Consider the following 56883-nt stretch of genomic DNA (forward strand, 5'->3'; position numbering starts at 1 on the left):
CCGCGACCGTGGTCGCGGGGCCCTTCTGAGCGGGAAGGCGGGCGTTTCACCCGCCGACGTCGACGCCGGCGCCGCGGGCCCACGACCAGGCGTAGCCGGGGTCCTCCGCCTCGTCGAGGTGGGGGCCGAGGTCGAGCGGTTTGAAGGTGTCCACCATGACCGCGTACTCCTCGGTCCTGGTCACCGTCATGCTCTTCTCCGCGCTGCCCGGCTGCGGGCCGTGGATGTAACCGGCGGGGTGCAGGGAGATGGACCCCATGCCGACGCCCGTGCCCGCACGGCTCATGAAGTCGCCGCCGCAGTAGAACAGCACCTCGTCGGAGTCCACGTTGGCGTGGTTGTAGGGGACCTTCACCGCGTCCGGGTGGTAGTCGTACATGCGCGGCACGAAGGAGCAGATGACGAAGCCCGGCCCTTCGAAGGTGATGTAGGTGGGCGGCGGCAGGTGCAGCGCGCCGGTCGAGGGGGTGAAGTCACGGATGGACAGCGCGTAGGGGTAGTTGTAGCCGTCCCAGCCGACCACGTCGAAGGGGTGGTAGGCGTAGGTGTAGCGGGTGACGCCACGCCGGTGCCTGACGTACACCTCGGCCGGTCCGTCGGCGGAGGTCAGCTCCTCGGGGCCGCGGATGTCCCGCTCGTTGTACGGCGAGCCGTCCAGGAACTGCCCGAACGGCGACATGAACCGCTTGGGCGGCCTGATGTGCCCGCCGCCGGACGCGGTCACCACGAACAGCCGTAGCTCGCCGCCGAGCAGCCGCCAGCGGTGCGTCGTGGAGGTGGGGATGACGACGTAGTCGCCGTCGCCGACCTCCATCCGGCCGTAGGGGGACTCCAGCACGGCCGAACCCGCCTCGACGTAGACGAGCTCGTCGCCGACCGCGTTGCGGTACAGGGGGCTGTCGGCGTCGGCGGCGACGTAGGAGATCGTCAGGTCGGAGTTGCCCATCAGGACCCGCCGGCCCAGGATCGGGTCCCCGCCCGGCTCGAAGGCGTGGGTGCGCAGGTGCCGTGGCAGCAGCGGATCGTTGGGCCGCATCGGCCCGCCGTCGTCGGCATGGCTCTCCGCCGCGGTGATGGCGGTCGGGATCCTGCGGTGGTACAGGAACGACTGGGTCCAGCTGAACCCCTCCTCGCCCTGCATCTCCTCGTGGTAGAGGGCGCCGTCGGCGCCGCGGAACTGGGAGTGCCGTTTACGTGGCACCTCGCCAAGACGCCTGTAGTAGACCATGCCCACCTCAATCCGGGGTCGAGCCCTGCGCTCTGTTGGCGTTCTATTATCGGTTACATAGACCGTATATCGGCGATCCTTGCGCACGGACAGAGGGTTGTCAATCGCCCGGACATGCGAAAAGCCCCGGTGCCCGCTCGGGGCTCCGGGGCCGTCGCGCCTGCGTCAGGGCAGGCCGGAGGTCAGGTCAGGCCGAGTGCGATACGCCCCGCCAGGGCGATCACCTCGCCGGCCAGAACCTTCTCGTCGTGCTTGCGCTCCTTCGGGATCACCACACCGACACTGGCGTCACACCAGCCGTTGACCACGATCGGGGCGGCGATGCCGGTGAAGTTGGGGACCAGTTCGCCGGTGGTGACGACGTACCCCCGGCTTCGCCCGTGGCTGACCTTGTCGCTCTCGCCGGGCTCGGGGGGACGCCCGGCCAGGATGGCGATACCGGTGGCGGCGGTGCCCAGCGGATGCCGGGAGCCGGTGCGCAGGCCGATGTGGAAACTGGCCCGCTTGGGCTCGACCGAGGCCAGGGTGACGGCCCCGTCCCCGTCGGCGACATGCATGACGGCGGTGGCGTCGAGCCGCTCGGCGATCTCGGTGAGCAACGGCCCCGCAACCACCATGAGATTCTGTGAGACCTGGCGCGCCAGGGTGAACAGCCCCATGCCCAGCAGGTAACGTCCCTCACGGTTGCGCCGGACGAATCCACGGTGCAGCAGGGTCGCCAGCAGGCGGGCGGCGATGGAGCGGTGGACGCCGAGCCGGGCGGCGGCCTCGGTCGGCGACAACCCCTGGTCCACCTCCGCGAGGATCTCCAGCAGGCGCAGCCCCCGATCGAGCGTTTGCGCGATTTCGCCAGATCTGGCCGGTTCCTCGGTCACGGTCTCACTCCTAGTCGAAAATCGGGCTACACGAGCGATTATCGCGCCTCCCCCGCTCGCACGCCAACATCGATTCGCGTCGCATCCCGTCGCCCCTCTTGAAGTCCCGCCGCAAACAGGGCAATCTATGACCAATATACGGTCGTAGTAACCGGATATCGGTCACTTCGGAGGTGGCGATGGTTCTGCCGGACAGCTCAGGTTCTTTCCCGCACGTGGTGATCGTGGGCGCGGGGCCCGTGGGCATGGCCACCGCGATCCTGCTCGCCAGGCAGAACGTGCGCTCGGTGGTGCTGGAACGCCGTGACCAGCCGAGCTGCCGGCAGTCCAGAGCCGTCACCGTGCAACGCGACATTCTCGCGCTGTACGACCGTCTCGGCGTGGCCGACGAGATCGTCAACGACGGGATGAGCTGGTCGCTGGGCCGCACGTACTACGGCGACAAGGAGATACTCCAGCTCAGGTTCCCGCCGCACGGCGAGGAGATCTACCCGCCGTTCGTGAACTTCCCGCAGTTCCGCATCGAGGAGATGCTCCACGACGCGGCGCTCGCGACCGGTCTGGTGGACATCCGGCTGGAGCGCACGGTCACCGGCTTCGAGCAGGACGACTCCGGCGTGCGGGTCACGGCAGACGGCCCCGAAGGACCGGAGACCCACACCGGCGCCTACCTCGTCGCGGCCGACGGCATCGGCAGCGGCGTACGGCGCCGCCTGGGCATCACCTTCGACGGCTGGCAGACCAAAGGCCGCTTCCTCGTCGCCGACTTCGAGGCCGAACTGCCGTTCAGGCGGGAGCGGCGGCTGTGGTTCAACCCGCCCTTCTATCCCGAGGGGATCGTGCTCATGCACGGGGTGAGCCGGCGACTGTGGCGGCTGGACTGGCAGATCCCGCTGGACGCCGACGCCGACGTCCTCACCGAGCCCGAGCGGGTGCGGGCGCGGATCGCCACCGTGATCGGCGACCACCCGGTGAAGGTGGTCCGCAGCAACACCTACACCTTCCAGCAGTGCAGGGCCTCGGCCTTCCGCAGCGGCCGCGCGTTCCTGGTGGGCGACGCGGCGCACGTCGTCTCGCCGTTCGGCGCCCGCGGCATGAACAGCGGCATGGAGGACGCGGAGAACCTGGCCTGGAAGCTCGGCCTCGTGCTCAACGGCAAGGCGGGGCACGCGCTCCTGGACAGCTACGAGACCGAGCGGGCGGCGGCGGCCGACCACAACCTGGAGCTGACCGGGGCCTCCATGAAGTTCATGACCCCCGACGGCGAGCCGGGCCGCCGCGAGCGCGACGCCGCGCTCGCGGCCGCCGCCGACGACCCCGGTCAGGCCCACCGGGTGGACAGCGGCAGGCTGTATGAGCCCTTCCCCTACTACGACTCGCCGCTGACCGCGCCGACCGTCCTGTCCTCTCCCCGGGTACGGCCGGGTGCGCCGCTGCCCGACCTGCGCTGTGCCGAGGGCGGCCGCGCGACCACGCTGCGCGCCATCACGGCGGGGTCGCTGACCCTGCTCGCCGTACCCGGTCGCGACGGCCTCACCCCCGGGCTGAGCGCCGCGCTCGACGCCGTCCCCGCCCCCGCCTGGGTCCGGCGCCGCGTCCTGGCCCCCGCGCCCGCGGGCCCCGGCACGCTCACCGTGCTGTCCGACAAGATGTGGGACATCTACGCCGGCGAGCAGGATGTCGTCTACCTCGTGCGCCCCGACTGCTACGTGGCGGCCGTCGTCCCGCTGGACGGCACCCCCGTCGACTTCGGCGCGCTGACCGCCGAGGCGTCCAACGCCGCCGGCTGACCACCATCCCGCCCCAACAAGGAGCAGCACCATGATCGACAGCAGCGCCGTCGTCGAGACCTCCCGGGTGAGCGTCGAGGCCGCGCCCGGACGCACCAAGCTGGTCACCGTTCCCCTGGACGGGCAGGTGCCCATGGGCATGCACGGCGGCGTGGCCGAACACTACAAGGTGCCGCTCGACACCATCGAGCCGCACGCCACCACCCTGGACTACCTGGTCGGCGCCACCGCGGGATGCCTGACCGGCACCCTGTCCGGCATGCTCGGGCAGCTCGGCCAGCCGACCACCGACGGCGCGCTGACGTCCGAGGCCGAGGGGACCATCGTCAACGACGGCGGGGTGCTGCGGATCGCCGCCGTCCACGTGCGTTACCGGGTACGCCTGGCCGAGGGGGTGGACCCCGCCGAGGTGGCACGCGCCCACGACCGGCACACCCGGCACTGCCCCATCGCGCGAACCATCGGCGGCTGCGTGGAGATCACCACCACTCTGGAGACCGTCTGAGCCCACCTCTCCCTCCGGATCCCGGGCCGCCGGGCGGCGGCGCCGGGCCTGCGGAGCGGCGGATGGACGGAGTGCCGTCACCCTCCCGACCTGGGGTTCCAGACCACTGTGCGGACCGCCCCGTGCCGGTCGCCACGTACGTCTCGCGTTGAGCACGTCGTGTGACGGGCGCCAGGCGGGGTAGCGCATCTGTCGTCCCCATGTCGCGTCCTCCTGGAGGGAGCCGCCGGTATGACCGACCGGATCACCGACCCGTGGGGGGCGCGTACGCCGTACGGCCCTCCTGGCGCGGCCGAGCGGATCGCCGCCTCGCTTCCCGAGGGCGTGCGCGCCCTGCTGCCCGGCGATCCGGGCCGGCACAGTGCCTGGCCGGTGCGGGTGGACGCCTTCCTTGAGGATGGCGTCCAGGAGAAGGACGTCGAGAAGTGGGTGCAGGCCGCCTCGATCCTGCACTCCAACGGCGACGCGATGGACATCGCCGTCGCCGGAGGCCGGATCGTCGGAGTACGTGGCCGGGCGGGCGACAGGGTCAACCACGGGCGGCTCGACCCCAAGGACCTGTACGGCTGGCAGGCAGGAAACAGCCCCGACCGGCTCACACGTCCCCTGGTACGTGAGGGCGACCGGCTGGTCGAGACGGACTGGGACACCGCGATGGGGCGGATCGTCGCCCGCTCAAGGGAACTGCTCGACGGACCGGGTGGCTGGGGCCACTTCGGCTTCCACACCAGTGGCCAGCTGTTCCTGGAGGAGTACTACACCCTGGGCGTGATCGGCAAGGCCGGGATCGGCACACCGCACATGGACGGCAACACCCGGCTGTGCACGGCGACCGCCGCCGCGGCGCTGAAGGAGAGCTTCGGCACCGACGGGCAGCCCGGCTCCTACACCGACGTCGACCACTGCGACGCGATCGCGCTGTGGGGTCACAACGTGGCCGAGACGCAGACGGTGCTGTGGATGCGGATGCTGGACCGGCGCCGTGGCCCCCGGCCCCCGGCCATGATCGCCGTCGACCCTCGGGAGACGCCGGTGGCGCGGGAGGCCGACGTGCACCTGGCGGTACGGCCCGGCACGAACATGGCGCTGATGAACGCCCTGATCCACCGACTGATCGACAAGGGGTGGTACGACGAGGAGTACGTCCGCTCGCACACGATCGGATTCGAGGAGCTGTGCCGGGTCGTGCGGGACTGCCCGCCCGGATGGGCGGCGGAGATCTGCGACGTGCCGGTGCGCTCCATCGAGCGCGCCGCGGAGATCCTGGGATCCTCCAGGAGGCTGCTGTCGACGGTGCTGCAGGGTTTCTACCAGTCCAACCAGGCCACCGCCGCCGCCTGCCAGGTCAACAACATCCATCTGCTGCGCGGCATGCTGGGCCGCCCCGGAGCGGGGCTCTACCAGATGAACGGCCAGCCGACCGCGCAGAACACCCGCGAGACCGGGGCCGACGGCGACCTGCCCGGGATGCGCAACTGGGACAACCCCCAGCACGTTCGGCAGCTCGCCGAACTGTGGAACGTCGAGCCCTCGGTCATCCCGCACTGGACTCCCCCGACGCACGCCATGCAGGTCTTCCGCTACGCCGAACAGGGCTCGATCAAACTGCTGTGGGTCTCGGCGACCAATCCCGCCGTCTCCCTGCCCGACCTGACGCGCGTCCGCCGGATCCTCGCCAAGGAGGACCTGTTCCTCGTCGTGCAGGACATCTTCCTGACGGAGACCGCGATGCTGGCCGACGTGGTGCTGCCCGCGGCCACCTGGGGGGAGAAACAGGGCACGTTCACCAGCGTCGACCGTACCGTCCACCTGGCGGACAAGGCGGTGGAGCCGCCCGGCGAGGCCCGCTCCGACCTGGACATCTTCCTCGACTACGCCCGCCGGATGGACTTCCGCGACAAGGACGGCGCGCCGTTGGTCAAATGGCACGATCCCGAGTCGGCGTTCGAGGCGTGGAAGGCGTGCTCGGCCGGGCGTCCGTGCGACTACACCGGCATCACCTACGAGCTGCTGCGCGGCGGAAGCGGTGTCCAGTGGCCGTGCACGCCCTCGGCTCCGCGCGGCACCGAAAGGCTCTACACCGGCGGGCGCTTCAACACCGGCCCCGGCTACTGCGAGGACTACGGGCACGACCTGCTCACCGGTGCCGCCTACGACGAGGAACGCCACCGGGCCATGGAACCGCGGGGGCGGGCGTTCCTGCGGGCCGCGCCGTACCAGCCCTCCCCCGAGGTGACGAGCCAGGAGCATCCGACGCTGCTGACCACCGGCCGCACCGTCTATCACTTCCACACCCGCACCAAGACCGCCCGCGCGCCCCAGCTGAACGACGCCGCCCCCGAATGCTGGGTGGAGATCGCCCCCGGTGACGCCGCCGCGCTGGGGGTGGCCGAGGGGGACCTGGTTCGTGTGGAGTCTCCCCGGGGGGCGCTGGAGGCCAGGGCCAGGGTGTGCGGGACCCGTCCCGGGGTGGTGTTCGTGCCGTTCCACTACGGCTACTGGGACCGTGGCGAGCCCGGCCCCGGCGGGGAGGCCCCCCGCGCGGCCAACGAGCTGACGCTCACCGGCTGGGACCCGGTGTCCAAGCAGCCGATCTTCAAGGTCGCCGCGGTCCGGGTGACCAGGGTCTCCTCCGGGGGCGGGGTGCCTTCCGCCTCCCCCACCGTCGGCGTCGTCCCCGCCGACCCACGGGTCCCGGCCACGAGGGGCGGGCCCGCGGCGCAGGTCCGCGAACGCGTCGAGGAGGCGTGACATGCACCTGGCCCACTATCTGGGGTTGCTGCACAGGTCACAGACCGAGCTGGCGGACGCCTTCCGCGAGGTCGGGCGGGGCCATCGTGACGAGCCCGACGTCCATCACGTCTGCGAGCGGCTGGCCGGGCAGTGCGACGAGCACGCCCGCAGGCTGGCGCCCTTCGCCCGGCGTTACTCCGAGAAGGCTCCCGACGAGCCCGAGAGACTGCACGCCACCCTGTTCTCCGGCACCCGCACCGGCGGCCTGGGACTGCTGCGCGACCTGCACGACCTTTACCTCATGGCCGCCGAGTGCGACATCTCCTGGACCCTGATCGGTCAGGCCGCGCAGGGGGCGCGGGACGAGGACCTGCTCGGAGTCGTCGAGGTCTGCGAGAAGGAGACCGCCGTCCAGCTGCTGTGGCTGCGCACCCGCATGAAGCAGGCCGCCCCCCAGGCCCTGGTGGTCGCCTCGTGAGCGGCCTACCGCCGCGCCGCTCCGCCCGCGTCCTGGGAGGACTCGCTTCGTGACGCCGGTTCCGGAGTCCTCCCCCGCACGGTGGGCCGCCGCGTGCGCAGCGCGTGGAGCAGGCGGGCGGACGCGCCGCCGTTCTCGGCCGCGAGTACGGCCAGCAGCATGAGCGCCGCGCCGGACCATCCGACGACGGTCAGCCGGTCACCGGCGAGCCAGAAGCCGAACAGCCCCGCGAAGACGGGTTCGGTGGTCAGGAGCAGGGACGTGCGCACCGGTGAGGTGTGCCGCTGCGCGTAGGACTGGACGAAGTAGGCCAGGGCGCTGGCCACCACCGCGGTGAAGGCGATGGCCCACCAGGTGTCGGTGGCCGTCGGTGTGACAAGCCCGCCGGTGGCCGAGGCGACCGCGAGCGCGGCGATCCCGCAGACGCCCAGCTGCACGACGACCATGGAGCCCACGGGAAAACGGCGGACGGTCCTGTCCGTGACGATGATGTGCGCGGCGAAGCCCAGGCTGCAGCCCAGCGTGAGGGCGTCGCCGACCGGGCTCCAGGCGCCGCCGAACCCCGACAGGAGCAGAAGCCCGCACGCGGCCAGGGCGATGCACACCCACACCCGGCCGCTGACCGCCTGGCGCAGCACGAGCCAGGCGAGGATCGGGGTGAAGACCACGGACAGGCCGGTGATGAATCCGGAGTTGGACGCGGTCGTGTAGGCCAGTCCGACGGTCTGGAGACCGTACCCGGCCGTGAGAAGGGCCCCCAGCGTGAGACCGGCCCGCCAGCCTGCCGCCGGAAGCCGCCGCAGGTCCCTGCCGTAGGGCACCAGCAGTACGGCCGCCGCCGACAGGAACCGGAGCGCGATGAACGACCACGGCGGAACGTCCCGGATGGCGTCCTGGGTCACGGTGAACGTCAGGCCGAAACACAGGGCGACGCCGACGAGCCCGAGCTCGGCGACACGTCTGCTCCGTGTCCCGGCCTGACCGCCGCTGGGGGTTCTCACGTGGCTGAATTCCTTCGTCTTGCTGAGCCTGCCAGGGGATCTCCGGGCTTCGCCCCAGCAGTGGATCATGCCAGGCGGCTCTCGCTCCGGCGGCCCGGTCCAGGGCGTGCGAGCCGCGGACGAGCCGGGACGGCGCGCCCCGGCGGCCGGACCCCGCGACGTCAGTAGGTCGAGAGCAGATGATGCAGGACACGCACGCCGAAGCGGAGCGCGGACTCGGGAACACGTTCGTCCACCCCGTGGAACATGGCGGCGAAGTCCATCTCCGGCGGGAGCCGCAGAGGGACGAACCCGTACCCGTGGATCCCCATCCGATGGAAGGTCCTGTTGTCGGTCCCCGCGGACAGGCAGTAGGGCACGACGCGCCCCTGTGGATCCTCGGTCCTGAGCGCGCCCAGCATGGCCTCGACCAGCGGGGTGTCGAACGGAGCCTCCACCGCCTCCTCGAAGTCGATGCGCTCACTGGACACCCGGGGCCCGGCCAGCCGGTGGAGCGTGTCGAGGAAGTCGTCCTTCAGCCCCGGGAGGAAACGCCCGTCGATCTCGGCGACGGCCAGTTCGGGCACGACGTTCGTGGCATATCCGGCGTGGAACTGTGTCGGATTGGCCACGTGGCGCAGTGAGGCCCCGATGAAACGGGCCGTCGGCCCGAGTTTGCCGAGGACACCGTCGATGTCGTCCTCGTCGAACGGCACGCCGCAGGCGTGGCAGATCTCCTTGAGCATGCGGAGGGTCGTGGGGGTCAGCCGCTGCGGCCAGTGGTGGGCGCCGATCCGGCTCACGGCCGCCGCCAGCTCCGTCACCGAGTTGTCCGGGTGGATCATGGAGCCGTGACCCGCCTGGCCCTCGGCGCGCATGCGAATCCACGCCAGCCCCTTCTGCGCCGTCTCCACCAGGTAGAGCCGCAGGTCGGGGGCGATCGAGACGGAGTAACCGCCGACTTCGCCGATGGCCTCCGCGCATCCCTCGAACAGTTCCGGGTGCTCGCGCACCAGGAACCGTGCGCCGTGGTCCCCGCCGGCCTCCTCGTCGGCCAGCCAGACGAAGACCAGGTCCCGCCGCGGCCGGATTCCCCTGCGCACCATGTCGCGCACGACGGCGACCATCATCGCGTCCATGTGTTTCATGTCGACGGCCCCGCGGCCCCATATCCAGCCGTCGATCACCTCACCGGCGAACGGGGGCACGGTCCAGTCACGCGGGTCGGCCGGGACGACGTCGAGATGCCCGTGCACGAGCAGCGCGGGAAGCCCGGGCACGGTCCCGCTCATGCGGACGATCACGTTGCCCCGGCGAGGCTCGCTCTCGATGTAGGTGGGGTCGAGGCCGACCTCGCCGAGCCACCGCATGACCAGCTCGGCCGCCTCGCGTTCGCCGGGGCCGTCGCTGCCGAGATTGCTGGTGTCGATCCGGATGAGCTCGGCGCACATGCGTACGGTCTCGTCCTCAAGGACCGTCATGCGGACTCCTTGTCAGAAGGCCGTCCTTCGGCAGGTGCCCTCGTTTGTAGGCCCGGGTGATGAACGCCATGTCCACATCGACCACGTCGGTCAGTCCTCCGACGACCCGGGTGACGAATCTGTACAGGTCCGCCTCGTGGGCCAGGCAGACCTCGACCAGGAGATCATGACTGCCCGCGATGGCCGCGCAGTAGCGGACTCCGGGATGGCGGGCGAGCGCCCTCCCCACCTCGTCCAGGCCGGCGGGACGCACCTCCAGGCCGAGCTGGGCCTCGACGCGCAGGCCGAGCAGCGCGGGTTCCGCCTCGACGCGCAGGTGGACCATCTGCTGTTCCAGCAGCGAGGTCACCTTACGCCGAGCGGTCGGTACCGAGATGCCGAGTTCGTCGGCGATCTGGGTGTAGCTCATGCGGCCGTCGCGCACGAGCATCTCCGCCACCTGGCGGTCGACGCCCCCGAAGTCGACCCGATCCGGTAGCTCGGCGAGCAGCGGGACACCCAGGGCCTCCACCGCGGCGCACTCCTGCTCGCTGAGCAGGGGGGCGTGCCAGTCGGCGACCGTGGTGAACGTCCTGAGCACCACCTGTGCCTCGGTGGCCCGTACCCCGGGGACGGCCGGTATCTCGTCGGCGAGGATCCCGTGCAGGTTCCGCAGCGGACCCTCTCCCGAGGCGACGAGTTCGCACCACAGATCGGCGGCCCCGGTGATCGCGAAGACCCCGCGTACGTCCGGCCGGGCGGCCAGGACACGGGCCGTGGCGTCCACCGACCCCGGTTCCGTGCTGACGCGTACGTGCACGGGGCTGCCGACACCGGCGCGCAGGTCGTCGTAGGTGGCCGTGATCCGGATGGCGCCGACGGCGAGCATGCGCTGCACGCGTCGCGCCACCGTGCGTTCGTTCTCACCGAGCACCCGCCCCAGGTCCCCCCAGGTGGCCCGGGGTGAGATCTGCAGCGCCGCGACGAGACGACGATCCAATTCATCAAGTATGTCGGAATCTAACATCCAGAACCTCTGGATAGCGCTTTCGTAAACATTAATACCACTCCTTGCCTCAATATGTCATCAGGTGCAAACTTCTCGGCATACAGCCAGCCGTCAGACGACGAAGGAGTTCAGTGGTGACGGTCGACTCCGCGGTCACTCCCACCCTCCGCAGCCGCACACGCCAGTTACTGTCCACCTCAGCGGGAAACCTGGTGGAGTGGTACGACTGGCTGGCGTACGCGTTTCTCACCACTTACTTCGCGGATCAGGTGTTCCCCGACACCGGGCACAGCCTCGTCCCCCTGCTCAGCGCCTTCGCCGTCTTCGCGGTCGGCTTCGTCATGCGCCCGATCGGCGGCCTCGCCATCGGTGCGATCGCCGACCGCGCCGGCCGGCGCCCGGCCATGACCCTCACCGTCGCACTCATGGGCGTGAGCCAGCTCGCGATGGTCTTTCTGCCCACCTACGCGCAGGCCGGGCTGTTGTCCCCGCTGTTGCTGATCGTCATACGCCTGGTCCAGGGATTCTCCGTGGGCGGCGAGTTCGCCGTGTCGTCGGTGTTCCTGGTGGAGTCGGCACCCCCCGGCCGGCGCGGGCTGTTCTCCAGCTTCAGCTACTTCAGCTCCAACCTCGGCCAGCTCATGGCGGCCGGCGTGGCGAGCCTGCTCGGCAACATGCTCTCCATGGACCAGATGTCCTCCTGGGGATGGCGGCTCGCCTTCGCCCTGGGGGCGCTGCTGTCCCTGCTCGGCCTGTGGGTCCGATACGGAGCCGAGGAGACGTACGTCCACGCCGAGGCGATCAGGAAGGGCGCCGTGGACAGGCCGGGACTCTTCGACTTCCTTCGCAGGCACCCCAAGGAGTCGATGCTCATCGTCGGCATGACCGCGGGAGCCACCGTCAGCTTCTACACCTGGTCCATATACCTGCCGACGTACGCCACGATCACCGCAGGCGCGGACCCGGCGCGGGCGCTCACGGTGAGCACGATCGCGCTCGTGTTCTTCACGGCGATCCAGCCCCTCGGAGGGCTGCTGGCGGATCGCGTGGGCAGGAAGCCCCTGCTCGTCGTCTTCGGAGCGGGCTTCACCGTGCTGACGGTCCCGATGCTCGGCATGCTGCAGGACTCCTTCTGGAATCTGCTGCTCATCTCGTGCGTGGCCATGGTGCTGCTGACCGGTTACACCTCGGTGTGCTCAGCGGTCATGGTCGAGTTGTTCCCCTCGAAGGTCCGCACGACGGGCATCGGTTTTCCCTACGCGCTCACCGTGGCGCTGTTCGGCGGCACCGCACCGTACGTCGCCACGATGCTCGCCGACGGGGGGCACGGACAGGTCTTCGGCTGGTACGCCAGCGCGCTCACGCTTGTCTCCACCGTCGTCTACATCCGCATGCGCGAGACCAGGGACACGGTGCTCGACTGAGTGAACCGCCCCTGGTGGCCCGGTAGGCCCGGTACGAGCGCGGACTGACCCGAACCCGCGAGCGGCGCCTCCGGGCCACCGCGCGTGCCGGGGTAGCGCGTTCCCAGGCACGCCGAGGCGAGCACGCCAGGACGCCGGGCGCGCGTGCCACCGCGGGGACGGAGCCGCCCGGCGCGGGCGTAGGTCGGCGCCCCCTGCCGTCCGCGCCGCTCCCCCTCACCTGGAGTAGTCGTCTCCGCCCGGATCAGACAGGGCGTACCGCAGTGGATGACACGCCATAGGCCATCCGAAATCAGCAAATAAACACCGAACCTACCAACCCATAACCAATCAACAGACGACCTACAATGTCGGGAGACGGGGTTCGTAGAGAAGTTGAGCACTTGGCTGATTAAAGCCCGACCACATCCTAGAAGGTTTTCCGCCCGAAAATCCCGCATGAGATATACATACTCGTCCGACAGTTATGTCTGACGCCCCGTTGGGGCCTTCGTCATGGAATGGATCATGGTGGATGATGAGATTCATCGAAGAGCCGTCGACGGGTCGCCTCCGGCTTCGGCAGTGGATCACCTCCCCCCTCGCCTCCTGTTCCAGGTCCTGGGGCCTCTCCAGCTGACGGTCGACGGCCGTTGTGTCCCCCTGCGCGGCACCAGACTGCAGACGACCCTCGGCCTGCTGTTGAGTCAGCCGAACAAGGCGGTTTCGGACAGTCATTTAATCGACGGACTGTGGCCGGAGAATCCCCCGCCGTCGGCGGCCGCGAACCTCCGCGCCTACATACGCACCCTGCGGCAGCTTCTCGGCGATCCGCAGAGGGTGGCGCGCATGTCGCGCGGATATCTGCTGCGGGCGGAGCCTCACGAGATCGACGTTCTGCATTTCGCCGAGCTGACCGCCCAGAGTGATCACTTCATCGAACAGGGGGACATCAGGCGGGCGGCCGACCTGCTCCGGCAGGCACTGGACAAGTGGAGCGGCCCAGCCTATTCAGGGCTTCACGCCAGCGGCCCGCTCCGCACCGAGGCCGCGGTCCTGGAGGAGCAACGTTTCAGATCCGCTCACCGGTGGGTGGAGCTGGAGATCAAACTCGGGCACCACGCGGAAATGATACCGATCCTTCTTCAGCTCATCGAAGACTTCCCCCTGCGCGAAAAGCTGCGCGCCCAGCTGATGGAGGCCCTCTACCGCGCCGACCGGCAGGCGGAGGCACTGGAGGTGTACCGGGAGACACGGGCGCTGTTCATCGAATCGCTCGGCATCGAACCGGGCCAGGAACTACGGGAACTGGAACAACTGGTACTGCGCGGAGGCTCCCTGGCGGAGGCGGAGCCTGCGGAGCCCGTCGTGACGTCACCCCCTCGCAACATCGTCCCCGCGGACACCGCCGACTTCACCGGCCGGGACAAGGAGGTCGCGTTGCTGTCCGAGTGGCTGACCGGCTCTCCTGGAGGCACTCCTCCGATCGTTGTCGTGTCCGCACGCGGAGGCGCGGGAAAGACCACCCTGGCGGTCCACATGGCCAACCGTCTGCGGAACAGGTTTCCCGACGGTCAGATCTACGTCCATCTGCGCGGCGCCGAGACGACGCACCGGACGATGCCCGAGGTCGCGCTGGCCAGCATGCTTCGCGCCCTCGGGGTACCCGACACCCGGATTCCGGAGAACCACGACGAGCGTGGGGGCATGCTCCGGGCGATACTCTCCGACCGGAGAGTCCTGCTGATCATCGATGACGCCGGCGACGAGAGTCAGGTGATGCCTCTCATACCCGGCATGGGCGGATGCGCCATGCTGGTCACCAGCAGACGCAGGCTCACCGCCATCCCCGGAGCGCGCCTGCTGGAACTGGAGCCTTTCACCGAGGACCAGGCACTCAGGTTCCTGCGGCACATGGTCGGTTCCAACCGGATGGACGCCGACTCCAAGGCGAGCCTCGCGCTCACCCGTCTCTGCGGGCGGCATCCGCTGGCGTTGCGAATCGCCGGAGCCCGTCTCGCCGCCAGGCCGCACTGGTCGCTGGCCCGGATGGTCAGCAGGCTCACCGACGAGCACCGGCGATTCGACGAACTCGTCCACGGAGAGCTCGACGTACGGGCCAACCTGATGGTCTCCTACAGGGCGCTGCAGCCGCGAGCACGTCTCCTGCTCATGCTCCTGGGAGCCCTGGACGCCGTGGACCTTGAGGAGTGGGTGGCGGTCACGTTGCTGGACAGCTCGTTCCTTGAGGCCGAGGACCTCCTCGACCAGCTCGTGGACAGCCATCTGGTCAACACCGCGACCACGCCTTCCGGGCGGGTCCGCTACAGCCTGCACGATCTGATCCGCATCTTCGCGCGTGAGCGCGCCCAGCAGGAGCTCGCGCCCGACGATCTCCGGGAGGCGTTGCAACGCGCCTTCGGCGCGCTGCTGACCGTCACGGAACACGCCCACACGCTCCTCGCGGGCCGCGACCACCTGGTGGTGCACAGTAACGCCCCCCGCTGGGAGGTCGGCCCCGAGGTGCTGGACGACATCGTCACCGATCCCGTGGCGTGGTGCGAGACCGAACTGACGAACATCTCCGCCGCGGTGCAGCAGACGGCGGCGCTGGGCCTTGACGAACTGTGCTGGGACATCGCGGTGACGGCGGCTCCCCTTCTGGAGGTACGCCGTCATCTGGACGAATGGCAGCACATGCACGAGATCGCGCTCGCCACCGTGAGGGCCTCCGGCAATCCGCGTGGGGAGGCCGTCATCCTGACCGAGCTGGGCGAGCTGAGCCTGGGGCTTCACGACCACCGCAGGGCGGTCGACTTCCTGGAGGACGCCGCGCGCATCCTCACCGGTCTGCAGGACAGGCACGCCCACGCCCTCGCCCAGCTGAAGCTGGCCGCACTGGACCGGCTGGGCGGGCGGCTCGACATGGCCCTGCGGCGGGCGCAGGACAGCGTGACCGTCCTGAACGATCTGGGTGACCTGGGAAACCAGGCACTCGCCCTTCGGCAGATCGGGCAGATACACACCCAGCTCGGCGAGCACTGTCGAGCCCGGGAACACTTCGAACGAGCGCTGAGCGCGGCCGAACAGGCCGGAGCGTCCCGCCTCGTCCAGCAGATCAACTACCGGCTGGGAGAACTTGACGTGGAATGCGAACGGCCGCAGGCCTCCGTCCCCCGTTTCGAGGCCGTACTGGACTTCTGCCGCTCCATCGGGGACCGGGTCGGCATGGCCTACGCCTTCTACGGACTGGGCCGGGCGCAGGCGGCCATGGGGCGGCTCCAGGAATCCGGTCAGACGCTCGCCCTCGCGCTGACGCACGCCGAGGACACCAACGAGCGCATCGTCGAAGCGGAGATCCATCAGTACCTCGGCAAACTCGCCCACGCCCGTGGCCGGGCGGCCGAGGCGGCAGGGCAGTTCCACATCGCGGGCGTCATCTTCCGGGAGCTGGGTGTTGTGCCGCGGAAAGACGACGCGTTCCCATGACGGCGGCGAGTGTGACGACGACACAGCAGAGGAGCGGCGTCAGGAAAACCCGGTTACCGCCGTACTCGTCCGCGGTCCATCCCGCCATCGGCGCGCCGAGCGCCACCCCGGCCCCGAGACCGGTACTGATCCAGGTCATCCCCTCGGTCAGCCTCTCCGGGGGAACCAGCCGCTCGACCAGGCCGGTGGCGAGGATGAGGATCGGCGCGCACGCGGCACCGGAGACCAGGAGCACACCGCCCAGGACGTAGAGATTGTCCGTCACCAGCATGGGCGCCGTCGTCAGCGTCAGCAGGATCGCCGCGGCCGTCAACTGCCTGGGGACGCTCCAGGAAAGCCGGCGCCCGCCGAAGAGGACGCCGGAAATCCCGCTCCCCAGCGCGTAAAGCGCGAGAATCCAGCTCGCCAGCACGGTCTGACGGTGTTCGGTGGCGAAGCCGACGACGGCCACCTCAACGGACCCGAAAAGACCCCCCATCGCCGTGCAGACAGCGACCACGGCCCACAGCCCCCGCGCCTTGAGAAGCACGCCGCCACGGCGTTCGGAGACGGCCACGACCGGCGGCTCGGTGGCTGTCCGCGAGGCGAGCAGCCGGCATCCCGTGAACAACAGCACGGCCGCCGCCACGAGCCCCGCCTCGGCTCCCACCACCAGGGACAGGTTGACCGCGAGCACCGGTCCCACGATGAAGATGAGGTCGTCGACCACGGACTCCATCGCGTACGCGGTGTGGAGCCGATCGGTTCCCTGCAGCAGGTGAGCCCACCTGGCACGCACCATGGAGCCGACGTTGGGCATCAGACCGACCAGCGCGGCGCAGCCGAAGAGCGTCCAGGCAGGCGCTCGCAGCGAACCGCAGACCACCAGGCCCGTCAGCCCGGTGACGGCGGCCAGCGACGCCGGCACGACCACCCGGCGCTGCCCCAGGCGATCCGCCGCTCGCGACAGCGGTGGCCCGAAGACGGCGTAACAGAGCGTCTGGGTCGCGGTGACGGCACCGCCCAGCCCGTAGGAACCGTACCGGGCGGCGACCATGATCACTATGCTGACGCCGATGACGGCCACGGGAAGCCTGGCCAGCACCCCCGAGACCGCCATCCCTCTGGCGCCGGGAACCGCGAGCACCCGCGCGTAGGGAGCCAGCGGCGAGGAGATCACACGCATGACCGCTGCACCGGTTCCGTGACGCAGACGAAGGCGTCCAGGGTGGCGTTGATCGCCGACTCGACGTCCGCGACGGTCCCGGCACGGTAGCGGAAGCGGCCGAGAAGCTCCTCACCACCGGACGGGCCGTCGAAGCAGTGGCCGGGTTCGAGGAGGTCCTCGCCGTACAGTCCTTCGATCGTCCCGGCGAGGGAGGGCCGCGACAGCAACCGGTGTCCCGCGGGGCCGGGAACCTGCAGGTATCCAGCGATCTCCCGGCTCTCGGACGAAACGCCGATGGTCTGCGGGCGCTCTCCGAGCTGCAGCCGGATCCAGTCTCCGATGACGTCCACCCCGTAGACGTCCCGCAGGACGAACGCGATCTCGCCACCGCCCACCCGTGCCGCCACCTCAAGGAACACCGGCCCTGACGCGGACTCGATGATCTCCAGGTGGAACGCCGAACGGTGAAGACCGAGCCCGGTCAGGCAACGCAGCGTGAAGGCGAGCATGGCGTCGGCCACCGGCCCCTCCTGCACGGCGGACCCGAGCGGCGTGCCACGGCTGTACTCGTAGCAGGTGTTGACGTAGCGCGACGCGCGGGCGAAAAGGAACCGATCGGCTTCGACGATCCCGTCGACGTGCCAGATCGGGCCGTCGACGTACTCCTCGACCTCGTAGTCGTCGTGGCCGGACCGTTCGAGCTCCGTGAGAACCTCCGACAGTTCGAAGGAGTTGTGAACGATGTGGCAGCCCTTGCTCGCGGTCTGCGCGCGCGGTTTGACGACGACGGACCCGCCCACGTGTCGCCGGAACTCTCCGATATCGGCGGGTGACTTCACCGTCGCGAAACGCGGGACCCGTACGCCGGCGTCGGCCAGGACGGTTTTCATGGTCACCTTGTCGCGAAAACGCCGTACCCAGGAGGAGTCGTCTCCTGGAACACCGCAGACCTCCCGGATGCGGGCACCGGTGGTCAGGTCGAACTCCGACAGCGCGAGGACCAGGTCGAACCTTCCGCAGGCCTCCTGGACGGCCTGGGCCGCGGCGACCACCTCAGCCTCGTCGTCGAGACCGTCCAGCACGGTGACGTGCCGCGCCTCTTCCGGAATCCACGGCAGATGCGTGGGCACGGTCACGTAACACACCTCGTGACGGAGGTGGTCGACATAGTCTCCGTAGGCCGAGAACTCATCGTCCCACCGGTTCACGACGAGGACTCTCACATTGCTCTCCTTGCTCGATGGCGAGCGTCAGGCCGGAACATGACGCGACGAGACAGGCAGGACGGACACCAGATCACCCAGCGTGATCGGCTCGAAGCCACCGGGCCCACCACTCGCACGCGGCCGGGTGGGCTCCAGGAAGGCGGCCAGGCGTGGTTCGCCCGTGCCCCCGAGCGACTCCCACAACCGCCGGCCGAGCCGCGGCATGATCGGGAAGGCCAGGACCGCCACGCCCTTCAGCCACCAGTAGGCCTGGGAGGCAGAACCCCACTCGCCGGGCGTCTCCCGCCACCAGAGGTCGAACGCCGCGACGGCGTCCGCCGTCGCGATGACCAACCCGTCCAGAGCCGTTTCCTGCCGGCGTAACAGCTCCTCAAGCCGGGCCAGCCGATCCTGCCCCATGGGCTCGGGAAGGACGTCGGCGGACACCGCCGAGGCGGCACGGACAAGGGACGTCAACCGGCCGGCCAGCCGCGTGTTGTTCACCTCGACGAAGGACCGGGGCTCCATGCTCTCGGGCCCCTCCTCCAGTCTCGTCCCGGCCAGGAAGTACCGTACGGCGTCCGCGCTGATCCGCGGGGCCCGCGCGATGTCGGCGGACCAGATGACGTGTCCCCGGCTCGTCGAGAACTTCTCCCCTTCGAGCTGGTAGAAGTCGTTGACCAGAACGCGGTCGTAGCCCTTCATGTCGCCGTGCCGCAGCGCCGTCCCCACGATGCAGACCATGGTGGGGATGACGTTGTCGATACCGAAGCTGGTCACCGTGGTGACCCCGGAGCCTGGATCGAAGGCGTTGACCCCGGTCCCGCTCATCTCCCCGTGGACGGCGCCCATGAGCCTGGCGAACATGAAGATCCCCGCGTACGAGAAGAGCGTGCGCGGCACGCCGGGCACGCCTCCCTCCAGGGCCACACCCCACTGCTGGGGCGCGCTCAGGCGGACCGTACCGCCCTCGCGGGCCAGGAAACGCTCGACCGCCTCCTGGAAACGCGGCGGCACCCGCATCTCCGCCATCCGGCGCCGGAGCGGTTCCGGCTCCGCGACCCTGAGGAAGAGTGAGGAGATCTCCCGCCATTCGAGTGGGCCTGCGCCGTCGGGCCCCTGCGGTTCCAGCAGGTTCTCCGGGCGGAAATGACCGCCGCACGTCTCGCAGAAGTAGCTGGAGACCCTGCTCCCGCAGTCCGGGCACCCGCCCGTAAGCCATGGCCCGACGATGTACCGCGCGGCGGAGCGGCTGTACGGAACGCGTTCCCGCTGCTCGACCACCGCTCCCCGGTGGCGCAGCCGCCGCACGCAGGCGTCGACCTCCTCCTCGAAGACCTTCCGCCAGGGGTCCTCACAGGGGTTGATGAACTGGTCGACGCCGATGTCCACGGCGCTGAGGTCCTCCGCGATGAGCGCGTCGTACTCGGCCGCGATCTCCGCTTCGGAACGTCCTTCGGCCACGGCCTTGAACGTCATGTACGGCTCGTAGACGTCGCTCCCGGTGATGATCAGCGGCAGGTCACCGCGCATGCGCAGGAAGCGGCTGAGCATGTCCAGACGCAGGAAGGGCCCCGCGATGTGGCCGAGGTGCAGGCGCCCGTTCGGAGTGGGCTCGGAGGGAGCCAGCAGGTAGTGCCTGGGGTGAGCGGTTTTCGAGGTCCTGATCAGACCCTCGGTTGGCACGGTCACGAACGGTCGCCTTTACGTGTGTCGAGACTGAGAAGTTCCAGTGCGCGCTCAGCGATGGCCGGGGCCAGCCGGTAGCCCGATCCGTTGCCGCCGAGCGCGAGGACGACGCCCGGCCATCCGTCCACCGGTTCGACCAGCGGCATCCGGTCCGGGGTGTAACCGTCGTAGAAGGCCCGGCCACCGCAGACCTCCGCGGCCAGGGCGGGGACGTAGGCGTCGAGGACGCCGGCCGCCGTCGCCCGGTCCTCAGGGCTCAGGTCCGGCGGGCCGTCGCCCGGAGAGAGGTCCCAATGCCGTGAGGTGAAGCTGAGGAGCCAGTACCCCTCCTCGTGCACGGGGAGCAGGAAGGCGTCGTGGTCGTCGAAGACGAGAACCGGCGCGTCGTCCGGTGGCCGTACGCCGAGGTGGAGGGCGGCGACCTTCTTGACTCGGAGCCCCCGCGCCCTGGCCACGTCACCGAACGGCCCCCAGGGCGCCCGCGCCCCGGTCGCCACGGCGACCCTTCCCGCGACCGCGTACACCTCGTCTCCGTGGGTCAGCTCGTAGCGGCCGTCGCGGGGCCGTACACCGGTGACGGGCGAACCACCGCGCACCTCGCTCCCCGGGCGCCGCCGCTGTTCGTCCAGCAGTCGTCCCGCCAGGCGTCCCACGTCGGCGTGGGCGCCCCCGTCGGAGCGCAGCAGCAGCCGGTCGGCGGTTCGCAGTCCGGGCAGGACTCCGGCCAGCCAGTCCCGCCGCTCCGCGTCGGCCTCGGTCAGGCGGGGACCGGCCATGCTCTCCCGCAGCCTGTGGAGGTTCGCCTTGTCGATCATCCAGTAGGTGTCGACCGGCCGGATCGGCAGTGCGGGCAGCTCGGCCCTCAGCCTGGCGTAGACAGCCGATCCCCGCGCGGCCAACGCCCGCTGCCCGGGAGTGTGTCCCGTGGGAACGTCCAGTCCGGCTGACAGGTGCGTGGCGCCGGTGTTGCCGTCGTCCATCGTGAGGACCCGGAGCCCCGGGTTCCCCTCCGCGGCGAGATGGCCGATCATCGCCCCGATGATCCCGGAACCGATGATCGCGAGGTCGAACTCCTTCTCCGGCCTCCCCATCAGCTGCTCCGCCACCAGATGGAAAGCGCGGACACCGGCGTACCGCGGTCGGCCAGCAACATGTGCTCGACGAACGGCGCGAACCCCACGACGTCGCCCGCGCCCACCTCGTGCGGAACGCCTCCGTAGTGGAGCGTCCCCCTGCCGTCGAGCAGCAGCCAGATCTCGGTGACGGCGTGGCTGTCGGGCGGTGTCCGTCCTCCGGGGGCGACGGTGAAGCGGGCCATGCTGAACGGCCGGTCGCCCGGTAGTTCGTCGAGAGGGATCTCCCACTCCTCAAGCGCGGGGAACTCCGCGGGCAGGGCACGGAGCCCGACTCGGGGGAGGCTCATGCGTTGTACCTCCGGTATCCGAGGATGTCGTTGAGAATGACCGCGCTGCGCCAGGCCAGAAGGCTGAGGTTGGGGTCGGCGATCCCCCAGGCGTGCTGGGCGCCGTTCTGGACGTAGACCTTGCCCCTGACGTCACCGTCCAGCCGGAGTGAGAAGTCCTCCCCCACGTCCGGAGTCCCCGCGGTGGTGGACAACCGCGGAGTGAGGGTGTCCATGCAGGACGGGAGGCGGTGTTCGTAGCCGGTCGCGAGGATCACCACGTCGGTCGTCACAACGCGGGGTTCGGCGCCCTCGACGGTCAGTCCCCATCCGTCGGGCAGGCGGGTGCAGCCGGTCACCTCCATCCCGGGCATCAGACGGATCCAGTCCTTGCGGCCCAGGATGTACTCGTGCCGGTAACGCTCTCGGTAGATGTCCTCAAGGGTCGCCGTGTCGATTCCGTCACTGGCGTACTTCTGCTCCGCGAGAAGGGTCCGCCTGCGCTCCCCGGGCATCTTGTGGAACTCGCGGGCGTACTGGGGAAAGAAGTACTCGTTGGTGAACGGGGAGTCGTCCAGCGGCAGGAACCCCGGCCGCCGGGTGATCCATGTGATGCTCCGCGGGACCCTGTCCAGCCGCATCAGGTGCCGTACGATCTCGGCGCCGGACTGGCCTCCGCCGAGCACCGTGACGTCCCGGTCAGCGGTCGTCCGCTCGCGCAGGAGGAACTCTCCCGCGTGGAACACGTCGGCGCACAGGTGGTTGCGCAGGTGCGGCGGGATCCTGGGGACCGGGCCGGTGCCGAGCACGACGTTGCGCGCGAGGACCTCCCCCCGCTCGGAGCGGAGCCGGAAGAGGCCGTCGCGGAGGTCGATGTCCTGAACGTGCGTTCCGTACTCGATGGACGGAATCGACTGGGAGACCCACTGGAGGTACTGGTTGAACTCCGTCCTGTGGACGGCGGGGAAGCGTGCGGTGAGGAACCTGTAGAGCCGGTCCTCCTGGGCGAGGAAGGCCAGGAACGAGAAACGGCTGGTCGGGTCGACCAGGGTGACCAGGTCCTTCAACGGTGAGACCTGCAGGGTCGCCTCGGGCAGCAGAAGCCCCGGGTGCCAGGCGGTGCTCTCCCTGGCCTCAAGGTGGATCGGCCTGAGGTCCGGGAGAGGCTCTCCGAGCGCGGCGAGGCTCAGGTTGGCCGGCCCCATGCCGACGGCCGCGTAGTCGTACGGCTCGGCGGCGGTCACTGGATGACCACCCTCTCGTCGAGGGAGTCCCAGAAGGCCAGCGCGGCGCGGTGGGAGTCCGCCGTGTAGAGGACGTGCGCCAGGCGTGACCGGCAGTCCCGGACCTCGGGAACGGGGACACCGGGCGGGATGGCGACGTGTGTCTCGACGACGTTCGGCAGGTCGGACAGTTCGTCCCAGCCCTTGATGCCGGAGTAGGAGTCCCCCTCGGGGAGGGTGAAGAACCGGACCGCCGCGCTCGCCGCGACGGGTTCGCCGAAGGCCCCCAGCCGCCGGGGGTCGGCTCCGAGTCCCGCGGCGAGCATGATCAGCGTCAGGTCGACGCCGGTCACCCGTTTGACGAGTTCGGGGATGCCGTCCCCCGGCAGCCGCGCGCCGAGTTCGATCAGTACCGGCCCCTGGTCGCTGAGCCTGAGCTCGCAGTGGAACGGACCCGCTGTGACGTTGAGCGCTCGGACGACGTCCTCGGTGTAGGCCTTCACCTGGTCCGTGACGTCGCCGGGCAGGTCCGCGGGCGTCAGGTGGCCGAGCTCCACGAATCTCGGCTCGGCCCCCAGAACCTTCCGGGTGACGGCCACGACGGTCGTCACCCCGTCGGCGACGTAGCCGTCGGCGCTGATCTCCTCGCCCGGGACGTACTGCTCGACGATGACCCGGTGCCCCATCGGGCGTCCGAGATCGAGGGTCTCGTCCTGGGCGAGCTCGGTGAACGCCCTCAGGAGCTGGGGCCAGTCCCGCGCCAGGCTCACATGGATGCTCCCGGAGGACTCAACCGGCTTCATCACGCACGGGAATCCGACGTGCTCGGCGGCGCTTCTCAGCCGGTCCGTCGTGTCCGCCTCGGCGAAGCGCGGCGAACGCAGCCCGGCGCGCGTGACGCTCTCCCGCATGAGGGCCTTGTTGCGTACGGAGTCCACCGTCTCCACCGGCAGGCCCGGCAGGCCGAGCCGCGCGGCGAGCCTGGCCGCCGTCGCCACGTAGAAGTCGCAGCCGGGCAGCACCGCGTCGAACGGGTTGCGGCGGTGGAGCCGGGTGACCGCCTCGGCCAGAGCCGCCTCGTCGTTGGTGTCCACGACCAGGACCTCATCGACGATCTCCCTGAGCTTCGCGGGTATCTCGCAGTCACCCGCGTCCTGAGAAGCCGTCACCACCCTGGCACCGAGGCGGTGCGCGGCCCGGGCGAGGGCCGCGCCGCCCGAGACCGGTTCCACGATGAGAACGGATAATCCGTCTAGATCAGTCATCTGCACGGTCCCTTCAGGGAAAAGCTGTGAGGATCACCGGTTTACGACTGCTTCGCAGCGGTGCAAACGGCCTCGGCCCGACGAGTTCGGAGGCCTGCGGGTCCGCGGGCGCTCCAGGACGCGGACGACGCGCGGCGCGGCTCTCGATGCCCTGGGGGAGGCCTGCGGACAAGGCGTTCATGCCATGACCTCCGTTCTCGTGCGGGTGGCGGCTCGTAGGTGGATCAGCAGCCCGACGACCACGGGGAGGGCCAGGCCACCGGTGATCGTCAACAGGTGCACGGGGTCGACGGACGCGCCGGTGACCGCGAGCAGCCCGCCCGCCAGCGGCATCGACACGCAGTTGAGCAGTGAGATGGCGGCGGCGGTGCTGCCGAACTCGGCGGCCGGGACGGCCCGGGCCCTGACGGTCCTGATGAAGGCACTGAAGGCCGCGTCGGCGGCCATGAACACCATCACGATCGCGACGAAGGCGACGAACTCGTTGGACGCGCCGATCGCCAGGAAGGCCAGGCACTGGATCAGGGCGCTGGCCGCTCCGGCGATCAGAAGGCCGAACCTCCGGATGAACCGGGTGAGCAGGGCCAGCACGAGCAGCGCGACCAGGGCGGCTCCGGTGTACACAAGGGCCAGTCGCCCCTCGTCCACCCCGTAGTGGTGCCGCACCAGGGCCGGTGCGGCCGCCAGCAGCAGGGCCAGCATCAGGTTGATCACCATGGTGATGGCCACCACGTCTCGCAGGAGCGTGTTGGCGATCACCTGGCGTACCCCGGCCATCACCGGCGGCGGCTTCGTGGCCACCACCGCCGCAGGCTTCATGTTCCGGGCCAGCAGCAGGCTCGTCCCGAAGAGCACGGTGAGAACGGCGACCGTCGCGGTCGTCCCCACCAGCAGCAGGACACCGCCGAGGACCGGTGCGATGAGAATGCAGCTCTGCTCGATCGCGCTCAGCATGGTCTGAAGGCGGGGCATCTCCTTGGCCGAGACCAGGGAGAGTCCCGCCTTCTCACCGGCCACGAAGGTCAGCTCGAACCCCGCGCCCGCGACGAGGGCCAGAACGACCAGGGCCACTCCCGCGTTCCCCGGCATGAGGGCGACGGCGGCCACGGCCCCCGCCCCGACCGCCGTGCGCACCACATCGCTCAGGATGTGGATTCGGCGGCTCTCGAACCGGTCGGCGAGGTAGCCGGCGAGGGGCAGCGCGACCAGCCTGGGCGTCCACTCAACGAACAGGGCGACGCCCGACCACATCAGACTGCCCGTCATCCGGTAGATCATGAGTGGCACCACGAACTGGAGCGTCTGATTGGCCAGCCAGCCGACCCCGCGGAGCGCGAGATAGAACAGCATGCCTACTCCACCGTGACGGCTCTGCCAACCGCCTGCCAGATGTCCGTCGCCTCCTGGAAGGAGTCGGCGGTGAATATGACGTGTCCGATTCTGGAGCGGAAATCTCCCGGCTCCGGGATCGGCTCCCCGGCGGCGATCGTGAGCTTCGTCTCCAGCACCTCCGGCAGGGCGAGGAGATCGTCCCATCCGTTCAACCGCCGGTAGGCGTGGTGACCGTCGGCGAGGTAGAAGCGGATTCCGGCGTTCTTCGCCTGTGGCACGCCGATGGCCCCGACGTCCTCAAGCGTCCATCCGAGATGCGCCGCGATCATCGCCTTGGGGAGGCTGACGCCGGTGGCGAGGTGAACCAGATCGACGATCCGGTCTCCGGGGAGGCGGGCCGCGATCTCGATCAGCACCGGCCCGTCGGGGGTCATCCTCAGCTCGCAGTGGAAGGCGCCGACGGTCAGGTGCACCACGTCCACGACGGCACGCACGTACTTCTCTATCTGGGCCGTCACCTCCACGCTCTCATCGGCGGGGGTCAGGTGTCCGATCTCCACGAAGGCGGGTTCCGGTCCCAGCAGTTTCCGGGTGAGCGCGACGACCGTCGTGCGGCCCTCCGCGACGTACCCGTCGGCGCTGAACTCCGGTCCCGCGATGTACTCCTCGACGATGGCCCGGTGCTCCAGCGGCCTGCCCAGGTCGAGGCTCTGGTCGGCGGAGAGCCGATCGAAGGCCGCGCGCAGCTCCGCCCACTCGTTCGCACGGCTGACGTGGATGCTTCCCGAGGAGCCGACCGGCTTGATCACGCAGGGATAGCCCACGTGCTCCGCGGCCTGCTCCAGCTCCGTGAGCGACGTCACCTGGGCGAACCTGGGGGTCCGCAGGCCCGCCTCGGCCGAACGCGCCCGCATGAGCACCTTGTCCCTGACCTCCTCGACCGTCTCCGGCCGCAGTCCGGTCAGCCCCAGAGCCGCGGCCAGTCTGGCGGTCGCCGGCACGTGGAAGTCACAACCGGCCAGGACCGCCGAGAACGGGGCGTCCCTGTGCATGTCGAGCACCGCCTGCTCGAGTGCGGCCTGGTCGTTGGTGTCCACCACGAGTACGGCGTGCGCCAGCGCGCGGATCTCGTCGGGAAGCGTGCGGTCGTCGGCGTCGTAGGACGCGATGACGACCTGCAGGCCGAGGTCACGCGCCGCTGTGACCAGGGCGTTTCCGGAAGAGACCGGTTCCACGACCAGCACCCGGGCGAACGATAGATCACGCATATCTGGAAAGTCTCTCCCCGTGAGGTCCATCAGACGGCGAAGGCGGTTTCGATGACACGGCGGCGGAGCCTGCGGTGCGCCGCGGAGGGCACGAGGTCGCGGACCACGCACACTCGCTGAAGCCATCGATCGAGGCCGTCGTATCTGGCTTGGAACTCGGACCGCCCGTGGACGGTCCGCCTGTTGTCGATGATCAGTAGGTCGCCGGTGTCCAGCCGGGCCCACTGCTTGACCTCGTTCAGCGCGACGTGCAGCCGCTTCAGGGCCGCGTCGGCCTCGGGCGTCAGACCGACCATCAGGTCCGGGTCCACCGTGATGTAGGGGTCGAAGGGGTCTCCGTACAGAACCCGGAGCACCGGACCGTTGCCCTTCTGGCCGTTGGCGCTGCCGAAGGAGTAGTCGATACCGGTCTGGAACATCGGCTCGCTGAGGATCGCCCGTTCGCGCAGGCTCAGTCGCGACACCGCCATGCGCAGGCTCGCGCTGATCGTCTTGGCCGAGCGCTCATGGTCGGGACGCAGGCAGTGCAGCAGCACGTAGTCCGGCATGAAGGGGTGAAAGGCCGCCTCGGTGTGGAAGTCCAGAAGAAACGAGGAACTCTCCGAGGAGAGCTTCTCCGCGTTGTGCCTCGTCGGAGCCACGTTCTGGAAAAGCTGTCCCTGCTTCTCCTGAACATAGGCGATGGGCTCGCCCAGCGCCTGGGCGAATCCGGCCAGCCACAGTTCGCTCATCGGCGTCGGCTTGGGCAACGGTTCGGCCGGTTTCGCCGGCGTGGGCTGGAGATCCGGGTCAACGGGCAGTCCTCTGATGAGCAGGACGCCGCTGTCGGTGCTGTTCCGCCGGAACCTGGCGAGGGCGTGCCGGATCACCCGGGGAAACTCGTGAAAGCGAAGTTCGGCCTCGGCCAGGAACGCTTCCTGGTCCTCCCGCGAATCGGGCAGATATCCGTCGGCCAGGCTCGCCAGCAGGTGGGCGTAGGGACGCGCGTCGACGACGTGCGGCCCTGGCTCCTCCTTGAGGTTCTCCCCCTGCGGAAGGGTGCGGGTGGTGAACCGGTGCTCGTCGACCACGTGCAGCACCTTCTGGTCGATGTGCTGGACGGCCTCACCGCGGTACAGCCACGACAGCAGGGACAGCAGGAGCCGGGCGTTGTCCTCGCGGCCGAGGAACGGCAGCGCGAACATCTCCGCGTTGCCGATCACCGCGATCCGGCCCGCGCCGTACTGCGCCGTTCCGAGCAGGGTGTGGCCGTCGTACTCCACCACCGGAACCAGCTGTACCAGGGAACTCTCCACGCCCTTCGGCCGGTACAGGTGCACGCCGCCGACTCCCGGGGCGGCCGGATGCGTGCTGTTCGCCTCGACCGTGAAGTCGTAGGTGAGGAGGTGCGAGTCAGGCGAATCACCGCGTGTTCCGGGAAGCAGGCCGTTCACGGTGATCCCGAAGGGGTGGTGGCCGGACGTGGCCGACCGGCTTTCGCCGTCACCGAGGATCAGAACCGACCCGCCCTCGCGCACATACGTCTCCAGGAGCCGGCACTCGGCCTCGGTGAACGACGCGCCGTCTCCCCCGGCGGCGGGGATCACCAGAAGGTCCAGCTCTCTCAGGGCCGCCTCGTCCCAGCCGAGCTCCAGAGAGTGGACGGTGTCGCCGAAGCATACGTCGACCAGTTCGGTGACCGGCCCGATGACACCGAGATCGGAAAAATCAGCAGGCCGCCCCGGTCCCGGTTTCCGATGGAAATCGAGCGACCAGACGGAGGCGTGCACAACGTCTACACCTACCAGCATGACCATTCTCCCCCAGTTCGGTTGCAGGCTTGAGAAACCCTAGGAGAGCCTTGTGCAGAGTCCGTATATTTCCTGTATAAGACCCCGCGAGCTGCGTTGACGTTTCGACGCGAGTACCCGAGGACGCGCCGTTCACACAGCGTTTCCCTTCAATCGCCGGCCACGGACCGGAAACGCCGTCACGGTGAGGCAGATGATATAACGGAAAGTCACAGCAAACGGCGCTCCCCTCGTCCCCGGCCTTTTTTCGCCTTCGGGCGGTCTCGCCGTTCCACGGAGATTCCCGGGAAAGAGCGAGGACTTCACAGAAACGCCCAGCCCCGAGCGCCGGTGGGCTTTCGCACACCGGGGCCGGTGGCCGGTGCGCGCACGCGCCGGCCCGGTCAGACGGCGTAGCCGTACTGCTCGGGCCAGGAAAGGGACGAGGAGGGCTCCAGTTCACGGGCGGCCCGGTGGGGCCAGTGGGGGTCGCGGAGCAGTTCGCGGCCGAGCAGTACGGCGTCGGCCCGGCCGGAGGTGAGGATCTCCTCCGCCTGACGCGGTTCGGTGATCAGGCCGACGGCGGCCACCGGCATGCCGGTCTCGGCGCGGACCCGGGCCGCGAACGGCACCTGGTAGCCGGGGCCGGTGAGGACCCTCGCGTGGGGCGCGTTCCCGCCGCTGGAGACGTCGAGCAGGTCGACGCCGCGGGAGAGCAGTTCCCCGGCCAGGAGCACGGTCTCCTCGACGGTCCACCCCTCGCGTTCGTCCTCGGGGTTCTCGGTGAGCCAGTCGGTGGCCGAGACGCGGAAGAACACGGGGAGTTCCTCCGGCCAGACGGCGCGCACGGCCTCGACGACCTCAAGCGCGAGACGGATGCGGTTGCCGAACGAGCCGCCGTAGGCGTCGGTACGGCGGTTGCTGTGCGGGGAGAGGAACTCCCCGATCAGATAGCCGTGCGCGCCGTGCACCTCGACGACCTGGAAACCCGCCCGCAGGGCACGCCGGGCCGCCTGGGCGAAGTCGTCGACGACGCGCCGGATCTCCTCCACGGTCAGCTCCCTCGGCACGGGATGGTTCTCGGCGAACGGGATCGGACTCGGCGCGACCGGCTGCCAGCCACCGTCGGCGATGCCGACCGGTCCGCCTCCGCGCCACGGCCGGTCCGTCGACGCCTTGCGCCCGGCGTGCGCGAGCTGGATGCCGGGTACGGTGCCGTGCTCCTGGAGGAACCGGGTGACCCGGGTGAACGCCCGCTCCTGGCGTTCGTTCCACAGCCCCAGGTCCGCGGGGGTGATCCGGCCCTCCGGGGAGACGGCCGTGGCCTCGGTGAGGATCAGCCCGGCGCCGCCCACCGCGCGGGCCGCCAGGTGGGACAGGTGCCAGTCGTGCGGCACTCCCGCCTCGGGGCCGTCCGTGGCGGCCGAGTACTGGCACATCGGCGCCATCCAGACGCGGTTGGGAATCGTCAGCGAGCGCAGGGTGATGGGGTCGAACAGCATGGGGACTCCCGGTTCGGCGTTTTGTACGACGTTCATCGTAGTACGAGATTCATCGTAGTACGACAAGTGACGTAATATCGAGGGGAACGCGGAGGGGAGACACACATGAGAGTCCTGGAGCACCCGGACGTCGAGGAGATCCGGCTGGAGGCGGTGCTGCACGCGCTCTCCGACCCCATGCGGCTGGAGGTGGTGCGTTTCCTCGCCACGACGGAGAACGGAGCCGCCTGTTCGGAGATAGACCTCGCCGTCAGCAAGTCCACCGGGACGCACCACTACCGCGTCCTGCGCGAGGCCGGGGTCATCAACCAGGTCTACCAGGGCACCTCGAAGATCAACTCTCTGCGCAGGGCCGACCTCGACGAGCTCTTCCCCGGCCTGCTCGACAGCGTCGTCTCCGCGGCCACCAGACGACCGCGGAGATGACCGTCCCCGCCCTGCCGGGAAGGACGGACCCGGGGAGACGGGCTCAGGTGGCGGGCAGGGCGGTGGCCAGCAGCACCACGCCGACCGAGCCGACCAGCGCCGTCACCGCCATGCTTCGCGCGAAGGAGGGGCGTCCGGCGCGCACGGCCCATCCGTGCAGGGCCGCCGCGACCATGACCGCGCAGAACAACGCCAGCTTCGCGGCCAGGATCCGCCCGTAGCCGGGCTCGGCCAGCGAGGCCCAGGTGACGCCCTTGTGCCAGGCGATGGCGACGCCCGTACCGAGTTGCACCGGCAGGAACACCGCGCCGGTGAACATCCCGAAGCGGCGGCCGACCGCGGTCAGCACCCGGCCACGCCGTTCCGCGTCCAGCAGCCGCCGGGCCAGGGGCAGCAGCACCAGGGAGACCGTCAGCTGCCCGCCCACCCACAGTGCCGCCGACAGCACGTGTGCGAAGCGCACCACCGTCCACCACGTCATGACGCGCTCACCCGGAACAGCCCGTGCGCTCCGGCCTCGGCGTTACGCATCAGGTGGTCCACCACCGGATAGGTACCCGGCTCGGGGAAGACCAGTTCGGCGAAGCCTCCCTGCGCCGGGGCCAGGTCCAGCACCTGCGCGCCGCCCGGGTCCCCGGCGCGCAGCCGGTAGGACCCCTCCTCGTAGAGGGTGTCGAACGGCGCCCCGACCACGTGCAACGCCGTCCCCGAGTTCGGCCCGGCCGCCACCGCCCAGATCCGCACCCGCTCACCGGCCTTGGCCTCCAGCGGGGCGTGGTCGTAACCGGCGGCGGTCCCGTTGAACATCCATCCGTCGGGACGGCCCTCGCGCAGCTTGACGACCTGGGCCTCGCCGCCCGGCTCCCCCAGGTACAGCTCCCCTGAGACCAGTAGATACTCACGGTCCACACGTGCCAGGTCCGGCGGATCGATGATCACGGCTCCGTACATGCCGTTCGCGATGTGCTGGCTCATGGGCATGGTCGAGCAGTGGTACAGCCACGCTCCCGCGAAGTCGGCGCGGAACCGGTAGGTCAGCCGCTCACCCGGCTGGATCGTGCGCATGGGCCCGTCGGGAGCGGTCGCACCGGCGTGGAAGTCGATGCCGTGCCCCATGGACCCGCCGTTGACGAACGTCACCGTGAACACGTCGCCGACCCTGCCCCGCAGAACCGGCCCGGGAACCGTCCCGTCGAACGTCCACACCCGCTGCCGCACCCCCGGCGCGACCTCCCGCACGACCCTGTCGTCCACCCGGATCTCCACGGCGTGCTCGCCACCGCCCGGCGCGGGCCCGAGCGCCGCGTCGTACGGCCTCCAGCCCGGTGACATCGGCGCGGCGAGGTCGAGGAGGGGTGTGCCGTCCCCCATGCCGTTCCCCGCCCCGCCGTGTTCGCCGTGCGCTCCAGGCCCGGCCGTCCCCGTGGCCTGCCCGGCCTCCGGGGAGACGACGGGGACGGAGGAGGGGATGATCCGCATCGTCATTCCCGCGGCCCGGTGCCCGGCCACGGTGCACCAGCCGTCGACCGCCTCGCCGAGCGGCTTCAGCGTCAGCGTGGCCTTCTGCCCCGCCGCCAGCGTCGGGGTGCGCTCACCGGTCGCCAGCCGCAGGTCGTGGCGCTGGGCGTCGGCGTTGGTGACGCGGAGCGTCAGCACGGTGCCCGGAGCGGCCTCGATCACCGCGGGCCGGACGCGCATCCCCGACAGCGTCACCTCGACCGTTCTGGCGCCCGTGGCGACGACCGTCGTCGCGGGACCGGACCCGCCGTCGACGGCCACCACGACCGCGGCGGCCGTCAGCAGACATCCGGCGGCCACCCCGGCCAGGGCGGGAACGCCGCGCCTTTTTCCTGTGCCGGGCGGGGTGGCCGCGGTGGCCGCCCGCAGCAGGGTGAGCGCGGCGAGCACGACGAACGCCGAGCCCGAGGCAAGCACCAGTGCCCAGCCCAGTACGGCGAGCGGACGCGGCACGGAAAGCGCGAGCAGCGGCGTGCCCAGGTTGAACGCGGCCAGCCGTACCACCCAGCCGCGTTCCAGCAGCGCCGCGTTCTCCTTGAACCGGGCCGGGCCGCCGCCCAGCACCGCGGGCAGCAGGTGCAGCAGCGAACCGAGCAGCACCTGGGCGACGAACCCGGCCAGCACCAGGGGCAGCAGCGGCTCAAGCGCCCCGGCCACCTCGCCGGTCGGCCGCGTGACGACGATCACCACGTCGATCACGAGGGCGATCTCGAACCAGACGACGGCGGCCCCCATCGTCCAGGCCGCGCCGGTGTGCGGACGGCGGGAACGCACCGCCTCCGCGAGCGGCACCAGCGCCGCCGCCGTCCCCGCCGCGTAGGCCGCCAGCCCGGCCGCCGCCACCCAGCGAAGGTCCGCCAGCAGGCCGCCGGTCAGCAGCGTCAGGCCGGGCACGGCCAGCCTCAGCCCGGCGGAGGAGGCCCCGCGGGTCCGCTCGGACAGGCGGGTGCGCAGCACCGTCGGCCAGAGCGTGAACAACGTGCCGAGCACGGTCAGGCCGACCCAGCCGAGCAGGTTCACCTGGGCGTGCGCCGCGTGCATCCTCTCGTGCGGGACACCGGAACCGGCCTGCGCGGCCAGCAGCCCGCCGAGGACTCCTCCGGCCGCCAGGGCCCCGGCCGCGCACACGTACCAGGCGACGACATGGCCGAACCGGCCGGGCAGCGCGCCGCGTGCCAGCCGTACCAGCGTGGCCGCGTGCCAGAGCACGACCACCACGATCACGGCCGCCCCGCCCACGGCCACCGCGACCGGTCCGGCCGAGACGCCGTACAGCACGGCCACCGTGGCGGCGTTGAGCAGCCCGAGCCGGGTCAGGCCGAGACGCGGGTCCGGTGTGCGGGCGCGCAGCAGCACCACGGTGAAGTGCTCGCTCCAGATCAGGATGGCCGTGGTGACCGCGCCGAGCAGGAGGACGTGGACCAGCAGCCAGCGCGGCGCGGGCAGCGCCTCCCCCGTCAGCGCGGCCGTGACCGTCAGTCCCAGCCACGCCACCACGAGCGCGTTGGCCCGCAGGTGCCACGGTCCGCGGCGGCGTACGGGCTCGCCCGGCCCTGACGGCGGTCTCTTCTCGATGCGAACCTCGACCGGTGTCACCCTCGTCGCCCTTCCCTCGGCGGCCGGCGCACCGGCGTGACGGCGCGTCCGGACGCGGGCGCGGGCGCGGGGGTCCGAGGACTCCGCCCTCGCCGGTTCCGCGGGCATGGCCGTTCTCCTCCGCCGGATGTCACGGGGCGCTGAATTCACCTCACGGTAAATCCTCAGGACGGTGGCGGACATGGGCTCAAGGACCATCACCCGTGGGACCAAAGTCCTTCCGGCCGCTCCTTTACCGGGATTTGGGACTTTCGGCCCGCCGAGCAGGGGCCTGCGCCCCTTCATCGCGCCCCGCCCGCCGCCGAAAACTCCTGACAGAGCCCCTGCCGTCACGACGAAGGAGACCCCCATGAACGACCCGCGCCGGTTGGCGGCGACGCTGGTTGGCGCCGTCGGCGTCACCACCCTGACGGCCGGGGCCGTGATGACGGCCCGCGGCCTGCGGGGCAGGGACGAGATCCGCGACGAGCTCTCCCGGCAGCGGATCACCTTCCCGGAGAAGGGACTGCCTCCGGAGCTCACCGCGTACGCCGGGCACCCGGTGGAGAACGGCGTCCAGGCCCGCGCGTTCGCCGACATGATCGGCGGCAACGTGCGCCACGCCACACGGGGCCGCACCTACTCCGAGGTCACCGCGGAGCTGCACGCCGCCGGCGGCCAGGACGACTCCCTCGCCGCGCTGCGCCAGACCGCGTTCATGGGCGAGACACTGCGCGCCTCGCTGATGACGGCCTACCAGGCCTGGCAGATCACCTCCCTGACCGTCGGCCTGGGCGCGGTCCTGATGGGCGCGGGCGCCGCCTTCGTCACGGTGGGCGCCGTGATGTCCTCCGGCGGATGACCGCCACGCCCCGTTCCAGACACCGACGACCGGGAGGTCCCGTCTTGCCGCTCGACACCGCGTTTCCCACGATCATCCAGGGCGGTATGGGGGTCGGCGTGTCCGGATGGCGGCTGGCGCGGGCCGTCTCCACCACCGGGCAGCTCGGTGTCGTGTCCGGCGTCGCCCTGGACGTCGTGCTGGCCCGCCGGTTGCAACAGGGCGATCCGGGCGGTGACCTGCGCCGCGCCCTGGACGCCTTCCCCTTCCCCGAGGTCGCGGAACGGATCTGGAGGCGCTACCACGTGCCCGGCGGCATCCTGCCCGGCGAGCCGTACCGGCCGGTGCCCAGGCTCGGGCTGCGCCCGCACTCCGGCCGGACCGAACTGACCGTGGCCGCCAACTTCGCCGAGGTGTTCCTGGCCCGCGAAGGTCACGACGGCCCGGTCGGCGTCAACTACCTGGAGAAGATCCAGCTGGCCACGCCCGCGGCGGTCTACGGCGCCATGCTCGCCGGTGTCGACTACGTGCTCATGGGCGCGGGCATCCCCTCGGAGATCCCCGGCCTGCTCGACGCCCTCGCCGCCCACCGGCCCGCCGAGATCTCGGTCACCGTCGCCGGGGCCGAGTCCGGGCGGCGGCACACCGTCGGCGTCGACCCCGCCGCCCTGTACGGCCCCCTCCGGCCGCTCCCGCTCAAACGCCCCCGCCTCCTGGCCGTCGTCTCCTCCGACGTGCTGGCCGTCTATCTGGCCAGGAGGCCCGAGACACGGCCCGACGGGTTCGTGGTCGAGGGTCCCGTCGCCGGTGGCCACAGCGCCCCGCCCCGGGGCAGGCTCCGTCTCGACGAGGAGGGCGAACCTCTCTACGGCCCCCGCGACCGGGTGGACACCGGAAGGATCGCCGCACTCGGGCTGCCGTTCTGGCTGGCCGGTGGCCAGGCAGGGCGGCGAGGGCTGGCGCGGGCGCTGCGGGCGGGCGCCACCGGCGTCCAGGTGGGTACGGCCTTCGCCCTGTGCAGGGAGTCCGGCCTTGAGGAGACGCTCCGGCGCCGTCTGCTGGACGCCGCCTCCGGCGGCACCCTGCCGGTCCGCAACGACCCCAGCGCCTCACCGGCCGGGTTCCCCTTCAAGGTCGCCTCCCTGCCCGGCACCGTGGCCGACCCCGACGTCTACGCCGCCCGGCCGCGTCTGTGCGACATGGGGCACCTGCGCGCGCCGTACCTCAAGGCCGACGGTGAGGTCGGTTACCGCTGCCCGGCGGAGCCGGTCGAGACCTACGTCCGCAAGAACCGGCCGGAGAGCGACACGGCGGGCCGCAGGTGCCTGTGCAACGGGCTCGTCAGCGCGATCGGGCTCGGGCAGCGCCGCCTCGACGGCTACGCCGAGCCCGCCCTGCTCACCCTGGGCCAGGACCTCGGGTTCCTGCGTGACCTGCCCGGCGACTACACGGCCGCGGACGTCGTCGCCCACCTTCTTCACGAGTCCGAGGGCGGCCTGGGCTGACATCCCGGACATCCCGGACGCCGGGGTGATCGGGGCGGGTGAGGGTCGCCTCACCCGCCCCGGCACGATCAGGTCATCTGGACGCAGGCGTTGTAGGTGGCGCTCGCCCGCTCGGCGGCGGCGAGCTCGCCCATGCCGGTGGAGCGCCAGAGCTGGTAGGCGTAGTTGGCCGCCTGCACGCAGTCGGTGCCGGCGCCGGCCGGTGTGGCGGAGATCGCGAGCGTGGCCGTGGTGGACACGGTGACCAGGGCCGCCGCGATCAGGGGGCGGATACGCATGGTGCGGGTTCCTTTCCGGGGTGGGGGTCACAGGCGGCACGGCGCTCCGGCGGACCCGGGCGAGGGGCCCGCGCCCCGGCTGAGCCGTGCCTGACCTGTGTGTGAGGAACTGACCGGCCGGGCTACTTGGGGTCGACGCCGGGCGCGTGGCAGGCGGGGCCGTTCGGGCCGGTGGTGCAGGGCTGCGGAGGCTGGGCCTGCGCCTGGGCCGGGAGGGACAGCGCCCCCACGAAGGCCACGGCCGACAGCGTGACGGCGACGACGGTGAACGCGGGACGAAGACGGGTCACGTGGACTCCTGTGCTGGATACGCGAAGAACGCGGCGTGCGGATTCTGTGGCTGCGGTCACCGGACGCCCCGATGATCTCCGGTGCCGCACTGCTGATTCTCGGCCGGTGATCGCGCTCCCGGTTCCTCCCGCCGGATGATCTCCCGTCTACCCTCCTGGGCGGAGGTCCTACGGCCGTCGTCTGACACGGCCGCGCCGCGCGTGTGCCGATCAACCGAATTCGAAGCGGGGTGACCGCCGCCGTGCGCGGCCGGTGGACGGCCACCGCGGCGACGGCGGCCTCGACGGTCCTGGGCACCACGACGCCGATGGGGACCTGCCGGTGGTTCGAGGCGTCCGTCGAGTAGGCGCCGCGGGATCCGGCGTCGAAGCGGACCTCGCCGTCCACCTCCGCCGACAGGTCGCGTTCGAGTGCCGCGACGTCGACGGCGAGGGCCGGAACGCGTGTCACAGGGCCGGGCAGGACCACCTGGGCGGTCATGACCTGAGCTCACTGATCTTGTCGCGGGCGACGGTGGCGAGGGTGGCCACCTTGTGCGGCTGACCGCGCAGGAAGGCCTCGGTGAAGTGCTTGGCCTGCTCGTAGCTCACCTTCCCCGGCATCGGCGGCTCGTTCGGGTTGACGTCCACGTCCACCAGGGCGGGGCCGGGGTGGGCGAGCGCCTCGCGCACGGCGCCGGCCACCTCACCGGGGGCGGTGACCTTCGCGCCGTAGGCGCCGCAGCCCCGGGCCCAGGAGGAGAAGTCCGCCTCGGGCTGCCGGTGCCGTACCGCGTACTCCGGGTAGCCCAGGACGATCTGCTCCCAGAGGATCTGCCCGTAGGCGTTGTTGTTGTTGACGACCACCTTGATCGGCAGCTCGTGCCGTACGGCGGTGAGGAACTCGGCCATCAGCATCGCGAACCCGCCGTCCCCGACGAAGGCGATCACCTGCCGCCCGGGGAAGGCGTGCTGCATGGCGATCGCGTACGGCAGGCCGGGCGCCATCGTGGCCAGGTTGCCCGACAGGTAGAAGCGCCGGTCGCCGCGGATCGTCCAGTGCCTGGCCGCCCAGGTGGCGATCGTGCCGGAGTCGCAGGTGAGGATCGCGTCCTCGTCCGCCAGTTCGTCGAGGCATCCCATGAGGTACTGCGGGGCGATCGGGTCCCGGCTCGCGTCGCACAACGCGGCCATCCTCGCCCGCCAGGAGTCCATCTCACCGCGGTACCTGGCGAGGAACGAGCCGTCCGTCCCGGTCAGCAGCGGCAGCAGCGCCCGCAGCGCCAGTTTGGCGTCGGCGGCGACCGGCGCCTCGACGGGCAGCCGCAGCCCGATCAGCGCGGGGTCGACGTCGATCTGCGCCACCCGCGCCTTGCCGGGTTCGGGGAGGTACTTGCCGTAGGGGAAGGACGTGCCGACCATGAGCAGCGTGTCGCACTCCTCCATGGCCTCCTCGCTGGGTTTCGTCCCCAGCAGCCCGATACCCCCGGTGGTCACCGGGTGGTCGTCGGGGACCACCGCCTTGCCCGGGAGGGTCTTCACCACCGGCGCACCGAGCCTCTCGGCGACCGCGATCACCTCGTCGCGGGCGTGCAGGGCCCCGGCGCCCACCAGGATCACCGGTTTGCTCGCGGCGTTGAGCACCTGTGCCGCCGCGCGCAGCGCCTCCTCCTCGGGGGGCGGCGGCGGGCGGTCGAGTGTGGGCAGGCTCGACGGCGGCGCGCCCGGCGCGGGGTGCCGGTAGGGGTCCTGCTCGACCGGCGCGATCTGGATGTCGTTGGGGAACGTCAGGTGCGACACGGTCCGCCCGGCCAGTGCCTCGCGGATCGCCAGGTCGACCACGCCCGGCATCTGCTGCGGGTTGGTGACCATCAGGTTGTATCCGGCGACGTCCTGGTACAGCCGGTCCAGGTGCACCTCCTGCTGGTAGTGGCTGCCCAGCAGGGAGGTCTCCTGCATTCCGGTGATCGCCAGCACCGGCACGTGGTCCAGCTTGGCGTCGTAGAGGCCGTTGAGCAGGTGGATGCCTCCCGGCCCCGACGTGGCCACGCAGACCCCCAGTCTGCCGGTCGCCTTGGCGTATCCGGTGGCCATGAAGGCCGCCGCCTCCTCGTGGTGCACCAGGAGGAACCTCAGCTTGTCCTGGTGGCGCCGGAAGCCTTCCATCAGGCCGTTGATGCCGTCCCCGGGAAGTCCGAAGACGGTGTCGACGCCCCAGTCGATGAGCCGTTCGGCGAGGCTCTCTCCCACGATCTCGCGCATGGCGTCCCCCGATCCACAGGTCAGGGCCCGCCCTACCCCCACCCCGGCACACCAAACGACAAAGCATGACAACTCGGACATAGGGTTGCGCGCGCCCACCGGGAACAACGGCGGGCGTCCGGACTCCCCCACCGGCCGGATCCACGGTCGGGCCGGAACCGGCGGAGAGGAGGACGCCGTGACCACGGTCGAGGAGATCACCGCGGCCGTCTACACCGTGCCCACCGACGCCGAACTGGCCGGGCAGCTCGGCGGCTGGGTCCACCGGGACGGCATCCCCAGGACGAAGCTCAAGATAGGGCGGGGCAGGGACGTCCGTCCGGTACGGCGGGCACGTGAGGCGATCGGCGCGGAGGCGGAGCTGTACGTCGACGCCAACGGCGCCTACAGGCCGACGCCACCCGCTGCGGCGGTCTCCTGCGGTGGCGGTGCGCCGCGGCGGTCGCCGCCGCCTGGAACCTGCAGGTCTCCGGCCACTGCGCGCCACAGCTGCACCTGCACGTCGCGCTGTCCACGCCGAACACGCGCCATCTGGAGTGGTTCCACGACCACGTGCAAAGCGGGCCGGCGTGACACGGCGGGCCTCGCCGAATGAGAGCCGCTCCCGGGGTAGTGGGAACGGCATGCACGAACTGCGCCACAGCGACCCGGCCGAACCCGGCATCACCCGCAGACGCCGCGGGCGCTCCTTCTCCTACGCCTACGCCGACGGGCGCCCGGTCAGGGACCGTGGGACGCTCGCCAGGATCAGGGCGCTCGCGCTGCCACCCGCCTGGCGGGAGGTGTGGATCTGCCGCGACGCGGAAGGCCACATCCAGGCCGTGGGCACCGACGCGGCCGGGCGGCGGCAGTACCGCTACCACGACGTCTGGCGTGAGGAGCAGGACCGGCTCAAGTTCGCCCGGGTCGCCGAACTGGCGGAGAGGCTGCCGGACTTCCGCAAGAAGGTGCAGGCCGACCTCGACCAGCCGGGCCTGACGCGCGAGCGGGTGCTGGCCGCCGCGGCCCGCATGCTCGACATCGGGCTGTTCCGGGTGGGCGGCGAGGCGTACGAGTCCTTCGGGCTGGCGACGATGCGGATGGAGCACGTGACCTGCTCACGCGGACGGGTCTCCTTCCGCTACCCGGCGAAGGGCAACAGGCTGCGCGAGGTCGAACTGGACGATCCTGACGTGTGCGAGGTCGTCACCGCGTTGCGCGGAACCGGCGCCAGGGGTGAGCTGCTGCGCTACGAGGACGACGGCTCCTGGGTCGACGTCCGCAGCGACGACATCAACGCCTACCTGCGTGAACGCATGGAGACCGAGGTCAGCGCCAAGGACTTCCGTACCTGGCACGCCACGGTGTACGCCGCCGTCGGCCTGGCGGTCTCGCGGCGGGTCCGCAGCCGGGCCGGGCGCCGCAGGGCCGTCGCCCGTGTCATGCGGGAGGTCGCCGGGCACCTGGGCAACACCCCCGCGGTCGCCCGCGCCTCCTATGTCGACCCCCGCGTCGTCACCGCCTACGAACGGGGCAGGACCATCCACCGGGCGCTGACCGGCCTCGGCGAGGCCGACGGCCCGGCCACGCACGGCGCGGCGGAACGCGCGGTCATCGACCTTCTCAAACGCCCCTGAACCGGCCGCTCCTGGGTAGCGATACAGGATGCGGACGACACAGCCTCCACGGATCACCCGGCCGGTGATGTACCACGGGTGGTCCCAGATGACCTTCATCCACTGGCGCTACTCCCCCGCCCAGATCCAGGCGCTGCTTCCCGGCTGGCTCACGGCCGAGGAGTTCGACGGTTCGGCGTGGGTCGGCCTGACGCCCTTCCTCATGGAGGACGTACGGGTGCCCGGAACACCGGCCCTGCCATGGCTGTCGCGGTTCCCGGAGACGAACGTGCGCACCTACGTGCGGGACGCGCTGGGGCGCCGTGGCCTGTGGTTCCTGTCGCTGGACGCCGGGCGGCTCCTTCCCGCCCTGGGCGGCAGGGCCGGTTACGGGCTGCCCTACCACTGGTCCGACATGTCCGTGCGCGTCGAGGGGGAACGGCGGGCCTACCGCTGCCGGCGCCGGCTGATCGGCCCCGCGGGCGCCCGGTGCGACGCCGACGTGGAACTCGGCGCCCCGCTGCTCGACACCGAGCGGGACGAACTCACCGACTTCCTCACCGAGCGCTACCGGCTCTTCACCGTCGTCGGAGGCAGGTCGGCCCACGCCGAGGTCGAGCACCGGCCGTGGCCGTTGCGCCGCGCCCGCCTGGTCCGTCTCGACCAGGACCTCCTGCGGGCCGGGGGCCTTCCCTCCCCCGAGGGTGATCCGCTCCTGCACGCCTCCTCGGGGGTGCGGGTCCGGGTGGGGATGTGGAACCTGTCCTGACGGCCGCTCACGCGCGCTCACCGGTCAGCGCGGAACGCAGGCCCTCCGGCCCGTCGTACCGGCGGCCCTCCGTGCCGTGCCACTCGACGAGCAGAACGGTGGCGTCGTCCTGCAGACGGCCGCCGTGGTAGTCCAGCACGGCGTGGGTCAGGCGGCGCAGCGTCTCGGGCACCGGCAGGCCCGCGGCGTCGTGACGGACGACGAAGTCGACGAACCGTTGCAGCCCGAACTCCTGGGCGGTACGGCCCCTGGCCTCGGTGATGCCGTCGGTGTACAGCAGCACCCGGTCCCCGGGTTCCAGCTGTTCCCGGCACGAGGTGACCGGCAGGTTCAGGTTCAGCCCCATGGGGTGGGCCGGGACGCACCGCAGGGTGGTGACCCAGCGACCGTGGCGGATCACCACCGGCGGGTGGTGGCCGCGGTTGACCCAGCCGAACAGGCCGGTGGTCATGTCCAGGTCGGCCATGATCGCGGTGACGAACCGGGTGGTCCTGCCGAACTCGCCGATCAGCACACGTTCGATCGCCTCGCTGTTGTCCGCCAGTCCCATGCCCTGACGGCGGTGGTTCCGGCAGGCGGCCATCGCGAGGTTGGCGGTCAGCCCCGCCGAGGTGTCGTGTCCCATGGCGTCGAAGACGGCCAGATGCAGGGTCTCACCGGCGATGGCGTAGTCGAAGGTGTCCCCGCCGACCTCGTAGGCCGGTTCCATGACCGCGCTGACCGTGACCCGGCGGTTGGCGAAGGTGAGCGGCGGCATCAGGTTCCACTGCATCTCCGCGGCCACGTTCATCGGCCGGGTGCGCACCAACCGGGCGTAGGAGTCGCTGTGCTCGCGGTAACTGACCAGCAGCAACGCCACCATCGAGGCCAGATGCCGCATGGCGTCCTGATCCGCCTGGTCGTCCTCCGCCGGCCGGACGCGCAGCACGCCCAGCCGTCCCGTGCCGTCCAGCACCGGCACCCACCAGTGGTCCGCCCGCCCGTCGGCGCCGGCCTTGGCCAGCGGGCGCACCTCCTGGAAGGCGCGCCCGGCCAGGGTGGCGTCGATGCGCAGTTCCTCCGGTTCCCCACCGGCCTCCTCCGGCCCGGCCAGGGGCCGCAGCACCGTCTGCTGGAGGTCGGCCAGGTAGATCGCCACCTCCCGAAGTCCCGCGCGGGCGGCGTACTCGCCGACCAGGAACGGCAGGCGCTCCAGTTCCGCCAGATGACTGGCCTCCAGCAGGCCGGTCAGCATCCCCGTGACATCGCGTGAGGAGGACATCGGCCACCCCCTGTCCGCATCGTGGCCGGCCGCGTCAGCCTGTGGCGCCTCCCCACCCCGAGCGACTTGTCGTTAATCATCACTAAAGACGGGATTCCCGGATTCCGGGGAACGCAACGTCGCCCTCGAAGGTCGCACGCCTTGCCGAAAGGACCTCGGCCAGGCTTCACGGAGAAGGGGCCGGACCGAAAGAGCGGTGTCCACGCCCGTGCACGGAGCGCCTGCGGCCGCTCAGGGAGCCTCCGGTGGCGCCGGCCAGACTCCGATGGCGAGTTCGGCCACCGGGCGCAGGTCGGCGGCGGTCGCGCCGTCGGCCGCCTGTTGTGACAGACCCTGGAGAGCGGCTCCGAAGTACCGGGCCAGGGCCCGGGTGTCGACGGAGTCCGGCAGTTCGCCCGCGCGGACGGCCTCGTCGAGACGGGCCGCGAAGACGGCGACGTTGGCGTTGCGGATGTCGCGGAGGAAGGCCTCGATGTCGGCGTCCCTCGGGTTGACGTTGGTCGCCGAGCGAATGATCAGGCAGCCCGCCGGGTGGGACGGGTCGGTGTAGGCCTCGGCGGCCTCGCGCAGGATGCGCGCGAAGGCGCCGCGGGCGGTGCGCTCCTCACGCAGGGCGATCTTCGCGAAGGTGGCGGGCGCCGCCCTCTGGTAGGCGACGACGGCCTCCTTGAACAGGGACTTCTTGTCACCGAAGGCCGCGTAGAGGCTCGCGGGCCTGATGTTCATCGCCTCCGTCAGGTCACTGACCGAAGTGGCCTCGTAGCCGTGGTCCCAGAACAGGCGGACGGCCTTGGCCAGCGCCTCGTCACGGTCGAAGGTGCGGGGGCGGCCCCGGCGGCTCTCGGTCATGGCACAAATTCTAGAGCACTCACTCAATAATCCGTGCTACCGTATTTTTTGATCAATCACTCAACAAAGGAGTTTCGTCATGGGACGTCTCACGGACAAGGTCGCGCTGGTCACCGGGGGCAGCCGGGGTATCGGCCGGGCCGTCGCGCGACGGCTGGCGGGCGACGGGGCCACCGTCGTGCTGACCTACGCCCAGGACGGCGCGGCGGCGGCGGAGACCGTCGAGAGCATCGAGAAGGACGGCGGACGGGCCTTCGCCCTCCGCGCCGAACTGGGCGAGCACGGCGACGCCGAGGCCCTGTGGGCGGCCTTCGACGCCGTGACCGGCGACGCCCGGGTCGACATCCTGGTCAACAACGCCGGCATCGGGCGCAGCGCCGGCATCGCCACCCTCACCGAGGAGGAGTTCGACAAGGTGTTCGCGGTGAACGTCCGCGCACCGTTCTTCGTCGTCCAGCACGCGCTGCCCCGGCTCAACGACGGCGGCCGGATCATCAACGTCTCCAGCGGCGCGGCCCGTATGGCGTTGCCCGAGATCATCGCCTACAGCTCGACCAAGGGCGCGCTGGACACCTTCACCCTCAACCTCGCCAAAGCGCTCGGCCCGCGCGGGATCACCGTCAACTCGGTCGCACCGGGGATCATCGACACCGACGTCAACGCGGGCTGGCTGCGCGCCGACCCCAAGGCCTGGGAGCGGGCCGCGGCCCTGTCGGCGCTCGGCCGGGTCGGCACCCCCGAGGACGTCGCGGACATCGTGGCCTTCCTCGCCTCCGACGACGCCCGCTGGGTGAGCGGCCGGGTCGTCGACGCCACGGGCGGCTCCGGCCTGTGAAGGGCATCGTTTGCTTGACCTGTTCGGGGGGTAGAGCACGGCCCTGTCGCGGGGAGGTTCTCGTGCGAGTCCGTCCTCGGAGGTGCCGTTGACCGTCCCTCGCCCAGCCGCCGTCCTGTTCGACCGTGACGGCACACTGATCGTCGACGTCCCCTACAACGCCGATCCACACCGGGTACGGCCGATGCCCGGGGCCCGGCGGGCGCTCGCCCGGCTGCGCGGGGCGGGCGTGCCCGTCGGGGTGGTCACCAACCAGTCGGGGGTGGCCAGGGGACTCATCGGCGCGCGGGAACTGCGCGCGGTGAACGCCCGCGTCGAGGAGATCCTCGGCCCGTTCGCCGTGTGGGCGGTCTGCCCCCACGGCGAGCACGACGGATGCGGCTGCCGCAAGCCCGCTCCCGGGCTCGTCCTGCGGGCGGCGGCCGTCCTCGGGGTGAACGTCCGCGACTGCGTGGTCATCGGGGACATCGGGCGCGACGTGGAGGCCGCCCGAGCCGCCGGGGCCCGCGGCATCCTCGTCCCCACCCCCGTCACCCTTCCCGAGGAGGTGGCCGCGGCGCCCGAGGTCGCCGCCGACCTCCCCGGCGCCGTCGAACGGGCGCTGCGCCCGCCTCCTGACACGTCCACCGACCCCGGGGAACCGACATGAGAATCCTGCTGTGGCACGTGCACGGTTCCTGGACCACCGCGTTCGTCCAGGGCGACCACGACTACCTGGTGCCGCTCGTGCCCGACCGCGGCCCCGACGGACGTGGCCGGGCACGGACCTACCCCTGGCCGGATCCGGTGCGCGAGGTCTCCTGGGACCGGCTGCGCGAGGAGGAGGTCGACCTGGTCGTCCTGCAACGGCCGCACGAGCTCGAACTCGCCGAGGGCTGGCTGGGCCGCCGTCCCGGACGGGACGTGCCCGCCGTCTACGTCGAGCACAACACCCCCGTGGGCGACGTCCCGCGCACCCGCCATCCCCTCGCCGGGCAGTCCGGCGTCCCCGTCGTCCACGTGACCCACTTCAACGACCTGTTCTGGGACTGCGGCCGGGCGCCGACACACGTGATCGAGCACGGCGTCGTGGACCCCGGTCACCGCTACACCGGCGAGCTACCGCGCGCGGGGGTCGTCGTCAACGAGCCCGTCAGGCGCGAGCGGGTCGCCGGGACCGACCTGCTCCCCCTGTTCGCCGCGGCCGTACCGCTCGACGTCTTCGGCATGCGGACCACCGGCCTGCCGGAGGCACTGGGGGTGCCCGCCGGGACGTTCGAGGACCTTCCCCAGCGGGCGATGCACGCCGAACTGGCCCGGCGCCGCGTCTACCTGCACCCCTACCGGTGGACCTCGCTCGGCCTGTCCCTCATCGAGGCCATGCTGCTCGGCATGCCCGTCGTGGCGCTGGCCACCACGGAGGCCGTGGAGGCCGTCCCCGCCGCAGCGGGGGTGATCTCGACCCGCGTCGCCACCCTGACCGCCGCCCTGGAGTCCTTCGCCTCCGACGCCGCCCTGGCGAGGCGGACGGGCGAGGCCGCCAGGCGTGCCGCCCTCGCCCGGTACGGCCTGGGCCGTTTCCTGTCCGACTGGGACCTCCTGCTCACGCGGACGGCCTGAGGGGCCCCGCGGGCGTGCGTGGGGCTCAGGCGCTCCCGGCCTCCCGTGGCCGGTCATGGCGCCGTCCGGGTCGTTCCAGTGAGTCACGGGCCGCCTCCACCCACGGCGGCAGTGTCCGGCGGCTCGCCAGCGCGGCGGGCAGCCTTCCCACGGCGTCCCGGATTCCCCGCCGCCCCGCGGGCCCGCCACGCGCGGCCGACGACACGGCACGCGCGACCACCGGCCACGGCCGCCGCATGACGGCGGTGAGGACGGCGTTGCGGGCGGCCAGCGCCCGCCTGCCCCCGGGGTCCCGCGCCGGGGAGGGATGGTGGTGGGCGACCACGGTCTCGACATAGGCCAGTCCCCATCCGGCCGCCGCCAGGTCCAGGGCCAGGCGTTCCTCCTCCCCGAAGAAGAACACCACCTTGTCGAAGCCTCCGGCGGCCAGGTAGGCCTCCCGCCGTACCACCGCCCCGCACGCCAGGAAACCCAGCACGCTCGGCCCCGGCAGGTCCGGCTCCGTGCCCAGCGGACCGGCGGCCATCTCCGCGCAGACCGGGTCGGGCCGGCCCTCGGGGCCGACCAGGACGCGCCCGGCCAGCACCGCCAGCCGGGGATGGGCGTCCAGCACGTCGGCGGCCCGTTCCAGGGCGCCCTCGGCCCACCAGGAGTCGTCGTCGGCGAAGGCGACGTAGGGCGTCCCGGCGAGCCGTACCCCTGGATTCCTGGCGGGCGCGCCCAGGTTTCGTCCCAGCTCGACGACCCGTACGTGCGCGAGGCGCCGTCGTGCCATCTCCGCGCTGCCGTCGGCCGAGCCGTTGTCCAGCAGGATCACCGGCCCCTCGTGGCGAGGCAGGGAGCGCTCAAGCTCGGCGCGGCGGTCGCGGCTGGCGACCACGACCGTCACTCTCGGCCCGTCCGCCCCGTTCCTCTCCGGCGTCGTGTCGCCCATCTCCGGCGGGCCCCCCTTCCCGGGTACGGCGGGGCCGTACCCGCCGGTCAGTCCCGCTGCTCCCCACCGCCGAACCCGAGCGTTTCGGCGATCTCCTCGACGTTGGCGAAGGTCCGGTCGGGCAGCGCCCGCAGGGCGGAGAGCACCGGATCCGGCGCGGACTGCGCCTCGGCGCGGGCCAGCAGGGTCGCGCGGTCGGCGGGAAACGCGTGGGTGCCGCTGATCCAGCGGGCCAGGACACTACGGCTGTCCACCTCCTGCGGGGTCATCTCCTCCGGGGAGCCCGGTTCGTGCCCGGGTGGCCGGGGCCCCGGGGCCAGATCCCTCTCACCGGGGGCGTCGAGGGGCTCCGGCTCCTTCCACTCCTCGACGCTGCTGTCCTCTCCTCCCTGGACGATGCCCTGAGCCTCGTGTTTCTGCTCGTCGTCCAGCCGCGGACCGTGCTTGGTGCTTCCCCGTTCCATCTCTGGTCCCCCTTCCGAGTTCGTACTCCTGCCCCTGCCCCGTATGCCGGCGGCTACCCACCACCGGACCGCCGGGCGGCGTGGCCGGGACAGGCGCCGCCCCCGGAGACGGATCTCCAGGGGCGGCCGTACGGTGCCTATCCCTGGATGAGCGGGAGGTGGCGCACCCCCGTCAGAGAGGGGGTGGGGATGAACAGCACGGGGTCGTCCGGGTCGGTCCGCAGCGTTTCGAAGCGGTCGAGCAGGATGTCCAGCGCGACCCGTCCCTCCAGCCTGGCCAGTGGCGCGCCCAGGCAGAAGTGGATGCCCCGGCCGAACCCGAGGTGCGGGTTGGGGTCACGGCCCGGGTTGAAGACGTCGGGGTCGGGGAACTGGCGCGGGTCCCGGTTGGCCACCGCGAGCCAGACCATGACCATCTTGTCGGCCGGGATCGTCACGCCGCCCAGTTCGGCCTCCCGGGTGGTGGCACGGCCGAGGAGGGCGAAGGGGGTCATGTACCGGATCGCCTCCTCGATGACGGCCGGGATCGAGGACCGGTCGGCGCGCACCTTGGCCTGCTGCTCGGGGAAGGCGTCCAGGCACAGCACCGTGTTGCCGAGCAGCATCGTCGTGGTGATGTGTCCCGCGAGCAGCAGGATGATCGCGAAGTTGACCACCTGGTCGTCGGGCAGGCGTTCGCCGTCCACCTCGGCCTGGACCAGCCTGGTGAGCAGGTCGGCGCGCGGCTGCCGCCTGCGCTCGGCCGCGTGGGCGGCGAGGTAGGCGGTCATCTCCCGCCACGGTTTCAACGTGGCCGCGACGTCCGCCTTGCGCTCCTCCTCCGAGCGGTTGAGCGAGATCTCGGCGTCACGCTGGAACAGCGCGTCGGCCCACTGCTTGAACAGGGCCCGGTCGCCGCTGGGCACGCCGAGCAGCTCGGCGATGACGATGACCGGCAGCGGATAGGCCAGGTCGCGCACGAGCTCGAAACGGTCCTGCTCACGTGCCGCGTCGAGCAGTTCGTTGGTGAGGGCGGCGATCCTCGGTTCGAGATCCGCCACGACCTTCCTGGTGAAGGCGTTGCTGACCAGTTTGCGCAGTTTGCCGTGCTCCGGCGGGTCGATCTGGGTGATGAAGCCGTCCAGCGAGAACTCCTCGCCGAACGACATCTCCTGGGGAATCACCCGCATGGTGTCGGAGGAGTACGTCGCGGGGTCGCTGAAGACCTCGTGCGTCTCCTGGTATCCGTAGACGTTCCACAGCCCGGTCCGGCTGTCGAACTCGACCGCCGGGCCCGATCGGGGCCCGTGCAGCCAGAAGTGCTGTTTGGGGATGTCGTACCGTTCGACGATGCCTGACATCGCCTCTCCTTGGTTGAGGATCCCTCTGCCTGATGCGGTACGTCAGGACGTCTTCTCGCGGTACTCCTTCCAGCGCTCGAGCATCCCGTCCGCGTCCTGCAGGACGAAGGCGTAGAAGTCCCGGGTCTCCTTCAGCCGGGCGCGCTGGTCCGGCCGGTCGTCGCCGACGATCGACAGTCCGAGGTCGAGCGTGTCGAGGCTCTGCCTGACGGCGGCCAGCTGGGCCCGCACGATCTCGGCCCACTCGCCGCTGGCCGTCCGGTAGCGGTGTTCACGGGTGGCGGTCGGAACGCGCTCCGCCATCCCGCTCAGCTCCAGCTGCCTGGCGACCGTGCTGACCGCGGTCTTGCTCACGCCCAGTTCGGCCGCCAGCTCGGTGAGGGACCTGTCGGGCGGGTCGCAGATCATGAGCCACGCGTGCAGGCGGCCCATCGTGCGCGTCCTGCCCATACGCTCCATGATCAGCCCCATGCGATCGACGAACTCGGTCTCCGAAGGGTCCACAAGCGCCAACTCCGCAATGAACGTCAAGTACGTACTTTACGAAGCGTACGCCTCTTTCCGGCGGGCGTGAAGGACCGCGCGCCCACCCCTCCGCCGGAACCCGCCGGGCTCCATGAGTGACGTAGATCACACTTCATCCGCCGGGCGCGCGACGGGCCGGGACATGATCCGCGAAACCCCAGGTCCCACCCGCGAACGGAGACATCCGTCACACACGGGACGAGCCGGACCGGCCGGACCCGTGGCGTCAATCGCCCGTTCACGGTTGACGCGCTTTCTTGACATGTCGCATGCTCTTGAAGTCGAACATATTCACTCGCACCGGGAGCCGTTTTTCAGCCAGGCGTGCGGGACAGTGCTTTCCTTATAGCGGAACGGTTCTCGGGAAGGGTTCCCTCCGCGTTTCCGGAAAGATGACAAACGGACGCGCGACCCTCATTTCCCGCCCGTCCGGAAACACTGCACAACCTCTTGAAATTCTATTGAGCGTACGAGAGGTGAAAGGCCGTGGACTGGTCCCGTAATCTTGTGGTCGTCGTGAGCCCCGATTCCTTCATTCGCGGGCTCGGGCGCCGAATCGTGGACGACGTGCTGAACGCCGGCTGCGAGGAGGTGGCGGCACGGGTCGTCCAGCCGGGAAGTCTCCTGCTCGACGTCATCTACGACGACCTGGCCCTCAGGAGGATCCACTTCGGGACCTACCGGTACCGCGCGATCGACGCGCTGTACCGGCTCGGGCCCTCACTGGCGCTCCTGCTGACCGGCGGGCCCGACATCCACCGGCGCTTCACCGAGATGAAGGGCTCCGGGCCGCTCGAACGGGCCTCCCCCTCCTCCCTGCGGCTGCGCTACGGGGCGGTCAACACGATCCTCGGCCTGCTGCACGCCTCGGACAGCCCGCAGGAGGCCGAACTGGACTGGCGGACGTTCTTCGTCAGGGAGTGGGGCAACCTCGGCCGCGGCGAGCTGCCGGAGAGCCACGCCCAGCTCGCGACACCGGGGGCCCGCACCCTCGCCTCCCTGCTCGACAGAGCGCCGGGAACCGGGGAGAACCGCGGCTTCCTGCAGGTGAGAGACCAGTTCAGGAGGGTCCTGATCGCCCACCTGTGGGAGCTCCTACCGGACTCCGAGGCCGCCTCCGTGGCCCACGACCTCGCCGGGACGCCAAAGACCCCGCTCGACGACGAGCTCGTCGCCCGTGTCGCGAAGAGCCTGGACGGCTCCGCCGACCTGCTCCTGCGCCGGGCCCTGGGCTCCACGTTCACCCCTGAGGGGCCACCGCTGGACACCGACCGGCTGTGGACCGCGCTCCAGGGTTACGGAATCAGGGTCGACCCCTGGTCCAGGGCCGTCCTGGCGACCTCGCAGTACTTCCCGCCGGTGGCCTATCCCGACCCGGTCGCGGGCGGTGACGCACGTGGGTGAGAGCGCCTCCGCACGGATGTGGACGAGCGCCCAGGAACCGCCGGAGGACTCCCCCGAATGGGTCTCCCGGGAACGGCGGCGAATCCGTGACGCCCTGCTCTCCACCCATCCCTTTCCCTACCCCTGCCACTTCGGCGCCATCGGCGAAGCCGCGGGAAACAATTACTACACGTTCATGAACCTGCGCCGGGACTTCTCCGGCGAGGTGGCCGCCGTGGCCCGCGACCTCGCGCATTTCATCGGAATCCAGCGCGGTTCCCCCGAAGAACGGCTTTCGTTCCTCCTCATGGTCGGCCCGCCGTCCGGCGAACGCGACTTCGCAGGGTACCGCGCCCTTTTCTGGAAGGTCCTTTCCGGCCTGCATTCGTCTGACAGAGGACCACGCCCCCCTGACGTTCCCGACGACCCCGACGACCCGAAATGGGATTTCAACTTCGGCGGCGAACGGCTCTTCGGTTTCGGCATGTGCCCGGCCTACGGCCCCCGGCGCAGCCGGGCCCTGGGGCAGTGCCTCCTCATCGCGATGCAGTCCCGGAGCGTCTTCGGGAACATCGGCGGTTCGACGGCGGCGGGACGCGCGGCCAAACGGCGCATCCGCCGGAGCCTGTCCCGGTACGAGGACGTTCCGCTGCTCTCGGACGCCGGAGACGGCCTGGGATCGACGGCCGAGAAGTGGAAGCAGTACTTCCCCGAGATCGACGGACGGCCGCTGACCGGCGGGTGCCCCATCCGATGGGAGCGGCGTTGAGGGCCGGGGGCGGGGCGCGGCTCGTCGTCGACGAGGTCCTGCCGCCGCACTGGCCCGACCTGACCTTCCTGACCTCGCCCGCGTGGCTGGAGATGATGGGGGACAGACCGCCGGGCCGGGGCCACTACTTCCGGCTCGTGCGCGACGGTGTCACCCTCGCCGCGACCACGGGATACCTGATCGAGGACCCGGACTGCTACGAGTCGTTCAACCTCCACGAGCTGATGTGGCGTGATCCGCCCGTCTTCCCCGACCAGCGGCGCCCGCCCGGCGAGGCCCCGGAACGCTCGCTCTGCTTCCCGTTCCTCGCGATCGTGCAGCCCGGCTACGACGCCGGCGTGGTCGGCCCCGGCGGCCCCTCACCCGAGCGGGTCGGCGATCTGCTGGCCGCCGTCACGGCGTGGGCGCGGGAGGCCGGTGCGGTCTGCGCGGCGGTGCTGTACGCGGCGGGTCCCGCGCTGTGCTCGGCGCTTTCTGCCTCCCCCGCGTGGTCGCGGATCCCCGGCACGGTGCGGTCGGTCCTCGACGTGCCGGGGGGCGGGTTCGACGAGTACGTCGCCCGGCTCCCCAAGACCAGCCGCCAGAAGGTGCGGTGGGACCTTCGCGACCTCGCCCGCGCCGGAGTGCGCACCGCCCCGGCGCCCGCGGACGTCCCCGGCGCGGCGGAGATCCGCCTGCGGATGAACCTCGTCGGGAAGTACGGCGGGTACAGCACGCCGGAGACCGAGTGGTCCAGGCTGGAGCGGCTCACCTCGCTCTTCCCGCCGCAGCGCCTCCGGCTGTTCCACAGCCGCTCCGCCGGCGACGAACTGCTGGCGTTCAGCCTGTTCATCCGGTACGGCGAGCAGTGGCACGTGTTCTGGTGCGGTTTCGACTACGAGAACCCGGCCTGCCGCAGGACCTACTTCGACGTGATGTTCTACACCCCGGTCCGTGCCGCGCGGGAGGAGGGGGTACGGACGATCGACTACGGGCTGGGCTACGAGCGGAGCAAGAAGTGGCGGGGATGCCACGGGGCGAGGCGGGACATCTGGGTCACCGACCTCTGCGGAGGACTCACCCCGTGGATCGAACGTGCCGCACGCCGGGACGACCCGCCCTGAGAACCCCCCGGCAGCACCCCCCGACAGCACAGCGAGTGCACGGCGAACTGGAGACGCAGACTTGGATGTCATTGCCGCGCGAGAAACCGAGCGAACTCCCGTGCTGGCCGAGGAGGTCTTCGCGGCCGGATACGACTTCATCACCGGCGTGCCCGACTCCCACCTCGCGGGTTTCCTGAGCGGGCTGGCGGAACACCCCCGCGCCGCCGACCGCTACCTGCCCGGGACGCGGGAGGACAACTGCGTCGCGCTCGCGGCGGGCGCGTACCTGGCGGGCGCGACACCCCTGGTGTTCATGAAGAGCGCCGGGCTCGGGACGTGCGTCGACGCGCTGACCAGCCTGGCGCTCGTCTACCGCGTCCCCCTGGTGCTGATGGTCTCCTGGGCCGGGCACGACGGCCGGGACGTCCCCCACCACAACGTCATCGGCGGGCCCGCCCCCGCCGTACTGGACGCGCTGGGCATCCCCGTACTGCGCTGCCGGCTGGCCGACCCGGCGCAGGTGGCGGAGCGGCTGCGCGCGGCCCTGCGCACCGCGCGCTCCTCCCGGATCCCCGTCGCCGTCCTGTGCGCGCCGGAAGGGGCGTGAGCGGCGGATGCTGACCAGAGGCGAGGCGCTCACCCGCGTCACACGGGCGGCCGACGCGGCGGACGCGGCGGTCTTCACCGGCAACGGGCTCATCCCCCGCGCGCTGTACGCGCTCTCCGACCGGGCGGAGAACTTCTACATGATGGGCAGCATGGGGCTCGCCCTCCCCATGGCCGTCGGGTTCTCGAAGCTGTCCGGGGCGGTGGCCTTCGCCGTCGAGGGCGACGGGAACACCCTCATGGGGCTGTCGGCGGCGCCGCTGGCCGCGGCCGCCACCGGCCCCCTGGTCCACGTGGTGCTGGACAACGGGATGTACGAGAGCACCGGCGGGCAGGGGTCACCGGCGCCCCGGTTCTCCTTCGTCAAGATGGCCGAGGCCTGCGGGTACTCGACGGCCGTCTCCGTGGCCGAGGGCGAGGCGCTCTCCCTGGCGCTGTCCGCGGCGGTCGGCGGAGGGCACGTCGGCCTGGTCCACGTCCTCGTCGCGACGGACGGCGGCCCGCCTCCGCCCCGGGTCCCCTTCCACCCGGCCGAGATCACCGAGAGGTTCATCGCGCGGTTCCGTGAAGACGTTTCCCGGCAGGAGACAGCCCAATGAACGAGTTACGCATCGGCATAGGCGTGCACAGCCCCATCACCGCGTTGCTCGCGGAGGAGGCCGGGGCCGACGTCCTGTGGCTCGGCAGCCTTGAGATGTCCGCCAGCCGCGGTGTCCCGGACCGGGAGGTCCTGGAGGTCACCGAGGTGGCCGCCATCGTCCGCTCGGTGCGGGCCGTGACGTCCCTGCCGATCTACGTCGACGCCGACACCGGCAGGGGCAGCGACGAGGTCGCCGTGCTCGCGACCAAGCTCTACGAGGAGGCGGGCGCCACCGCCATCTGCGTCGAGGACAACGTCTTCCCCAAGCGGAACTCCCTCGACGACCGGTTCAGCGGCCGGGAGCTGCTGGGCGCCGAGGCGTTCGCCGAGCGGATCTCCGCCATGGTGGCCGCCCGCCGTTCCATCCAGGTCATCGCCAGGACCGAGGCCCTGGTCGCCGGGCACGGTGCCGACGTGGCGGTGCGGCGGCTGCGGCGCTACGCCGCGGCGGGCGCGGACGCCCTGTTCGCGCAGGCCAACCGGGCCAGCGCCGACCAGTTGCTCCCCGTCGTCGAGCGGATCGCCCCGCTGCGGCCCATGGTGCTCGCCCCCACCGTGCTGCCCGGCGTGGACGCCGAGGCCTTCGCCGCGCACGGCCCGGTGACCGTGATCTTCGCCAACGTCGTCATCCGCAACCTGGTGGCGCAGACCTCCCGGGTGCTGCGCGACCTGATGGCCTCGCGGCGTCTGGAGAACGTCCTTCCCGACCTCGCCGGGGTCGAGCGGCTGTTCGAGCTTGCCGAACACGGCCACGCGACCGACCCGCCGCCCGCGACCGGCGTCCCCGTTCCCGAGCCCCGGCCCCGGGTCGAGGAGCGCGCGGCCCGCCCCTCCGACGTCGAGACGGCCAGGGTCAGGATGACCGAGGCGGCCTTCGACTACTGCGCGGGCGGTGCCGGGGACGAGTCGGGGATGCGGCGCAACGTCGAGCGCCTGGACGCCCTGACGCTCACACCGCGTGTGCTGCGGGACGTCTCCGCCCGCAGCACCCTGACCGAGCTGCTGGGCACCCCGCTCTCCGCGCCGCTCCTGGTCACCCCGATGGGGCTGCAGGCCCTGTGCCACCCCCGGGCCGAGGTGGCCACGGCCGCCGCCGCGCACTCCCTGGGGCTCGGCTTCACCCTGTCCATGTTCAGCTCCCGCCCGGTCGAGGAGGTGGCCGAGGCCGCCCCGGACCGGCTGTGGCAGCAGGTGTACCTGCTGCGGGAACGCGAGGTGAGCTGGTCCCTGGTCGGCCGGGCCGAACAGGCGGGCGCCAGGGCGGTGGTGTGCACCGTGGACGTCCCGCTGGTCGGCCGCAGGAGCCGCGACGCCCGCAACGGGTTCCGGCGGTTCGACACGGCGCCGCCTGCGATCGTCCAGGACCCGTGCTTCGTCGACCTGCTCGCCCACCGGCGGCGCCGGGACCCCTCCCTGACCCCCGCCGGTCTGGTCGCCGAGCTGTTCCCCGATCCGGCCGTTTCCTGGGCGGACCTCGCGGAGCTGCGCTCCCGTACCCGGCTCCCGCTCGTCGTCAAGGGCGTCCTGCACCCCCAGGACGCCCGGCGGGCCGTGGACGCAGGCGCGGACGCGATCCAGGTGTCCACGCACGGCGGCCGTCAGTCCGACCGGCACGTGGCCGCGGCGGACGCGCTGCCCGCCGTCGTGGCGGCGGTCGGCGACCGGGTGCCCGTGCTGTTCGACTCCGGGGTGCGCACCGGGGCACACGTGGCGACCGTGCTGGCGCTCGGCGCGCGGGCCGTCCTGGTGGGCCGTCCCGTGCTGTGGGGGCTGGCGGCGCGCGGCCAGGAGGGGGTTGAGGGCGTCCTGCGTTCCCTCACCGAGGAACTCGACCACACGATGGCCCTCCTCGGCGCCCCCGCCGTCGACGGCCTCGACCGGGAGCTGATCGGGGTGCGGGAGTGGGCGTGAACCAGGGACAGACGAGCGGCACCACGGCCGGCGCCACGGCCGGCACCACGGCCGGCACCACGGCCAGCACCACGGCCCACCAGCACTGGGACCAGGTGTGGCGGACCGGCGACGGGCGTGCCGACTGGTCGACCGTCGACCCCTGGGTCGCCGGCGCCGTAGGCCTGCTGCGTGAACGGCGGGCGCGGACGGTGCTCGACCTGGCCTGCGGGGTGGGCAGGCACGCGGTGTTCCTGGCCCGGTCCGGCTTCCGCTGCTGGGCCGTCGACGCCAGCCCGACCGCCGTCGAGCACACACGCGCGGCGGCCGAGCAGGCCGGGGTCGACGTGGACCTGCGGATCGGCCAGATGAACCGGCTCCCCTACCCCGACGGCCACTTCGACTACGTGCTGGCCTACAACGCGATCTACCACGGAGACCCGGAGGCGGTGCGGGCGACCGTCCAGGAGATCCACCGGGTGCTGCGGCCCGGCGGGCTCTACCAGGTGACGATGCTGTCGCGGCGCAACCGGGGCTACGGGCAGGGCGTCGAGGTCGCGGAGGGGACCTTCGTACGGCCCGACGCCGACGACGACAAGGTGCACCCGCACTTCTACTGCGACGCCGCCGGGCTGGTCACGCTGAACCGGCCCGCGGAACCCCTGTCGATCCACGACGCGGAGCACTCGGCGCCGGGGTCCTTCCACTGGCACTGCCTGTTCGAGACGCCCGCGGGGCCGGAGCGCGGATGACCCGGGAGCCCAGGACCACCCTGCTGTCGCGGATGGCGGACCGGCCGCAGCTGCGGCCCTTCCGGATCCGGGACTTCAGGTACCTGTGGGCCGGGTTCGCGGTCTCGCTGCTCGGGGACGGCATGATGTTCGTGGCGCTGCCGTGGCTGGTGCTCTCCATGAGCAACACCGCGACGGCGCTGGCGTCCATCGGGGTGGTGATGGCCCTGGCGGCACTGCCCGCCGCGCTGGTCGCCGGGGCGCTCGTGAACCGTTTCGGCGCCCGGCGGGTGATGCTGGCCGGTGACCTCTGCCGGGCGGTCACGCTGGCGGCCCTCGGTCTGCTGGGCATGGCCGGCCTCCTCAACGGCTGGTTGCTTCTGTGCGGGCTGGCCCTGTTCTCCGCCGCCGAGGCCGTCTTCGTCCCGGCCTTCGCGACGATGGTGCAGTCGCTGGTCCCTCCCGAGCACCTGGTGGGCGCCAACTCGGCCGACCAGGCCATCCGGCCCCTGATGTGGCGGCTGGTCGGCCCGGTGGCAGGCGGCGCCCTGGTGGCGAACTACAGCGCGGACTGGGTGCTCCTGCTGGACGCGGGCACCTTCGTCGTCTCGTTCCTGTTCCTGCTGCGGGTCGGCGCCGAGCGGGATCCCGGCCCCGGGGACGGCGCGAACCTGCTGGCCGACGGCCTCGGCGGCTGGCGTTACGCGTGGAGGCACCGCTGGCTGCTCTACGCCTTCTCCGCGGGCGCGGTCGCGGTCGTCTGCGTCATGGGGCCGTGGAACGTGCTCGTCCCCTACGTCCTGCGCAACGAGGTCGGCGGCGGCGCCGAGATGTACGGCCTCGTCCTGGCCGTCGGCGGGGTCGGCCAGGTCGCGGGCGCCCTCCTCGTCGGAGGCAGGCCACTCGACAGGCGGACGCTGCCGTTGCTCTATCTCGCGTGGGGGGTGATGGCGGGCGGCCTGGCGGGGTTCGCCGTCCACTCGTCGCCCTGGCCCGCGCTGGCCGGCAGTTTCGTGATCAACGTGGCGCTCGCCGTCTCGACGGTCCTGTGGGGGGCGCTGTTGCAGAGCGCCGTGCCACGCGACCAGGTGGCGCGCGTGTTCGGCATCGACTGGGCCCTGTCCCAGGTGCTGGTGCCCATCTCGTACTCCGTCGCGGGGGCGCTCGCGGACACGACGTCCA

At 71.1% G+C, this 56883-nt stretch carries 50 protein-coding genes and 2 pseudogenes (1 of these 52 only partly in view); 24 read left to right on the forward strand and 28 right to left on the reverse strand.

The window, feature by feature from the left end:
- Positions 1–46 precede the first annotated feature (46 nt).
- Both ABZ470_RS25660 and ABZ470_RS25665 read right to left on the reverse strand, forming a co-directional pair.
- Positions 47–1228, reverse strand: a complete 1182-nt coding sequence (locus ABZ470_RS25660; RefSeq protein WP_352011916.1) for a homogentisate 1,2-dioxygenase — start codon at positions 1226–1228, stop codon at positions 47–49.
- A 182-nt stretch (positions 1229–1410) separates the two neighbouring features.
- Positions 1411–2103 carry a helix-turn-helix domain-containing protein gene (locus ABZ470_RS25665; protein WP_352011915.1) on the reverse strand — a complete coding sequence of 231 codons (693 nt, stop codon included), beginning with the start codon at positions 2101–2103 and terminating at the stop codon, positions 1411–1413.
- A gap of 179 nt (positions 2104–2282) precedes the next feature.
- Here ABZ470_RS25665 and ABZ470_RS25670 point away from each other — a divergent pair, with 179 nt between their 5' ends.
- From ABZ470_RS25670 to ABZ470_RS25685, 4 genes are all read left to right on the forward strand, one after another.
- Positions 2283–3893: an FAD-dependent monooxygenase gene (locus tag ABZ470_RS25670; RefSeq protein ID WP_362914338.1), complete on the forward strand. Its 1611-nt coding sequence runs from the start codon at positions 2283–2285 to the stop codon at positions 3891–3893.
- A gap of 31 nt (positions 3894–3924) precedes the next feature.
- Positions 3925–4398 (forward strand): OsmC family protein, encoded by a 474-nt coding sequence (locus ABZ470_RS25675; protein ID WP_352011913.1) that lies wholly within the window; start codon positions 3925–3927, stop codon positions 4396–4398.
- Between the two features lie 231 nt (positions 4399–4629).
- Entirely contained in the window at positions 4630–7149 is a 2520-nt protein-coding gene (locus tag ABZ470_RS25680) for a molybdopterin oxidoreductase family protein (protein WP_362914340.1), read from the forward strand.
- A 1-nt stretch (position 7150) separates the two neighbouring features.
- A complete protein-coding gene (locus ABZ470_RS25685; RefSeq protein WP_352011911.1) occupies positions 7151–7609 on the forward strand; it encodes a hypothetical protein in 459 nt (152 codons plus the stop codon).
- A 5-nt stretch (positions 7610–7614) separates the two neighbouring features.
- On the opposite strand, the gene ABZ470_RS25690 is transcribed toward ABZ470_RS25685, so the two are convergent.
- From ABZ470_RS25690 to ABZ470_RS25700, 3 genes are all read right to left on the reverse strand, one after another.
- Positions 7615–8610: a DMT family transporter gene (locus ABZ470_RS25690; protein WP_362776139.1), complete on the reverse strand. Its 996-nt coding sequence runs from the start codon at positions 8608–8610 to the stop codon at positions 7615–7617.
- Between the two features lie 161 nt (positions 8611–8771).
- On the reverse strand, positions 8772–10070 hold the full coding sequence (locus ABZ470_RS25695) for a M20/M25/M40 family metallo-hydrolase (protein WP_352011909.1): 1299 nt from the start codon (positions 10068–10070) through the stop codon (positions 8772–8774).
- Positions 10057–11049: an Lrp/AsnC family transcriptional regulator gene (locus ABZ470_RS25700; protein WP_362914342.1), complete on the reverse strand. Its 993-nt coding sequence runs from the start codon at positions 11047–11049 to the stop codon at positions 10057–10059. Before ABZ470_RS25700 ends, ABZ470_RS25695 begins: the two co-directional genes overlap by 14 nt.
- A 143-nt stretch (positions 11050–11192) precedes the next feature.
- Here ABZ470_RS25700 and ABZ470_RS25705 point away from each other — a divergent pair, with 143 nt between their 5' ends.
- A complete protein-coding gene (locus ABZ470_RS25705) occupies positions 11193–12482 on the forward strand; it encodes an MFS transporter (RefSeq protein WP_362914344.1) in 1290 nt (429 codons plus the stop codon).
- A gap of 564 nt (positions 12483–13046) precedes the next feature.
- The gene (locus ABZ470_RS25710; RefSeq protein ID WP_362914346.1) at positions 13047–15950 is read left to right on the forward strand and encodes a BTAD domain-containing putative transcriptional regulator; all 2904 of its coding nucleotides are present in this window, start codon (positions 13047–13049) and stop codon (positions 15948–15950) included.
- Here the strand turns inward: ABZ470_RS25710 and ABZ470_RS25715 are convergent.
- From ABZ470_RS25715 to ABZ470_RS25765, 11 genes are all read right to left on the reverse strand, one after another.
- Positions 15898–17115: an MFS transporter gene (locus ABZ470_RS25715; protein WP_362914348.1), complete on the reverse strand. Its 1218-nt coding sequence runs from the start codon at positions 17113–17115 to the stop codon at positions 15898–15900. The genes ABZ470_RS25710 and ABZ470_RS25715 overlap by 53 nt on opposite strands.
- Complete coding sequence (locus ABZ470_RS25720; RefSeq protein ID WP_362914350.1) at positions 17106–18320, reverse strand: hypothetical protein; 1215 nt, start codon at positions 18318–18320, stop codon at positions 17106–17108. The genes ABZ470_RS25715 and ABZ470_RS25720 overlap by 10 nt, the downstream gene beginning before the upstream one ends.
- Before the next feature lie 27 nt (positions 18321–18347).
- The gene (locus tag ABZ470_RS25725) at positions 18348–19994 is read right to left on the reverse strand and encodes a class I tRNA ligase family protein (RefSeq protein WP_362914352.1); all 1647 of its coding nucleotides are present in this window, start codon (positions 19992–19994) and stop codon (positions 18348–18350) included.
- Complete coding sequence (locus tag ABZ470_RS25730) at positions 19991–21082, reverse strand: FAD-binding oxidoreductase (RefSeq protein ID WP_362914354.1); 1092 nt, start codon at positions 21080–21082, stop codon at positions 19991–19993. The genes ABZ470_RS25725 and ABZ470_RS25730 overlap by 4 nt, the downstream gene beginning before the upstream one ends.
- Positions 21082–21414, reverse strand: coding sequence for a cupin domain-containing protein (locus ABZ470_RS25735; RefSeq protein ID WP_352011901.1), 333 nt, complete (start codon positions 21412–21414; stop codon positions 21082–21084). Before ABZ470_RS25735 ends, ABZ470_RS25730 begins: the two co-directional genes overlap by 1 nt.
- The gene (locus ABZ470_RS25740; protein WP_362914356.1) at positions 21411–22637 is read right to left on the reverse strand and encodes a SidA/IucD/PvdA family monooxygenase; all 1227 of its coding nucleotides are present in this window, start codon (positions 22635–22637) and stop codon (positions 21411–21413) included. The genes ABZ470_RS25735 and ABZ470_RS25740 overlap by 4 nt, the downstream gene beginning before the upstream one ends.
- Entirely contained in the window at positions 22634–23881 is a 1248-nt protein-coding gene (locus ABZ470_RS25745) for an ATP-grasp domain-containing protein (protein WP_362914358.1), read from the reverse strand. The genes ABZ470_RS25740 and ABZ470_RS25745 overlap by 4 nt, the downstream gene beginning before the upstream one ends.
- Before the next feature lie 177 nt (positions 23882–24058).
- The gene (locus ABZ470_RS25750; protein WP_362914360.1) at positions 24059–25231 is read right to left on the reverse strand and encodes an MFS transporter; all 1173 of its coding nucleotides are present in this window, start codon (positions 25229–25231) and stop codon (positions 24059–24061) included.
- 2 nt (positions 25232–25233) lie between these two features.
- Positions 25234–26481, reverse strand: coding sequence for an ATP-grasp domain-containing protein (locus ABZ470_RS25755; RefSeq protein ID WP_362914362.1), 1248 nt, complete (start codon positions 26479–26481; stop codon positions 25234–25236).
- Between the two features lie 29 nt (positions 26482–26510).
- Positions 26511–28271, reverse strand: a complete 1761-nt coding sequence (locus ABZ470_RS25760) for a TauD/TfdA family dioxygenase (protein ID WP_362914364.1) — start codon at positions 28269–28271, stop codon at positions 26511–26513.
- Positions 28272–28654: 383 nt separating this feature from the next.
- The gene (locus ABZ470_RS25765) at positions 28655–29788 is read right to left on the reverse strand and encodes an NADH:flavin oxidoreductase/NADH oxidase (RefSeq protein WP_362914366.1); all 1134 of its coding nucleotides are present in this window, start codon (positions 29786–29788) and stop codon (positions 28655–28657) included.
- 69 nt (positions 29789–29857) lie between these two features.
- Here ABZ470_RS25765 and ABZ470_RS25770 point away from each other — a divergent pair, with 69 nt between their 5' ends.
- Entirely contained in the window at positions 29858–30178 is a 321-nt protein-coding gene (locus tag ABZ470_RS25770) for a helix-turn-helix transcriptional regulator (RefSeq protein ID WP_362776161.1), read from the forward strand.
- Positions 30179–30221: 43 nt separating this feature from the next.
- On the opposite strand, the gene ABZ470_RS25775 is transcribed toward ABZ470_RS25770, so the two are convergent.
- The gene (locus ABZ470_RS25775) at positions 30222–30659 is read right to left on the reverse strand and encodes a hypothetical protein (RefSeq protein WP_352011893.1); all 438 of its coding nucleotides are present in this window, start codon (positions 30657–30659) and stop codon (positions 30222–30224) included.
- The gene (locus ABZ470_RS25780) at positions 30656–33400 is read right to left on the reverse strand and encodes a multicopper oxidase domain-containing protein (RefSeq protein WP_362914368.1); all 2745 of its coding nucleotides are present in this window, start codon (positions 33398–33400) and stop codon (positions 30656–30658) included. The genes ABZ470_RS25775 and ABZ470_RS25780 overlap by 4 nt, the downstream gene beginning before the upstream one ends.
- A 241-nt stretch (positions 33401–33641) precedes the next feature.
- Between ABZ470_RS25780 and ABZ470_RS25785 the strand changes: the two genes are divergently transcribed.
- Together ABZ470_RS25785 and ABZ470_RS25790 are read left to right on the forward strand one after the other, a co-directional pair.
- Entirely contained in the window at positions 33642–34133 is a 492-nt protein-coding gene (locus ABZ470_RS25785) for a hypothetical protein (RefSeq protein WP_352011891.1), read from the forward strand.
- Between the two features lie 44 nt (positions 34134–34177).
- The gene (locus ABZ470_RS25790; RefSeq protein WP_362914370.1) at positions 34178–35617 is read left to right on the forward strand and encodes a nitronate monooxygenase; all 1440 of its coding nucleotides are present in this window, start codon (positions 34178–34180) and stop codon (positions 35615–35617) included.
- A 68-nt stretch (positions 35618–35685) separates the two neighbouring features.
- Here ABZ470_RS25790 and ABZ470_RS25795 read toward each other — a convergent pair whose 3' ends face one another.
- From ABZ470_RS25795 to ABZ470_RS25810, 4 genes and pseudogenes are all read right to left on the reverse strand, one after another.
- Positions 35686–35895, reverse strand: coding sequence for a hypothetical protein (locus ABZ470_RS25795; protein WP_362914372.1), 210 nt, complete (start codon positions 35893–35895; stop codon positions 35686–35688).
- Between the two features lie 122 nt (positions 35896–36017).
- Positions 36018–36185 (reverse strand): hypothetical protein, encoded by a 168-nt coding sequence (locus ABZ470_RS25800; protein ID WP_362776168.1) that lies wholly within the window; start codon positions 36183–36185, stop codon positions 36018–36020.
- Positions 36186–36444: 259 nt separating this feature from the next.
- Positions 36445–36666: pseudogene (locus ABZ470_RS25805) on the reverse strand (hypothetical protein); the annotation flags it as partial.
- Positions 36663–38426, reverse strand: a complete 1764-nt coding sequence (locus tag ABZ470_RS25810; RefSeq protein WP_362914374.1) for a thiamine pyrophosphate-dependent enzyme — start codon at positions 38424–38426, stop codon at positions 36663–36665. The pseudogene ABZ470_RS25805 and the gene ABZ470_RS25810, both read right to left, overlap by 4 nt.
- On the opposite strand from ABZ470_RS25810, the pseudogene ABZ470_RS25815 reads away from it, so the two are divergent.
- The 4 genes and pseudogenes from ABZ470_RS25815 to ABZ470_RS25830 form a co-directional block, all read left to right on the forward strand.
- Positions 38425–38750: pseudogene (locus ABZ470_RS25815) on the forward strand (hypothetical protein); the annotation flags it as partial. The gene ABZ470_RS25810 and the pseudogene ABZ470_RS25815 overlap by 2 nt on opposite strands.
- Positions 38751–38843: 93 nt before the next feature.
- On the forward strand, positions 38844–38999 hold the full coding sequence (locus ABZ470_RS25820; RefSeq protein WP_362914833.1) for a hypothetical protein: 156 nt from the start codon (positions 38844–38846) through the stop codon (positions 38997–38999).
- A gap of 50 nt (positions 39000–39049) precedes the next feature.
- Positions 39050–40042 carry a DNA topoisomerase IB gene (locus ABZ470_RS25825; RefSeq protein WP_362914376.1) on the forward strand — a complete coding sequence of 331 codons (993 nt, stop codon included), beginning with the start codon at positions 39050–39052 and terminating at the stop codon, positions 40040–40042.
- Between the two features lie 88 nt (positions 40043–40130).
- Complete coding sequence (locus tag ABZ470_RS25830) at positions 40131–40790, forward strand: DUF2071 domain-containing protein (protein WP_362914378.1); 660 nt, start codon at positions 40131–40133, stop codon at positions 40788–40790.
- Positions 40791–40797: 7 nt separating this feature from the next.
- On the opposite strand, the gene ABZ470_RS25835 is transcribed toward ABZ470_RS25830, so the two are convergent.
- Both ABZ470_RS25835 and ABZ470_RS25840 read right to left on the reverse strand, forming a co-directional pair.
- Entirely contained in the window at positions 40798–42051 is a 1254-nt protein-coding gene (locus ABZ470_RS25835) for a PP2C family protein-serine/threonine phosphatase (RefSeq protein ID WP_362914380.1), read from the reverse strand.
- Between the two features lie 231 nt (positions 42052–42282).
- Positions 42283–42900 carry a TetR/AcrR family transcriptional regulator gene (locus tag ABZ470_RS25840; RefSeq protein ID WP_362914382.1) on the reverse strand — a complete coding sequence of 206 codons (618 nt, stop codon included), beginning with the start codon at positions 42898–42900 and terminating at the stop codon, positions 42283–42285.
- 79 nt (positions 42901–42979) lie between these two features.
- Here ABZ470_RS25840 and ABZ470_RS25845 point away from each other — a divergent pair, with 79 nt between their 5' ends.
- The 3 genes from ABZ470_RS25845 (at position 42980) to ABZ470_RS25855 (ending at position 45334) form a co-directional block, all read left to right on the forward strand.
- Positions 42980–43735 (forward strand): glucose 1-dehydrogenase, encoded by a 756-nt coding sequence (locus ABZ470_RS25845; RefSeq protein WP_362914384.1) that lies wholly within the window; start codon positions 42980–42982, stop codon positions 43733–43735.
- Positions 43736–43823: 88 nt separating this feature from the next.
- Entirely contained in the window at positions 43824–44384 is a 561-nt protein-coding gene (locus ABZ470_RS25850; protein ID WP_362914386.1) for an HAD-IIIA family hydrolase, read from the forward strand.
- Positions 44381–45334 carry a glycosyltransferase gene (locus tag ABZ470_RS25855; RefSeq protein ID WP_362914388.1) on the forward strand — a complete coding sequence of 318 codons (954 nt, stop codon included), beginning with the start codon at positions 44381–44383 and terminating at the stop codon, positions 45332–45334. Before ABZ470_RS25850 ends, ABZ470_RS25855 begins: the two co-directional genes overlap by 4 nt.
- Before the next feature lie 25 nt (positions 45335–45359).
- On the opposite strand, the gene ABZ470_RS25860 is transcribed toward ABZ470_RS25855, so the two are convergent.
- From ABZ470_RS25860 to ABZ470_RS25875, 4 genes are all read right to left on the reverse strand, one after another.
- On the reverse strand, positions 45360–46268 hold the full coding sequence (locus ABZ470_RS25860; protein ID WP_362914390.1) for a glycosyltransferase: 909 nt from the start codon (positions 46266–46268) through the stop codon (positions 45360–45362).
- A gap of 47 nt (positions 46269–46315) precedes the next feature.
- Positions 46316–46732 (reverse strand): DUF2795 domain-containing protein, encoded by a 417-nt coding sequence (locus ABZ470_RS25865; protein WP_362776189.1) that lies wholly within the window; start codon positions 46730–46732, stop codon positions 46316–46318.
- 137 nt (positions 46733–46869) lie between these two features.
- On the reverse strand, positions 46870–48072 hold the full coding sequence (locus ABZ470_RS25870; protein ID WP_362914392.1) for a cytochrome P450: 1203 nt from the start codon (positions 48070–48072) through the stop codon (positions 46870–46872).
- Between the two features lie 42 nt (positions 48073–48114).
- Positions 48115–48603, reverse strand: a complete 489-nt coding sequence (locus ABZ470_RS25875) for a hypothetical protein (protein WP_352011872.1) — start codon at positions 48601–48603, stop codon at positions 48115–48117.
- Between the two features lie 510 nt (positions 48604–49113).
- Here ABZ470_RS25875 and ABZ470_RS25880 point away from each other — a divergent pair.
- The 8 genes from ABZ470_RS25880 to ABZ470_RS25915 form a co-directional block, all read left to right on the forward strand.
- Positions 49114–50001 (forward strand): nucleoside-diphosphate kinase, encoded by an 888-nt coding sequence (locus ABZ470_RS25880; protein WP_352011871.1) that lies wholly within the window; start codon positions 49114–49116, stop codon positions 49999–50001.
- On the forward strand, positions 49994–50749 hold the full coding sequence (locus ABZ470_RS25885) for a YqcI/YcgG family protein (RefSeq protein ID WP_362776194.1): 756 nt from the start codon (positions 49994–49996) through the stop codon (positions 50747–50749). Before ABZ470_RS25880 ends, ABZ470_RS25885 begins: the two co-directional genes overlap by 8 nt.
- Positions 50734–51852: a GNAT family N-acetyltransferase gene (locus ABZ470_RS25890; RefSeq protein WP_362914395.1), complete on the forward strand. Its 1119-nt coding sequence runs from the start codon at positions 50734–50736 to the stop codon at positions 51850–51852. The genes ABZ470_RS25885 and ABZ470_RS25890 overlap by 16 nt, the downstream gene beginning before the upstream one ends.
- Before the next feature lie 61 nt (positions 51853–51913).
- Entirely contained in the window at positions 51914–52441 is a 528-nt protein-coding gene (locus ABZ470_RS25895) for a thiamine pyrophosphate-binding protein (RefSeq protein ID WP_352011868.1), read from the forward strand.
- 7 nt (positions 52442–52448) lie between these two features.
- Positions 52449–53039, forward strand: coding sequence for a thiamine pyrophosphate-dependent enzyme (locus ABZ470_RS25900; protein ID WP_362914397.1), 591 nt, complete (start codon positions 52449–52451; stop codon positions 53037–53039).
- Complete coding sequence (locus tag ABZ470_RS25905) at positions 53036–54991, forward strand: alpha-hydroxy-acid oxidizing protein (protein ID WP_352011866.1); 1956 nt, start codon at positions 53036–53038, stop codon at positions 54989–54991. The genes ABZ470_RS25900 and ABZ470_RS25905 overlap by 4 nt, the downstream gene beginning before the upstream one ends.
- Positions 54988–55722: a class I SAM-dependent methyltransferase gene (locus tag ABZ470_RS25910; protein WP_362914400.1), complete on the forward strand. Its 735-nt coding sequence runs from the start codon at positions 54988–54990 to the stop codon at positions 55720–55722. The genes ABZ470_RS25905 and ABZ470_RS25910 overlap by 4 nt, the downstream gene beginning before the upstream one ends.
- Positions 55719–56883, forward strand: partial view of an MFS transporter gene (locus tag ABZ470_RS25915; protein WP_362914402.1) — the 5' portion only. Its footprint extends 104 nt past the window's final position; 1165 of the gene's 1269 nt are visible here — the first part of the coding sequence; it begins with the start codon at positions 55719–55721; its stop codon lies off the right edge, out of view. Before ABZ470_RS25910 ends, ABZ470_RS25915 begins: the two co-directional genes overlap by 4 nt.

This window comes from Streptosporangium sp. NPDC020072 (assembly GCF_040631445.1).
Classification (GTDB): Bacteria; Actinomycetota; Actinomycetes; order Streptosporangiales; family Streptosporangiaceae; genus Streptosporangium.

What these genes read in the sequence shown, in the direction of transcription:
- ABZ470_RS25745 (WP_362914358.1), bottom strand. Translation starts at nt 23,881, where the DNA reads ATGACTGATCTAGACGGATTATCCGTTCTCATCGTGGAACCGGTCTCG.
- ABZ470_RS25780 (WP_362914368.1), bottom strand. Translation starts at nt 33,400, where the DNA reads ATGCCCGCGGAACCGGCGAGGGCGGAGTCCTCGGACCCCCGCGCCCGC.
- ABZ470_RS25890 (WP_362914395.1), top strand. Translation starts at nt 50,734, where the DNA reads ATGGGAGCGGCGTTGAGGGCCGGGGGCGGGGCGCGGCTCGTCGTCGAC.
- ABZ470_RS25730 (WP_362914354.1), bottom strand. Translation starts at nt 21,082, where the DNA reads ATGGGGAGGCCGGAGAAGGAGTTCGACCTCGCGATCATCGGTTCCGGG.
- ABZ470_RS25760 (WP_362914364.1), bottom strand. Translation starts at nt 28,271, where the DNA reads ATGCTGGTAGGTGTAGACGTTGTGCACGCCTCCGTCTGGTCGCTCGAT.
- ABZ470_RS25670 (WP_362914338.1), top strand. Translation starts at nt 2,283, where the DNA reads ATGGTTCTGCCGGACAGCTCAGGTTCTTTCCCGCACGTGGTGATCGTG.
- ABZ470_RS25865 (WP_362776189.1), bottom strand. Translation starts at nt 46,732, where the DNA reads ATGGAACGGGGAAGCACCAAGCACGGTCCGCGGCTGGACGACGAGCAG.
- ABZ470_RS25860 (WP_362914390.1), bottom strand. Translation starts at nt 46,268, where the DNA reads ATGGGCGACACGACGCCGGAGAGGAACGGGGCGGACGGGCCGAGAGTG.
- ABZ470_RS25775 (WP_352011893.1), bottom strand. Translation starts at nt 30,659, where the DNA reads ATGACGTGGTGGACGGTGGTGCGCTTCGCACACGTGCTGTCGGCGGCA.
- ABZ470_RS25660 (WP_352011916.1), bottom strand. Translation starts at nt 1,228, where the DNA reads ATGGTCTACTACAGGCGTCTTGGCGAGGTGCCACGTAAACGGCACTCC.
- ABZ470_RS25830 (WP_362914378.1), top strand. Translation starts at nt 40,131, where the DNA reads ATGACCTTCATCCACTGGCGCTACTCCCCCGCCCAGATCCAGGCGCTG.
- ABZ470_RS25680 (WP_362914340.1), top strand. Translation starts at nt 4,630, where the DNA reads ATGACCGACCGGATCACCGACCCGTGGGGGGCGCGTACGCCGTACGGC.
- ABZ470_RS25810 (WP_362914374.1), bottom strand. Translation starts at nt 38,426, where the DNA reads ATGCGCGAGATCGTGGGAGAGAGCCTCGCCGAACGGCTCATCGACTGG.
- ABZ470_RS25845 (WP_362914384.1), top strand. Translation starts at nt 42,980, where the DNA reads ATGGGACGTCTCACGGACAAGGTCGCGCTGGTCACCGGGGGCAGCCGG.
- ABZ470_RS25755 (WP_362914362.1), bottom strand. Translation starts at nt 26,481, where the DNA reads ATGCGTGATCTATCGTTCGCCCGGGTGCTGGTCGTGGAACCGGTCTCT.
- ABZ470_RS25870 (WP_362914392.1), bottom strand. Translation starts at nt 48,072, where the DNA reads ATGTCAGGCATCGTCGAACGGTACGACATCCCCAAACAGCACTTCTGG.
- ABZ470_RS25695 (WP_352011909.1), bottom strand. Translation starts at nt 10,070, where the DNA reads ATGACGGTCCTTGAGGACGAGACCGTACGCATGTGCGCCGAGCTCATC.
- ABZ470_RS25835 (WP_362914380.1), bottom strand. Translation starts at nt 42,051, where the DNA reads ATGTCCTCCTCACGCGATGTCACGGGGATGCTGACCGGCCTGCTGGAG.
- ABZ470_RS25735 (WP_352011901.1), bottom strand. Translation starts at nt 21,414, where the DNA reads ATGAGCCTCCCCCGAGTCGGGCTCCGTGCCCTGCCCGCGGAGTTCCCC.
- ABZ470_RS25685 (WP_352011911.1), top strand. Translation starts at nt 7,151, where the DNA reads ATGCACCTGGCCCACTATCTGGGGTTGCTGCACAGGTCACAGACCGAG.
- ABZ470_RS25750 (WP_362914360.1), bottom strand. Translation starts at nt 25,231, where the DNA reads ATGCTGTTCTATCTCGCGCTCCGCGGGGTCGGCTGGCTGGCCAATCAG.
- ABZ470_RS25770 (WP_362776161.1), top strand. Translation starts at nt 29,858, where the DNA reads ATGAGAGTCCTGGAGCACCCGGACGTCGAGGAGATCCGGCTGGAGGCG.
- ABZ470_RS25900 (WP_362914397.1), top strand. Translation starts at nt 52,449, where the DNA reads ATGCTGACCAGAGGCGAGGCGCTCACCCGCGTCACACGGGCGGCCGAC.
- ABZ470_RS25765 (WP_362914366.1), bottom strand. Translation starts at nt 29,788, where the DNA reads ATGAACGTCGTACAAAACGCCGAACCGGGAGTCCCCATGCTGTTCGAC.
- ABZ470_RS25675 (WP_352011913.1), top strand. Translation starts at nt 3,925, where the DNA reads ATGATCGACAGCAGCGCCGTCGTCGAGACCTCCCGGGTGAGCGTCGAG.
- ABZ470_RS25795 (WP_362914372.1), bottom strand. Translation starts at nt 35,895, where the DNA reads ATGCGTATCCGCCCCCTGATCGCGGCGGCCCTGGTCACCGTGTCCACC.
- ABZ470_RS25825 (WP_362914376.1), top strand. Translation starts at nt 39,050, where the DNA reads ATGCACGAACTGCGCCACAGCGACCCGGCCGAACCCGGCATCACCCGC.
- ABZ470_RS25840 (WP_362914382.1), bottom strand. Translation starts at nt 42,900, where the DNA reads ATGACCGAGAGCCGCCGGGGCCGCCCCCGCACCTTCGACCGTGACGAG.
- ABZ470_RS25785 (WP_352011891.1), top strand. Translation starts at nt 33,642, where the DNA reads ATGAACGACCCGCGCCGGTTGGCGGCGACGCTGGTTGGCGCCGTCGGC.
- ABZ470_RS25855 (WP_362914388.1), top strand. Translation starts at nt 44,381, where the DNA reads ATGAGAATCCTGCTGTGGCACGTGCACGGTTCCTGGACCACCGCGTTC.
- ABZ470_RS25905 (WP_352011866.1), top strand. Translation starts at nt 53,036, where the DNA reads ATGAACGAGTTACGCATCGGCATAGGCGTGCACAGCCCCATCACCGCG.
- ABZ470_RS25715 (WP_362914348.1), bottom strand. Translation starts at nt 17,115, where the DNA reads ATGCGTGTGATCTCCTCGCCGCTGGCTCCCTACGCGCGGGTGCTCGCG.